The following is a 57671-nucleotide window of genomic DNA, read 5'->3' as shown; positions in this document are numbered from 1 at the left end:
CGCTTCCAGCAGATGGTCGAGCGCCTGAACCTGCGTCAGCCGCCAAACGCCACTGTGCGCAGCGAAGACGAAGCGATTCGTGCTGCCAGCAAGATCGGTTACCCGCTGGTGGTGCGTCCGTCCTACGTACTGGGCGGCCGCGCGATGGAAATCGTCTACGAAGAAGAAGAGCTCAAGCGCTACCTGCGTGACGCAGTGAAAGTGTCCAACGACAGCCCGGTGCTGCTCGACCACTTCCTCAACTGCGCCATCGAAATGGACGTGGATGCAGTCTGCGACGGCACCGACGTGGTAATCGGCGCGATCATGCAGCACATCGAGCAGGCAGGCGTTCACTCCGGTGACTCCGCATGCTCCCTGCCGCCGTACTCGCTGCCTGCGCACATCCAGGACGAGATGCGTGAACAGGTCAAGAAAATGGCCCTGGAACTGGGCGTTGTCGGCCTGATGAACGTACAGTTGGCGCTGCAAGGCGAAGACATCTACGTCATCGAAGTCAACCCGCGCGCTTCGCGTACCGTGCCGTTCGTGTCCAAGTGCATCGGTGTTTCCCTGGCAATGATCGCGGCTCGCGTCATGGCAGGTAAAACCCTGAAGGAAATCGGCTTCACCAAGGAAATCATTCCTAACTTCTACAGCGTGAAAGAGGCGGTGTTCCCATTCGCCAAATTCCCTGGCGTGGACCCGATCCTGGGCCCTGAGATGAAGTCCACCGGTGAAGTGATGGGCGTGGGCGACACCTTCGGCGAAGCGTTCGCCAAAGCCCAGATGGGCGCCAGCGAAGTGCTGCCGACCGGCGGTACTGCGTTCATCAGCGTGCGCGACGATGACAAACCACTGGTTGCAGGCGTGGCCCGTGATCTGATCAACTTGGGTTTCGAAGTGGTCGCCACTGCCGGTACTGCCAAGATGATCGAAGCCGCAGGCCTGAAAGTGCGTCGCGTGAACAAGGTGACCGAAGGTCGTCCGCACGTGGTCGACATGATCAAGAATGACGAAGTCACCTTGATCATCAACACCACCGAAGGTCGTCAGTCGATCGCCGACTCGTACTCCATTCGTCGCAATGCCTTGCAGCATAAAATTTACTGCACCACGACCATTGCTGCTGGCGAAGCCATCTGCGAAGCGTTGAAGTTCGGTCCCGAGAAGACCGTACGCCGCTTGCAGGATCTACACGCAGGATTGAAGGCATGATCAAGTACCCAATGACCGTCCAGGGCGCAAAAGCCCTGGAAGAAGAACACGCTCACCTGACCAAGGTCGTCCGTCCGAAGCTCAGCCAGGACATCGGGACGGCTCGCGAGTTGGGTGACCTGAAGGAAAACGCCGAATACCACGCTGCCCGCGAGCAGCAGGGGATGGTCGAGGCGCGGATTCGTGACATCGAAGGCCGGATTCAGAATCAGGTCATCATCGACGTCACGTCCATTCCTCACACTGGCAAAGTGATTTTCGGCACCACCGTGGAAATCGCCAACGTCGAGACGGATGAGCGCGTCACTTACCACATCGTGGGTGAGGATGAGGCTAACTTTAAACTCGGCAAGATTTCCGTCGGTTCACCACTGGCCCGCGCCTTGATTGCCAAGGAAGAGGGTGATGTGGTTGCCGTGAAGACGCCGGGTGGCGTTATCGAGTACGAGATTGTCGAAGTTCGCCACATCTAACAGCAGGCGCCCGCTTCGTGCGGGCGCCATGCTTTGGCAACTGACCCAGATGTTGTGGGTGGGCGGCCTGTGGCTATTACATATCGGTCTGTTGCCGGTGCTGGGCTGGATTGGCCTGGCGCCGCTGCTGATCGACGAAATTGCGGGCACGCTGAACGCGCTGACGGTGGGATTCGCCGCAGCGTGTGTGATTTTTCAGGCTTTGGTGCTGATTCAGGCCGAGGGCCTTGGCAGTCTATGGCGCGATATTCGCGGGCAACTGCTGTTGATGGCGTTGTATGCGTGTGGGATGTTCTTCGTCGCGCGCTTGGGCTGGCCAGATGTCGTGCGTTGGCAGGTGTTCAGCTATCTTGTCCTGGGGTTTTCCGGGTTGGTGCTGGTGTTGCAGCCAATGCCTGGATGGAGTGGCAGGGTGCGCGAAGCACACCCCTGACCCTTGTCATCACTTGAAGCGATGGACGTTCGACAGCTGCTTGTTGACGCTGAAGTTCTTGCGGTGAATCAATGCCATCTTGCCGATGACCTGGACCAGGTCCGCTTTGCCGACCTTGCACAGCTCTGCAATGGACGCCAGGCGCGATTCGCGATCGAGGATGTTGAGCTTGATCTTGATCAGCTCGTGATCCGCCAAAGCGCGTTCAAGTTCGGCTAACACACCTTCAGTCAAACCGTTGTCAGCCACAATCAAAACCGGTTTCAGATGGTGGCCAATGGATTTGTACTGTTTCTTCTGCTCTTGAGTGAGCGGCATAATCTGACCCTTTCGTCTGGATTCTGTAAAATGGCGGCCATTTTACCCGAGGGTTCGTGGATCCGCCCAATTAATCACGACCCTTATCATCGAGGTGCCCAATGGCGCGTTCCAAGACAAGCCTTGGTTGGCTGAAAAGACATGTCAATGATCCCTATGTAAAGCAGGCGCAGAAGGATGGTTACCGCTCGCGTGCGAGTTACAAGCTTCTGGAGGTCCAGGAGAAATACAAGCTGATCCGTCCGGGTATGAGCGTTGTCGACCTGGGTGCGGCGCCCGGCGGCTGGTCGCAGGTCACCAGTCGGCTGATCGGTGGTCAGGGGCGTCTGATCGCCTCGGACATCCTGGAAATGGACAGCATTCCGGACGTGACTTTCATCCAGGGTGACTTCACTGAGGACGCAGTGCTCGCTCAGATCCTTGAGGCCGTGGGTAATTCGCAGGTGGACCTTGTGATTTCCGATATGGCCCCCAATATGAGTGGTACGCCTGAAGTGGATATGCCAAAAGCCATGTTCCTTTGCGAACTGGCTATTGATCTGGCGGCTCGGATACTCAAGCCAGGTGGTAATTTTGTGATCAAGGTGTTTCAGGGCGAAGGATTTGATGCTTACGTGAAGGACGCTCGCAAGAAGTTCGACAAGGTCCAGATGATCAAGCCGGACTCTTCCCGTGGCAGTTCCCGCGAGCAGTACATGCTGGCTTGGGGCTACCGCGGGCGTAGTGAGTAAAGCGAGGTTTTTTGTCGGGGTGATAGGTTTTTCGTATTTCGCCCCGAGCGCTTTAGCGAATATTGTGTAGAAAGTGTTTCACAAAGGGTTACAGACGGCGCCTGCCAGAGCCGTACGTAATGTAGTAAGTTAGGCCGGTGAATATCATGCGAAGCGCGCGCCATTAGCGGAGCTTGCTTCAGAGGGTAGTTAATTGAACGATATGGCAAAGAATCTGATCCTGTGGTTGATCATCGCGGCAGTCCTGGTGACAGTGATGAACAACTTCTCCAGCCCTAACGAGCCGCAGACCCTCAACTATTCCGACTTCATCCAGCAGGTCAAGGATGGCAAGGTCGAGCGCGTAGCCGTTGATGGTTATGTCATTACCGGCAAGCGCAGCGATGGCGACAGCTTCAAGACCATCCGTCCGGCAATCCAGGACAACGGTCTGATCGGCGACCTCGTGGACAACCACGTCGTTGTTGAAGGCAAGCAGCCTGAGCAGCAAAGCATCTGGACTCAACTCCTGGTTGCAAGCTTCCCGATCCTGGTAATCATCGCCGTGTTCATGTTCTTCATGCGCCAGATGCAGGGCGGTGCGGGCGGCAAGGGCGGACCGATGAGCTTCGGCAAGAGCAAAGCGCGCCTGCTCTCCGAAGACCAGGTCAAGACTACATTGGGTGACGTTGCCGGTTGCGACGAAGCCAAGGAAGAAGTCGGCGAACTGGTTGAGTTCCTCCGTGATCCGGGCAAGTTCCAGCGCCTGGGCGGTCGCATTCCACGCGGCGTGCTGATGGTCGGTCCTCCGGGTACCGGTAAAACCTTGCTGGCCAAGGCAATTGCCGGCGAAGCCAAGGTACCGTTCTTCACCATTTCCGGTTCCGACTTCGTCGAAATGTTTGTCGGCGTGGGTGCCAGCCGTGTTCGTGACATGTTCGAGCAGGCCAAGAAGCACGCACCGTGCATCATCTTCATCGATGAAATCGACGCCGTCGGTCGCCACCGTGGCGCCGGCATGGGTGGCGGTCACGACGAACGCGAACAGACTCTCAACCAGTTGCTGGTAGAGATGGACGGCTTCGAAATGAATGACGGCATCATCGTCATTGCCGCAACCAACCGTCCGGACGTACTGGACCCCGCGTTGCTGCGTCCGGGCCGTTTCGACCGTCAGGTCGTGGTAGGACTGCCGGACATCCGTGGTCGCGAGCAGATTCTCAAGGTCCACATGCGCAAAGTGCCAATGGGCGACGACGTCGCTCCAGCGGTGATTGCCCGTGGTACCCCTGGTTTCTCCGGTGCCGACCTGGCCAACCTGGTGAACGAAGCGTCGTTGTTCGCTGCCCGGACCGGCAAGCGCGTCGTCGAAATGAAAGAATTCGAACTGGCCAAGGACAAGATCATGATGGGCGCCGAGCGCAAATCCATGGTCATGTCGGAGAAAGAGAAGCAGAACACCGCTTATCACGAAGCTGGCCATGCCATTGTCGGTCGCGTAGTGCCTGAGCATGACCCGGTTTACAAGGTCTCCATCATCCCGCGTGGTCGTGCGCTGGGTGTGACCATGTTCCTGCCGGAAGAAGATCGCTACAGCCTGTCCAAGCGTGCGTTGATCAGTCAGATCTGCTCGCTGTACGGTGGCCGTATCGCTGAAGAAATGACCTTGGGCTTCGACGGTGTGACTACTGGCGCCTCCAACGACATCATGCGTGCCAGCCAGATTGCGCGAAACATGGTCACCAAGTGGGGCCTGTCGGAAAAACTCGGTCCGTTGATGTACGCCGAAGACGAGGGTGAAGTGTTCCTCGGTCGCGGCGGCGGTGGTCAGAGTGCAAGCTTCTCCGGTGAGACAGCCAAGCTGATCGACTCGGAAGTTCGCAGCATCATTGATCAGTGCTACGGCACGGCCAAGCAGATCCTCACCGATAACCGTGACAAGCTCGACGCCATGGCTGATGCCCTGATGAAGTACGAGACGATCGATGCCGAGCAGATCGACGACATCATGGCCGGCCGTACGCCTCGCGAACCTCGCGATTGGTCGGGTGGCACCGGTACTTCCGGAACCCCCCCGGCAGTACAGGATCCGCGTCCGGAAACACCGATCGGCGGTCCAGCTGCTGACGTTTAAGGTTTGAAATGACTTTTGTTCAGTCCTCAACCCGGTTGCCTTGCGGCAACCGGGTTCTTGATTTGGCCCATACGCATGTCATGGGCATTCTCAATGTCACTCCCGATTCCTTTTCCGATGGCGGCCGATACAGCCAGCTCGACGCGGCCTTGCGCCACGCTGAGGCGATGGTGGCGGCCGGCGCGACGCTGATCGATGTCGGTGGTGAATCGACCCGGCCAGGCGCCAGGGCGGTGTCCCCGCTGGAAGAGCTGGAGCGCGTGGCGCCTATCGTCGAGCGCATCAATCGCGAACTCGATGTCATCATCTCGGTCGATACTTCCACCCCGGCAGTCATGCGCGAAACGGCGCGGCTTGGGGCTGGGCTGATCAATGATGTGCGCTCGTTGCGTCGTGACGGTGCCCTGGATGCTGCTGCGGCCACCGGCCTGCCGGTGTGTCTGATGCACATGCTGGGCGAGCCTGGCGACATGCAGGACGACCCGCATTATCAAGACGTGACCAGGGAGGTCGGTGAGTTCCTTGCTGGGCGCATGGCTCAGTGTGCGCTGGTCGGAATTCCAGCCGAGCGGATCATCCTCGATCCGGGCTTCGGTTTCGCCAAAACCCTGCAGCACAATCTAAGCTTGTTTAAGCATATGGAAGCCCTGCATGCCCTGGGACGTCCCCTGCTGGTCGGAGTTTCGCGCAAGAGCATGATTGGCCATGCCTTGAACCGTCCGGTCGGGGAGCGCCTGTATGGCGGCCTGGCGCTGGCGGCACTGGCGTCCGCCAAGGGAGCGCGTATATTGCGCGTCCATGATGTAGCCGAAACAGTTGATGTGGTGAGGATGATCACCGCAGTCGAGACAGCCGAATAAGAGTGATGGAGCAACTTATGACTAAGAAATATTTTGGTACCGACGGCATTCGCGGTCGAGTCGGCGAATACCCTATTACCCCTGACTTCATGCTCAAGCTCGGCTGGGCTGCGGGCATGGCATTTCGCAAGATGGGCGCCTGCAAGGTGCTGGTGGGCAAGGACACGCGGATTTCCGGGTACATGTTCGAGTCGGCGCTGGAGGCCGGACTGACATCGGCCGGTGCCGATGTGATGCTGCTGGGCCCGATGCCGACTCCTGCGATTGCCTACCTGACCCGTACTTTCCAGGCGCAAGCCGGGATCGTGATCAGTGCCTCGCACAATCCCCACGATGACAACGGTATCAAGTTCTTCTCCGGGCAGGGCACCAAGCTTCCTGATGAAGTCGAGCTGATGATCGAAGAGCTGCTCGACACGCCAATGACTGTGGTTGAGTCGAGCAAGATCGGCAAGGTCTCGCGCATCAACGATGCGTCGGGTCGCTACATTGAATTCTGCAAGAGCAGCGTGCCGACCGGTACCAGCTTCGCTGGCCTGAAGATCGTGCTCGACTGCGCCCACGGTGCGACCTACAAGGTGGCGCCGAGCGTCTTCCGTGAGCTGGGCGCCGAAGTGGTGGTGCTTTCCGCCCAGCCTAATGGCCTGAACATCAACGACAACTGTGGCTCCACCCATATGGGGCAACTGCAGGCTGCCGTGCTGGCCGAGCATGCGGACCTGGGTATCGCCTTCGACGGCGACGGCGATCGGGTGCTGATGGTCGATCACACCGGTGCCATCGTCGATGGCGACGAGTTGCTCTACATCATTGCTCGCGACCTGCATGAGCGCGACAAGCTGCAGGGCGGCGTCGTCGGCACCTTGATGAGCAACCTGGGGCTGGAGCTGGCCCTGGCTGACCTGTCGATTCCTTTCGTGCGCGCCAATGTCGGCGACCGCTATGTCATCGCTGACCTGCTGGAGCGCAACTGGCTGGTGGGTGGTGAAAACTCCGGGCATATCGTTTGCTTCAGTCACACCACGACCGGTGATGCGATCATCGCCGCGTTGCAGGTGCTGATGGCACTCAAGACTCGCTCCGAAGGCCTCGCCCAGGCGCGTCAGGCGTTGCGCAAGTGTCCTCAGGTGCTGATCAATGTGCGTTTTGGCGGTGGTGCCAATCCGCTTGAGCATCCGGCAGTCAAGGAAGCCAGCGAGCGCGTCACGAATGCCATGGCGGGTCGTGGACGCGTGCTGTTGCGCAAGTCCGGCACCGAGCCCCTGGTGCGTGTCATGGTCGAAGGCGAAGACGAAACGCAGGTTCGCGGCTACGCCGAAGAGCTGGCAAAACTGGTTACTGAAGTTTCTGCCTGAATTCGGCTTGCCAGCCATGATTGTGTTGGGTAACATCTGCGCCCACTTTGACCGACGAGGTACAGCATGCGTCGCCCTATGGTAGCTGGTAACTGGAAGATGCACGGTACCCGCGCCAGCGTCGCTGAGCTGATCAACGGCCTGAGTCATCTGGCCTTGCCGAGCGGTGTTGATGTAGCGGTATTCCCGCCTTGCCTGCATATCAATCAAGTGATTGATGGCTTGAAAGGCCAACCGATCCAGGTCGGTGCGCAGAATTCTGCGGTGGAATCCGGGCAAGGTGCGTTGACGGGTGAAGTTGCGCCAAGTCAGTTGGTGGATGCGGGTTGTTCCCTGGTTCTTGTTGGACACTCCGAGCGCCGCCAGATCATGGGCGAGCAGGACGGAATGCTGATCCGCAAGTTCGCAGCGGCACAGGCATGTGGCTTGATTCCGGTGTTGTGTGTAGGGGAAACCCTCGAGCAGCGCGAAGCCGGAAAAACTCTTGAAGTGGTCGGGCGTCAGCTGGGCTGCATCATCGAGGAGCTGGGTGTTGGTGTCTTTGCTCAGGCAGTCATTGCTTACGAGCCAGTCTGGGCCATTGGCACCGGGCTAACGGCTTCGCCGCAACAGGCGCAGGATGTGCACGCAGCCATCCGCGCCCAGTTGGCGGCAGAAAATTCTGAAGTCGCACAAGGTGTGCGGCTTCTATACGGCGGCAGCGTGAAGGCGGCCAATGCGGTCGAACTGTTCGGCATGCCGGATATCGATGGGGGGCTCATTGGTGGAGCTTCCCTGAATGCAGATGAGTTCGGTGCGATCATTCGCGCCGCAGGAAACTGAAAAAATGCTGGAAACAGTCGTAGTCGTTTTTCATCTGCTGGGTGCATTGGGCGTAGTTGCTCTGGTTTTGCTGCAGCAGGGTAAAGGTGCGGATGCTGGCGCGTCTTTCGGAGCAGGTGCTTCAAATACTGTGTTCGGAAGCCAAGGTTCCTCTACCTTTCTTAGTAAGTTTACTGCTATACTTGCCGCAGGTTTTTTCATAACCAGCTTAGGGTTAGGTTACTTTGCTAAAGAGAAAGCTCACCAGCTGACTCAAGTAGGTTTGCCAAATCCAGCAGTGTTGGAAGTGCCAAAGCAACAACCGGCTTCTGATGATGTACCGGTGCTTCAAGAGCAAAAGTCGGCTACTCCAGCGACTGACGTGCCTCCAGCTCAAGAGCAGAAGTAAGAAGGGTTTCAAACGTAGTATTGCCGAGGTGGTGGAATTGGTAGACACGCAACCTTGAGGTGGTTGTGCCCATAGGGTGTAGGGGTTCGAGTCCCCTTCTCGGTACCAATTATCAGGAGAGCCCGCTGTTGCGGGCTTTCTTGTAGGTGGAAGGTTACATTGACCCTGCAAGGGATCGGTCGTATACTTCCGCCCCAGCTTTGTCGCGGGGTGGAGCAGTCTGGTAGCTCGTCGGGCTCATAACCCGAAGGTCGTCGGTTCAAATCCGGCCCCCGCAACCAGTTTAAGGAGCCCCTTTTAAGGGGCTTTTTGTTAGCTGGACACTTTCAACGCCGCTGTTCGACGGCGTTTCAAGGATGGGCGTTTCGCCCATTTTTTTATTTTGCACAGCATGCACATACATGCACGAGGGGGTTCAGGTGTCGAGCAAGCTAGAAGAGTTGCAGGCCTTGCTGGCCCCGGTGGTCGTGGCCCTAGGCTATGAATGCTGGGGTATTGAGTTTTCGGCTCAAGGTCGCCACTCAATGTTGCGCGTTTATATTGATAAAGAGGGCGGTGTGCTGGTGGACGATTGCGCCATTGTCAGCCGTCAGATCAGTGGTGTCCTGGACGTTGAAGATCCAATCACCGTTGAATACACCCTCGAAGTTTCCTCGCCTGGCATGGAACGCCCACTGTTCACTATTGAGCAGTTTGCAAAATTTGCCGGTGAACAAGTGAAGATCAAGCTGCGCTCGCCTTTTGAAGGACGACGCAACTTTCAGGGCCTTCTGCGCGGTGTAGAAGAGCAGGACATCGTGGTGCAGGTAGAAGACCATGAGTTCCTGTTGCCGATCGATATGATCGACAAGGCCAACATTATTCCCAGTTTTGACTGAGACGCGGATCCCGCGGATCCAATGGCTTGCGAAAGGCGAGGCGTACGATGAGCAAAGAAGTACTGCTGGTTGTTGAGTCGGTATCCAATGAAAAGGGCGTACCGGCAAACGTAATTTTTGAAGCGCTGGAGCTGGCTCTGGCCACTGCTACCAAAAAGCGTTTCGAGGACGAAGTCGATCTGCGTGTGGAAATCAACCGCCACACCGGTGCCTATGAGACTTTCCGTCGCTGGACGGTCGTCGAAGAAGCGGACCTGGACGATCCGGCCATCGAAACCTGGCCAAGCAAGGTTGCTGAAACGCATCCGGGCGCCCAGGTCGGTGATGTAGTCGAAGAAAAGATCGAGTCCATCGAGTTCGGCCGTATTGCTGCACAAACTGCCAAGCAGGTTATTGTGCAGAAAGTTCGCGAAGCCGAGCGCGCTCAAGTCGTTGATGCTTATCGCGAGCGCCTGGGGGAAATCATCTCCGGCACCGTGAAGAAAGTCACCCGCGACAATGTGATCGTCGACCTGGGCAACAACGCTGAAGCGTTGCTGGCTCGTGAAGACATCATTTCGCGTGAAACCTTCCGGGTTGGCGTGCGCCTGCGTGCGCTGCTCAAGGAAATCCGCACCGAGAACCGCGGCCCGCAGCTGATCCTGTCGCGTACCGCGCCGGAAATGCTGATCGAGTTGTTCCGCATCGAAGTGCCGGAAATCGCCGAAGGCCTGATCGAAGTAATGGCTGCATCCCGTGACCCGGGTTCGCGCGCCAAGATCGCGGTCCGTTCCAAGGACAAACGCATCGACCCGCAGGGCGCTTGCATCGGTATGCGCGGTTCGCGCGTCCAGGCAGTGTCGGGCGAGTTGGGCGGTGAGCGTGTTGATATCGTCCTGTGGGACGACAATCCGGCTCAGTTCGTGATCAACGCCATGTCCCCGGCTGAGGTTGCGGCAATTATCGTTGACGAAGATGCCCATGCAATGGACATCGCCGTTGGCGCAGATAATCTGGCTCAGGCCATCGGTCGCGGAGGTCAGAACGTGCGTCTGGCCAGCCAGTTGACTGGCTGGACCCTGAACGTGATGACCGAATCGGACATCCAGGCTAAGCAGCAAGCAGAAACCGGCGACATCCTGCGCAACTTCATCGACGAGCTGGAAGTCGACGAAGATCTGGCACAGGTGCTGGTAGATGAAGGCTTCACCAGCCTGGAAGAGATTGCCTACGTACCGGTGGAGGAAATGCTCAACATCGATGGCTTTGACGAAGAAACCGTCAACGAGCTTCGCGCTCGTGCCAAGGATCGTTTGTTGACCAAAGCCATCGCTACTGAGGAAAAGCTGGCAGACGCCCATCCGGCCGAAGACCTGCTCTCGCTTGAGGGTATGGACAAGGATCTGGCGATGGAACTGGCGGTGCGCGGCGTAATTACCCGCGAAGACCTGGCCGAGCAGTCTATTGACGATCTGCTCGACATCGACGGCATTGACGATGATCGTGCCGGCAAGTTGATCATGGCCGCCCGAGCCCATTGGTTCGAGTAATTAGGCGCGGCCTGAGGAGAGAAGTGCATGACGCAAGTCACGGTGAAACAACTGGCCGATGAGGTCAAAACACCGGTAGAGCGCCTGTTGCAGCAGATGCGTGAGGCAGGTCTGCCGCACACCGCCGCCGATGAAGGTGTGAGCGATAGTGAGAAGCAGTCTTTGCTGACTCACTTGAAGAGCAGCCACAAGGCGAAAGTGGAAGAACCGCGCAAGATTACATTGCAGCGCAAAACCACCAGCACCCTGCGTGTTGCTGGCAGCAAAAGCATCAGCGTTGAAGTACGCAAGAAGAAAGTCTTCGTACAGCGCAGCCCGGAAGAAATCGAAGCCGAGCGCAAACGCGAACTGGATGAACGTCGCGCAGTAGATAATACTGCACGTCAGAAGGCTGAAGAAGAAACCAAGCGTCGCGCCGAAGAAGAAGCGCGTCGCCAGCCTGCTGCTGCGCAATCCGCTACCAACGACGCAGTCGCGGCTCCTGCTGCGGCCGCCGCACCAGTGCGTGAAAGCGCTCCGGTTGTGGCTGCTGCTCCAGCACCGTCTGCCGACGTTCGTAACAAGCAGAACGAACAGCGCCGTCCGGACAAACCACGTGCAGACGATAACAATCGTCGCAGCGGTGGTGGCGACGGCGAGCGTAAAAACGCTCCGCATCGTGCCTCGGTCAAAGAGAAAGCGCCTGCTCCACGCGTTGCCCCACGTACTACCGACGAAGAAAGCGATGGCTTCCGTCGCGGTGGTCGCGGCAAGGCCAAGCTGAAAAAGCGCAACGCCCACGGTTTCCAGAGCCCAACCGGCCCTGTCGTGCGTGATGTGCAGATCGGCGAGACCATCACTGTTGGCGATCTCGCCAATCAGATGTCGGTCAAGGCTGCTGAAATCATCAAGTTCATGTTCAAACTGGGTACCCCAGCGACCATCAACCAGGTGCTTGATCAGGAAACTGCTCAGCTGGTAGCCGAAGAACTGGGCCACAAAGTGACCCTGGTCAGCGACACCGCCCTGGAAGATTCCCTGGCCGAGTCCCTGAAGTTTGAAGGTGAGACGTTCTCCCGTGCGCCAGTTGTGACCGTAATGGGCCACGTTGACCATGGCAAAACTTCCCTGCTCGACTACATCCGTCGTGCCAAGGTAGCTGCTGGCGAAGCCGGCGGTATCACCCAGCACATCGGTGCGTACCACGTTGAAACCGAACGCGGCATGGTCACCTTCCTTGACACCCCTGGTCACGCCGCGTTTACCGCCATGCGTGCCCGTGGTGCCAAGGCGACTGACATCGTGATCCTGGTAGTTGCAGCGGACGACGGCGTGATGCCGCAGACCATTGAAGCTGTCCAGCACGCCAAGGCCGCTGGTGTTCCACTGGTTGTTGCAGTGAACAAGATCGACAAGCCGGGCGCCGATCTCGATCGCATCCGTAGCGAACTGTCGGTTCACGGCGTGACTTCGGAAGAGTGGGGCGGCGACACCCCGTTCGTATCGGTTTCGGCGAAAGTCGGTACCGGCGTGGACGAGTTGCTCGAAGCTGTCCTGCTGCAAGCTGAAGTACTCGAACTGAAAGCAACCCCATCGGCCCCGGGTCGCGGTGTTGTGGTTGAATCGCGTCTCGACAAAGGTCGTGGCCCGGTTGCAACCGTTCTGGTTCAAGACGGTACCCTGCGCCAAGGCGACATGGTGCTGGTCGGTTCGAACTATGGCCGTGTACGTGCCATGCTCGACGAGAACGGCAAGCCAATCAAGGAAGCCGGTCCTTCCATCCCTGTCGAGATTCTCGGCCTGGACGGTACCCCGGACGCTGGCGACGAGATGAGCGTGCTGTCGGACGAGAAGAAAGCCCGTGAAGTGGCTCTGTTCCGTCAAGGCAAGTTCCGCGAAGTCAAACTGGCTCGCGCTCACGCCGGCAAGCTGGAAAACATCTTCGAAAACATGGGTCAGGCAGAGAAGAAGACGCTCAACATCGTCCTCAAATCTGACGTCCGTGGCTCGCTGGAAGCGTTGAACGGTGCTTTGAACGGCCTGGGTAACGACGAAGTGCAAGTGCGTGTTGTCGGTGGCGGTGTCGGTGGTATCACCGAGTCCGACGCCAACCTGGCACTGGCCTCCAACGCTGTACTGTTCGGCTTCAACGTGCGTGCCGATGCGGGCGCTCGCAAGATCGTCGAGCAGGAAGGTCTGGATATGCGTTACTACAACGTGATCTACGACATCATCGAAGACGTCAAGAAAGCCCTCACCGGTATGCTGGGCAGCGATGTTCGCGAGAACATCCTGGGTATCGCTGAAGTGCGTGACGTGTTCCGCTCGCCGAAGTTTGGCGCGATCGCCGGTTGCATGGTGCTCGAAGGTGTTGTTCACCGTAACCGTCCAATCCGTGTACTGCGTGAAGACATCGTTATCTTCGAAGGCGAGCTGGAATCCCTGCGCCGCTTCAAGGATGACGCTTCCGAAGTACGTGCCGGCATGGAATGCGGTATCGGCGTGAAGAGCTACAACGACGTCAAAGTCGGCGACAAGATCGAAGTCTTCGAGAAGGTTCAGGTTGCTCGCAGCCTCTAACTCGCGCACTTCAAGGGCCACGCCAGGCCGCCGCATGCAGATGCGCGGCCAGGCGGCAGGACTCTAAACGCAACGCCCGGTCTGGCTTCTGTCAGGCCGGGCGTTTGCCGCTTTCAGACCACACGGGTTTCACCGTGGGGCAGTAACAGGTAACAAGACATGGCAAAAGAATACAGCCGTACCCAACGTATCGGCGATCAGATGCAGCGTGAGCTGGCACAGCTGATCCGTCGTGAAGTAAAAGACCCGCGCGTCGGCCTGGTCACCATTACCGCTGTTGAAGTCAGCCGTGACGTCGGTCACGCGAAGATCTTCATCACCGTGATGGGGCAGGACAACGCCGAAGACATCGCGCAAAGCATCAAGGTGCTCAACTCCGCCGCTGGTTTCCTGCGCATGCAGTTGGCCCGTGAAATGAAGTTGCGCAGCGTTCCACAGCTGCACTTCCACTACGACGAGAGTGTCGTGCGTGGCGCGCACCTGTCGGCCCTGATCGAACGTGCGGTGGCTGAAGATAGCCAGCGCCCGGAAGCGGCTGCACCCGAAGACGCCAAGGAGTAATCGGTGGCTCAGGTCAAACGTATCCGTCGTAATGTCAGCGGCATTATCCTGCTCGACAAGCCGTTGGGATTTACCTCCAACGCCGCGTTGCAGAAGGTTCGCTGGTTGCTGAACGCCGAGAAGGCTGGTCACACCGGCAGTCTCGATCCGCTGGCCACCGGTGTATTGCCGTTGTGCTTCGGTGAAGCGACCAAGTTTTCGCAGTACCTGCTCGATTCCGACAAGGCTTATGAAACCCTGGCGCAGCTGGGCAAGACCACCACCACGGCAGACGCCGAAGGCGAGGTTTTGCAGGAGCGTCCAGTGACCGTTGGTCGCGTCGATGTTGAAGCTGCGTTGCCCAAATTTCGCGGCCAAATCAGTCAGATACCGCCTATGTACTCGGCGCTCAAGCGTGATGGCCAACCGCTATACAAGCTGGCCCGTGCAGGCGAAGTAGTGGAGCGCGAACCGCGTTCTGTTACTATTGCGCGCTTGGAATTACTGGCCTTCGAAGGTGATACTGCGCGGCTGGCGGTGGATTGCACCAAAGGCACCTATATCCGCACCCTGGTGGAGGATATTGGTGAAGAACTCGGTTGTGGCGCTTACGTTGCTGAATTGCGACGTACCCAGGCCGGGCCTTTTACCCTGGCGCAGACTGTCACGCTCGAAGAGCTGGAAGCGGTACATGCCGAAGGCGGCAACGAAGCGGTCGATCGCTTCCTGATGCCATCGGACAGCGGCCTGCTGGATTGGCCACTGTTGCAGTTCTCGGAGCACAGCTCGTTCTACTGGCTTAACGGCCAACCGGTACGAGCCCCGGACGCGCCAAAGTTCGGCATGGTACGGGTACAGGATCACAATGGTCGCTTCATCGGAATCGGTGAAGTGAGCGAAGACGGGCGCATCGCGCCACGTCGACTGATTCGGTCAGAATGACCGAACGAGGGTGGCTGTTAATAGGCACGGTCACTACTCATTTTTAGATACGGGGATTTGTCCCTGGCCTATTGAGACTGTTTTTCTGAAACAGTTTCCTGATAAAAGGATTGCCTCATGGCTCTCGACGTTCAAGAAAAAGCTCAAATCGTTGCCGACTACCAGCAAGCTGTTGGTGATACTGGTTCTCCAGAAGTGCAAGTTGCACTGCTGACCCACAACATCAACAAACTGCAAGGTCACTTCAAGGCCAACGGTAAAGATCACCACTCCCGTCGTGGTCTGATCCGCATGGTAAACCAGCGTCGTAAGCTGCTGGACTACCTGAAAGGCAAAGACGTGAGCCGTTACAGCGCTCTGATCGGTCGCCTGGGTCTGCGTCGCTAATAAGCGATTGCGCTATGAGGTTGGTTGTTTGCTGTGCGTCAGCGGGTTTCCCGCAGGCGCATGGCAGGCTCCCAGCCTCAAGTTTTATCTGGATACACGTTTTACCCTGGACAGGCGTTGGGCCGATTCCCGACATTGCCCAAGAATTTCGCAAGAAGACAAGTTCCCCAAGAGCCACAAAAGAAGGTAGGACACCGTGAACCCGGTAATCAAAAAATTCCAGTTCGGTCAGTCGACCGTTACCCTCGAGACCGGCCGTATCGCCCGTCAGGCCTCCGGCGCAGTATTGGTCACCGTTGACGACGACGTCAGCGTGTTGGTGACTGTTGTCGGTGCCAAGCAAGCAGATCCAGGCAAGGGCTTCTTCCCTCTGTCCGTTCACTACCAGGAAAAGACTTACGCTGCCGGTAAGATCCCTGGCGGTTTCTTCAAGCGCGAAGGCCGTCCTTCCGAGAAAGAAACCCTGACTTCCCGACTGATCGACCGTCCGATCCGTCCGCTGTTCCCAGAAGGCTTCATGAACGAAGTGCAGGTTGTCTGCACCGTCGTTTCCACCAGCAAGAAAACCGATCCGGACATCGCTGCGATGATCGGTACCTCGGCTGCCCTGGCCATCTCCGGCATTCCTTTCGATGGCCCTATCGGCTGCGCGCGCGTTGCGTTCCACGAAAGCACCGGCTACCTGCTGAACCCGACTTACGAACAGCAGAAAGCTTCGAGCCTGGACATGGTCGTTGCCGGTACTTCGGAAGCCGTGTTGATGGTTGAATCGGAAGCCAAAGAGCTGACCGAAGACCAGATGCTGGGCGCTGTACTGTTCGCTCACGACGAATTCCAGGTTGTGATCAACGCCGTTAAAGAACTGGCTGCCGAAGCTGCCAAGCCAACGTGGGCCTGGGCTCCACAGCCAGAAGCTACCGCTTTGCTGGGCGCTATCCGTGCCGAGTTCGGCGACGCGATCTCGCAGGCTTACGCCATCACCGTCAAGGCCGACCGTTACGCTCGCCTGGGTGAGTTGAAGGATCAGGTTGTTGCCAAGCTGTCCGGTGAAGAAGGCCAGCCTTCCTCCAGCGAAGTGAAAGCGGCTTTCGGCGAAATCGAATACCGCACCGTTCGCGAAAATATCGTCAACGGCAAGCCACGTATCGATGGTCGCGACACCAAGACCGTTCGTCCTCTGAACATCGAAGTCGGCGTTCTGCCTAAGACCCACGGTTCGGCACTGTTCACCCGTGGCGAAACCCAGGCCCTTGTTGTTGCAACACTGGGCACCGCCCGTGACGCGCAACTGCTGGATACTCTGGAAGGCGAGAAAAAAGACCCGTTCATGCTGCACTACAACTTCCCTCCGTTCTCGGTAGGTGAGTGTGGTCGCATGGGTGGCGCTGGTCGTCGCGAAATCGGTCACGGCCGTCTGGCCCGTCGTTCGATTGCAGCGATGCTGCCTGCTGCCGACGTGTTCCCGTACACCATTCGTGTTGTGTCGGAAATCACCGAATCCAACGGTTCGAGCTCGATGGCTTCCGTTTGCGGCGCTTCCCTGGCCCTGATGGACGCTGGCGTCCCAATGAAGGCACCGGTTGCCGGTATCGCCATGGGTCTGGTTAAAGAAGGCGAGAAGTTCGCCATCCTGACCGACATCCTGGGTGACGAAGACCACCTCGGCGACATGGACTTCAAAGTAGCGGGTACCGCCAAAGGTGTTACCGCGCTGCAGATGGACATCAAGATCAAGGGCATCACCGAAGAGATCATGGAAATCGCTCTGGGCCAAGCCCTGGAAGCGCGCCTGAACATCCTCGGCCAGATGAACCAGATCATTGGCCAGTCGCGTACCGAACTGTCGGAAAACGCTCCGACCATGATCGCGATGAAAATCGACACCGACAAAATCCGTGATGTCATCGGTAAAGGCGGCGCGACCATTCGTGCGATCTGTGAAGAGACCAAGGCTTCGATCGACATCGAAGACGACGGCTCGATCAAGATCTTCGGCGAAACCAAGGAAGCTGCTGAAGCTGCACGTCAGCGCGTTCTGGGTATCACCGCAGAAGCCGAGATAGGCAAGATCTACGTCGGCAAGGTTGAACGCATCGTCGACTTCGGCGCATTCGTCAACATCCTGCCTGGCAAGGACGGTCTGGTTCACATCTCGATGCTGAGCGACGCTCGCGTTGAGAAAGTGACCGACATCCTGAAAGAAGGTCAGGAAGTGGAAGTGCTGGTACTGGACGTGGACAACCGCGGCCGTATCAAGCTCTCCATCAAGGACGTAGCAGCAGCCAAGGCTTCGGGCGTTTAATCACGCGCATGGCCTGACCGCTACAACGTTGTAAAAAATGCCCCGCCGTGAAAACGGCGGGGCATTTTTTTGTGTCCAGAAAAGATCAAAAGATCGCAGCCTTCGGCAGCTCCTACATGGATACGGCGTAGGAGCTGCCGAAGGCTGCGATCTGTCAGTTGCCTGACCCCGAAGTCAGTGCTAGGTTTAGCCGACCGCCCGTGTAGCTCAGCCGGTAGAGCAGCGCACTCGTAACGCGAAGGTCGCAGGTTCGATTCCTGTCTCGGGCACGAAGCGACACGTTGTTTTCAGATGATCCCGAATGGTTCTGAAGGCCAGACAAGCCGGTAACAAGCGGCTTTTTGCGTCAGAGAGATCCTTGATGATCCAGATCCATCTTCCATTCCCCAGATCAAAGAGAACGCCATGACCGTTAAAGAATTGACCCAAGAAGCCAGACACGAAGAAGCGCTGAAGAAATACTTGCTGGAGTCGCCGCAACTGGTTGACGAGATCAAGGACCTGCCCGCCGATGATCAGAAAGACCAGATCCAGTGGGCATTCGAGGACGAAGCAGAATCCCAGGGCCTGCAGCCCTGGGAGCTGACGCTCAAGTACACCTCGACCCCGGAAGAATTCGAAGCGGCGCGCCTGGTGCTGCACAAGGAGGCCGCCGAAGTATTGGGCGTCGAATGGGAAGAGTACTGCGAGATGAATAATCTGGTGGTATGACCCCTGTAGGAGCGAGCTTGCTCGTGATGGTCGCTAACGATAACGCGTGTTTACTGGGTAAACGCGGCGCTTTCAGGCTCATCGCGAGCAGGCTCGCTCCTACAGTGTTGAGTCAGATACTCAAGCGCATCGACAGGTCAACCGCCTTCACATCCTTGGTCATCGCACCAATCGAAATGTAATCCACACCGGTTTCAGCAATCGGCAGCAACGTGCTCTCGTTGATCCCGCCGCTCGCCTCCAGCTTGGCCTTGCCGCCGTTCAGGCGGACCGCTTCGCGCATGTCATCAAGGCTCAGTTCGTCGAGCATGATGATGTCGGCACCCGCCGCCAGCGCTTCCTTCAACTCACTCAGGCTCTCCACTTCGATCTCCACCGGCTTGCCCGGGGCAATCTTGTGCGCGGCATTGATGGCTTCGGGAATGCCGCCACAGGCCGCGATGTGGTTTTCCTTGATCAGGAAAGCGTCATACAGGCCGATGCGGTGGTTATGGCAACCGCCGCAGGTCACCGCGTACTTCTGCGCCAGGCGCAGGCCAGGCAGGGTTTTGCGCGTGTCGAGCAGCTTGACCTGGGTTTGTGCGACAAAATCCGCCAGATACTGCGCGCGAGTCGCCACGCCCGACAGCAATTGCAGGAAATTCAGTGCGCAGCGCTCGCCCGTCAGCAACGAGCGCGCCGGTCCTTCAAGGTGGAACAGCGCCTGATTGGCTTGCACCCGTTCGCCATCACGGACCTGCCAGTGCACGGCGACTCGCGGGTCCAGTTGCCGGAACACGGCATCGACCCAGGCGGTACCGGCGATGACGGCGGCGTCACGGGTGATGATGGTGGCTTTGGCCAGGCGTTCTGCCGGGATCAACTGCGCGGTGATGTCGCCGCTGCCGATGTCTTCGAGCAACGCACGGCGCACGTTGGCTTCGATTTCGGCAGTCAGGTCGGCGAGACGTAGATTCGGCATAAAGGACTCCACAAACAAAGTGATCCGATTATAGGGCCATGGCACGCGGCAACCCAAGGCGTCAGCAGCCTTTCCACAGGGGGGGAAGCTGCATTTGGTCGATTCACCCGGTACATCAATCGCGTCAAGTGATCGCGCCCGGAGGGTCTATCGCGGCATACTGGGGGCCAATACAGACGACGTTGAAGGAACCGGTATGCAGTTGGACCCCGCGAGTGGTTGGTATGAAGGCGCCCAGGTCTGTGCCTCGCCCAACTTCAATGCGCGCCCTACAGGCGAGATTTCCCTGCTGGTTATCCACAACATCAGCCTGCCGCCCGCGCAATTCGCCACCGGCAAGGTGCAGGAATTTTTCCAGAATCGCCTGGATGTCACGGAACATCCCTATTTTGCAGGGATTGCCGACCTGCGGGTGTCCGCGCATTTTCTGATTGAACGTGACGGCACGGTGACTCAGTTTGTCTCTTGTCTGGAGCGCGCCTGGCACGCCGGTGTCTCGGTTTTTGACGGTCGGGAAACCTGTAACGATTTTTCCGTGGGCATTGAGCTGGAAGGCACGGATGATCTGCCTTTCACCGATGCCCAATACGAGGCATTGACCCGGTTGACCCGACAGCTGCAAGGCGCTTTCCCGGACATCACCGCACAGCGCATATGCGGGCACAGTGACATTGCACCCGGACGCAAGAGCGATCCGGGACCGGCGTTCGACTGGGCACGCTATCGCGCTGCCCTGGCAAAAGAGGAACAACAATGAGTTTTCTGGTGTTGCTGTTGGCGGTCTGGATCGAGAAATTCTCGGCCCTGCGTCATCGGGTTCAGCGCGACGGTGGATGGTTGCGTGAACTCAACAAGCTTGAGGCAAGCCCGCGCCTGGCTAGTCACCCGTGGCTGGTGCTGGTGATCCTGGTTTTGCTGCCGGTGGCGCTGCTGGGTCTGCTGCTGGTAGTCCTGGAGCCGGTGGCTTACGGATTATTGGCGTTACCTGTGCACTTGCTGGTGGTGATCTACAGCCTGGGCCGTGGCGACTTGCTGGCAGGCCTCGGCCCGTTCCGGGATGCCTGGCGCCGGGAAGACTTGCAAGCGGCAGCGCATGTGGCCAACCGCGATCTGGGGATTTGCGCGGAAGATGGCGAGCAGTTGCTGGAACGTGTCCAGGCACACTTGCTGTGGGAGGCTTACCAGAGCTTTTTCGCGGTGATCTTCTGGTATTTCCTGCTCGGTCCGGTCGCTGCCTTGAGCTATCGCCTGTTGGCACTGGCCGAAACCCACGCGCAAAACCCGGCGGTCGCCGAACGCGCGGCGCAGTTGCGCCATGCATTCGACTGGATCCCGGTACGCTTGCTGGCGGCCAGTTTTGCCCTGGTCGGCAACTTCGTCGCGGTCAGCCGGGTCATGCTGCATGAGCTGCTGAACTGGGGGATCAGCGCTGCCCAACTGATCGAGAAAGTCGGCCTGGTCGCCGGTGAAATTCCCGCCCCAGTAGTGGGCCCGGACGGCATCAACAGCCTCGACCGAATCTGGGAACTGCTGCTGCGCGCAGCCGTACTCTGGTACGCAGGCTTCGCGCTGTGGACAGTCCTTCCCTGACAACAGCTTCACGAACGACAAGGATCGCCGCCCACGATCTTTGTCGTTAACCTTAAGTTACAAAAACTCCCGCCGATTTAAGCTATACAGAGATAGCGCCCAATAGTGGCTATCTGCTGTCTCTGTGCGCCTGCCAATAAAAATAAGAAATCCAAGGGAGACTTCACAGTGAAGAGCTTGCTCTATCCCGCCGTCGCGCTAATGAATCGCCTGAGCTTCGGCATGAAGTTCAGCCTGATCAGCGTGCTGTTCCTCATACCGATGCTGGTGACCAACTTTTATCTGGTGCGCGATTCCTATCGTGAATTCCAGGGCACCCGGATCGAGTTGCAAAGCATCGACTTGTTGGGCAGCAGCCTGGCCTTGCGCCGGGATCTGGAAACCCTCAACAACTTGGTGCAGATCAACGTCACCCTGGGGCAGTCAGGCAAGGCTGGCAATGTCGAATCGACCATCAGCGCCCTGGAGAACAGCGTGCTGGCGCGCCTGCAAGGGTTGGCAGCCATGTCTGCCGATCCCGAGCACATCACAGCGTTCGATACCAAACGCGATGAAATGATTGCCGCTTTCAAGGCCCAGCAGGCCGAGAGCTCCGTGCAAAGCAAGAGCGGGATGATCGCCAAGTTGCTCGGCAATGCGCAGATTTTCAGCCAGATCATCGCCAGTCAAGCCGGCTTGAGTCGCGACACGCAAAGCGACATGCGCCAACTCACTGAACTGATTACCACTGTTACTCCACCGGTCACCCAGCTGTTGGGCGATGGGCGGGCGATGGGCGCTTTTTCCCTGGGGCAGGGCTTCCTCAACTCCGCATCCAGCACCCGCTTTGATGAATTGCTGGTGCAGATCGAAAAACTTCAGGGCGAATATGGGCTGAAGCTGCAGGACGCACTGGGTTCGAGCAAAGCCGCCCGGGAAACCCTGGCGGCAGCAGCTGATAACAGCAAGGCAACACTGAAAAAAGCCAGTGAGCTGTTTGAAGAGCAGGTGGTGATGGCCGATACGCTCGACGCGCCGTGGCAAGGTTTCTACGATCAGGTGACCGGCCTGATGGACCAGACCTACCAACTCAATGAAGCCACCCTGAAATTTCTCGGCAGCCAATTGCAGCAGCGTCTGGAGCAGAACCGCACGCACATGATCCTGCAGGCCGTGGCGTTGTCGGTGGTGTTCATCCTGATTTTTTATCTCTACGGCGGTTTCTACGCATCCACCCGAACCACCCTCAAGCGCCTGGGGGCAGTGATGGACAAGGTCGCGGCAGGTGATATGACGGTGACGTTCAGTGCCAACAGTCGCGATGAGCTGGGCGAATTGGGCGAGGTGTTCAACAGCACCGTGAAGAAAATCCATGACCTGATCGAGCGCGTGGGCCAGACCGTCAGCGAAGTTGAGCGCCAGGCCAGTCAAGTGGAAACCGTGTCCGCCCGCAGCAACCAGGCCGTGGCGGGGCAGCGCTCGCAGATCGAGCAGGTGGCGACAGCCATGAACCAGATGTCGGCGACTTCCCTGGAGGTGGCGCGCAGTGCCGCTGCGGCGGTGAATAGCGCCCACAGCGTCAACGACGAAACCCTCAGTGGCCGCGGTCTTGTGCAATCGCAACAGGGCAGCATCGCCGCATTGGCTGGCGAGATCGATCAGTCGGTGCTGGTGATCAATCAACTGGCCAGCGACAGCCAGGCCATCAGCCGGGTACTGGAGGTGATCAAGAGCATCGCCGAGCAGACCAACCTGCTGGCACTTAATGCCGCCATCGAAGCTGCGAGGGCGGGTGAGCAGGGGCGCGGGTTCGCGGTGGTGGCCGACGAGGTCCGGACCCTGGCCAAGCGCACTCAGCAATCGACTGAAGAAATCGAGCAAATGATCAGCAAGCTGCACAGCGGCGTTGGTGCGGCAGTGAAGGCCATGGGCACCAGTCATCAGATGGCCAGCGGCACGGTGGGGCAGTCGGAAAAGGTCCAGCAGGCGCTGGAAAATATCTTGGGCGCGGTTGGCATGATCGTCGATCAGAACCAGCAGATCGCTGCCGCCGTGGAACAGCAAACCGCCGTGGCCCATGACATCGACCAGAACATCGTCGAGATCAACCGCGCCGGCGAGCGCACCGCTGAAGGGGCGCACCAGACCGAGGACGCCAGCCGGGCATTGTCGGTCCAGGTGGTGGAGTTGAAGCAGCTGATCAGCGCGTTCCGGGTCTGACCCGCCCCCTGCGCACCCTGTAGGAGTGAGCCTGCTCGCGATGACGGACTGACATTCAACACCCGTGTTGACTGTTACGACGCTATCGCGAGCAGGCTCGCTCCTACAGGGGATCGCCGTTACCAGTTAAAGACTTCGCACGCATTCACCGTGCTGACGGCCGCCAACCGCTCCGCACCAATCCCCATAATCCCCGCCAACGCCGCGCAAATATCCGGCAAATGCGCCGGGCTATTGCGCTGCCCCGCATACATCGCCGGCGCCATGTCCGGCGAGTCGGTTTCCAGCACCACCGCATCCAGCGGCAACTCGGCCAGCACCCGGTGCATGCGCAGCGCCTGTGGCCAGGTGGCGGCGCCGCCCAGGCCCAGTTTGAACCCCAGCTTGATGTACTCGCGAGCCTCTTCCTTGCTGCCGGCAAACGCATGGATGATCCCCGCACGTTTCAGGCGAAAGCGTTTCAGCGAGGCAATCACTGCGGCATGGCTGCGCCGCACGTGGATCAGCGCCGGCAGATTGAAATCCGCCGCCAGTTGCAACTGCGCATCAAACAGCAGCTGCTGGCGTTCGCGATCGAGGGTTTCGATAAAGTAATCCAGGCCAATCTCACCCACCGCGCACAGCTGACGATGACCCGCCAGACGCGTCAGCCAGTCACCCAGCTCAGGTAAATCTTGCGGCCGATGCTCCTCCAGATACACCGGATGCAAACCAAACGCCGCGTACAGATCGGCATCGCTTTGCACCAGCTCCCACACCCGCTGCCAGTTACCCTGGAAAACCCCTAGCACCACGATCCGCCGTACCCCCAGCGCACGGCTTGCCGCCAGCAGCGCGGATCGATCGGCGTCGAAGTCGGCAAAGTCCAGGTGAGTGTGGGTATCGATCAGCTCCACGATTCAGTCCTGACGAATACGCTGCTTGAAGGTCCGGGCGATGGCCTGCACGCCGGGCTGGTAGTCCGATTGCTCGATAGCGGCCAACGCCAGTTCCAGGGCCTTGTCGGCGATCAGCTGATGTTGCTGGGCCATGGCATTCACCGGCAGTGGCAGGAAATCGAGCAATTGCGTATCGCCAAATGTGCCAAGGCGCAACGGTCGGGATTTCAGGGGGAAGTCGTGCAGTGCATCGAACACGCCCTGTAAAAGCACATAGGAAGTGGTGACCAGCGCATCCGGCAGATGCCCCAGGCGCTGCAGCATTTCCTCCATCAACTGCTTGCCGCACTCGCGGCTGAAAGACTCGCCGTGTTCGATCAGCACCTCGCCGCTGAACCCGGCCAGCGCTTCCTTGAAACCTGCTGCACGTGCCTGGCTGATGCTCAGTTCGGGGCGAGCGCCAATCAGGGCGATCTGCTTGGGCAGCGGCTGCAGGAGGCTGCGAGTCAGTTGCAAGGCGGCTTCGCGGTCGTCACTGACCACCGAGCAGAAATGTTCCGGCTCCATGACCCGGTCGATCGCAATGATCGGGATACCCTTGGCTTGCAGCTGGCGATAGCTGTCATCGCCACTGGGCAGGCAACTGGCGACGATAAGCGCGTCGCAGCGCCGCGCACGGAACAGCTGCAGCAATTGCCGTTCGCTGTCCGGTGCATCGTCGGAGCTGGCGATCAGCAGCTGATAGCCGCGGGCCCGCGCACCCTGTTCGAGCAGTTTGGCGATTCGCGCGTAACTGGGGTTTTCCAGATCCGGCAGAATGAACCCGAGGGTGCGAGTGTGCCGGCTGCGCAAACCTGCCGCTTGCGGATTAGGCGTGAAGCCGTGCTGTTCGACTACGGCTTGCACGCGCTCGACCGTGGCGCGGCTGATCCGTTGCTGCTCGGCCTTGCCATTGATGACATAACTGGCGGTGGTCACGGAGACGCCGGCCAACTGTGCAATATCACTGAGTTTCAACTCGGGATTTCCTTGTTTATTCGAGCTTGCCCCGACATTTTCGTCAATCCTACCCGATTCAGGCAGGCGACCATTGTCGCAGCGCTTGCGACGAGTTGGACTTCAAGGATGGGACATAATCGAGTAACGTGCCAATCTTTCTAGATTAAACGTTTCAGCAGGCGTATTTTCTACGCTTTAGGAGCTTTGGCCAGTTCTGCCGTGAAACTGCCAAATTTGATCAACAAGCGCCTAAGCTGAACTATCCAAAACAATACCTGGTGTCTCAAAGGCGCCAAAAAGGAGAAAGCATGCTCGAGCTCACTATTGAGCAGATATCCATGGGTCAGTCGGCCGTGGATAAATCCGCAGCGTTGCGTCTGCTGGCGCAGCACCTGGTTGCCGATGGTCTGGTTGCCGAGGGTTATCTCGCCGGCTTGCAGGCCCGGGAAGCCCAGGGCTCGACCTTTCTAGGTCAGGGTATTGCCATTCCCCACGGCACGCCGGATACCCGCGACCAGGTATTTTCCACCGGTGTACGCCTGATGCAGTTCCCCGAAGGGGTGGACTGGGGCGATGGCCAGATCGTCTACCTGGCGATCGGTATCGCCGCCAAATCCGACGAACACCTGCGCTTGCTGCAACTGCTGACCCGCGCCCTCGGTGAAACCGACCTGGGCCAGGCGCTGCGCCGTGCCAGTAGCGCCGAAGCCTTGCTCAAGCTGCTGCAAGGCGCGCCGCAGGAGCTGGCGCTGGACGCGCAGATGATCGGCCTGGGCGTGTCCGCCGATGACTTTGAAGAACTGGTATGGCGCGGCGCGCGTTTGCTGCGCCAGGCAGATTGTGTGAGCAATGGTTTCGCCGCCGTGTTGCAGCAGGTCGAAGCCTTGCCGCTGGGTGACGGGTTGTGGTGGCTGCACAGTGAACAGACGGTGAAGCGCCCGGGCCTGGCCTTTGTCACGCCGGACAAGCCGATGCGTTATCTCGGCCAGCCACTGAGCGGCCTGTTTTGCCTGGCAAGCCTGGGTGAGGCGCATCAAGCCTTGCTCGAGCGCCTGTGTGCGTTGCTGATCGAAGGCCGTGGCCATGAATTGGGCCGCGCCACCAGCAGTCGCAAAGTCCTCGAGGTACTCGGCGGTGAGTTGCCTGTCGATTGGCCGAGCGCGCGAATCGCCCTGGCCAACGCCCATGGCTTGCACGCCCGCCCGGCGAAAATCCTCGCGCAGTTGGCGAAAAGCTTTGAAGGCGAAATCCGTGTGCGTATTGTCGATGGTCAGGACAGTGCTGTGTCGGTTAAAAGTTTGAGCAAGCTGCTGAGCCTCGGCGCCCGGCGCGGCCAGGTGCTGGAGTTTGTCGCCGAGCCGGGAATTGCCGCGGACGCCTTGCCGGCTTTGCTGGCCGCGATCGAGGAAGGGCTTGGCGAAGAAGTCGAGCCTCTGCCAGCCGTCAGCCAGCAGCGTGAAGTGCTCGCCGACATTGCCGAAGTGCTGCTGGCGCCGGCATCCGGTAGCGTGATTCACGCGATTGCCGCTGCCCCCGGGATTGCCATCGGCCCGGCGCATATCCAGGTGCTGCAAACCATCGACTATCCGCTGCGCGGAGAGTCCGCCGCCATCGAGCGCGAGCGTCTCAAGCAGGCGTTATCCCAGGTGCGGCAGGACATACAAGGCCTGATCGAGCGCAGCAAGGCCAAGGCCATCCGCGAGATTTTCATCACCCACCAGGAAATGCTCGACGACCCGGAACTCACCGATGAAGTCGACACTCGCCTCAAGCAGGGCGAAAGCGCCGAAGCGGCGTGGATGGCGGTGATCGAAGCGGCCGCCCGGCAACAGGAATCACTGCAGGACGCCTTGCTTGCAGAGCGTGCTGCCGACCTGCGCGACATCGGCCGCCGGGTGCTGGCGCAACTCAGCGGCGTCGAAACCCCGAGCGAGCCGGAACAGCCTTACATCCTGGTGATGGACGAAGTCGGTCCTTCGGATGTGGCGCGGCTCGATCCGGCACGCGTGGCCGGCATCCTTACTGCTCGCGGGGGCGCCACGGCGCACAGTGCAATCGTCGCCCGCGCCCTGGGTATCCCGGCTCTGGTCGGTGCCGGGGCTGCAGTGTTGTTGCTGGCGCCGGGTACGCCGTTGCTGCTGGATGGACAGCGCGGTCGCCTGCACGTGGATGCCGATGCGGCGACCCTGGAGCGCGCAATCGCCGAACGTGACAGCCGCGAACAACGCCTCAAGGCTGCGGCCGAGCAGCGTCACCAGCCGGCGCTGACCACCGACGGCCACGCCGTTGAAGTATTCGCCAACATTGGCGAAAGCGCGGGCGTGACCAGTGCGGTCGAGCAGGGCGCCGAAGGCATTGGTCTGCTGCGTACCGAACTGATTTTCATGGCCCATCCGCAACTGCCGGACGAGGCCACGCAAGAGGTGGAATATCGCCGGGTGCTCGATGGCCTGGCGGGTCGGCCGCTGGTAGTACGCACCCTGGATGTCGGCGGCGACAAGCCGCTGCCGTATTGGCCGATCGCCAAGGAGGAAAACCCGTTCCTCGGAGTGCGCGGCATTCGCCTGACCCTGCAACGCCCCAAAGTCATGGAGGCGCAATTGCGCGCCTTGCTGCGGGCCGCTGACAACCGCCCTCTGCGCATCATGTTTCCCATGGTCGGCAGCGTCGACGAGTGGCGTCAGGCCCGGGACATGACCGAGCGCCTGCGCCTGGAAATTCCGGTGGCGGACCTGCAACTGGGGATCATGATCGAAGTGCCGTCGGCTGCGTTGCTGGCGCCGGTATTGGCCAGGGAGGTCGACTTTTTCAGCATCGGCACCAACGACCTGACCCAGTACACCCTGGCCATCGATCGCGGCCATCCGACGCTGTCGGCGCAGGCGGACGGTCTGCACCCGGCGGTACTGCAACTGATCGACATCACCGTGCGTGCGGCCCATGCCCACGGCAAATGGGTCGGTGTGTGCGGCGAGCTGGCCGCCGATCCGCTGGCGGTGCCGGTGCTGGTCGGCCTTGGCGTGGATGAGTTGAGCGTCTCCGGTCGCAGCATCGCCGAGGTCAAGGCGCGCATCCGCGAGCTCAGCCTCACCCAGGCACAAACCGTTGCCCGACAAGCCCTGACCGTCGGCAGCGCGAGTGAAGTACGCGCATTAGTGGAGGCCCTGTAATGGCCAAGATCCTCACCCTGACCCTTAATCCGGCGCTGGACCTCACCGTTCAGCTGCCGCGCCTCGAACCCGGCCAGGTCAACCGCAGTGACGAGATGCTCACCCACGCCGCCGGCAAGGGCGTGAATGTGGCGCAGGTGCTGGCGGACCTCGGGCACCAGGTGACCGTCAGTGGATTCCTCGGTGAAGACAATCCCCAGGCGTTCGAAACTTTGTTTGCCAAGCGCGGATTTGTCGACGCCTTCATCCGCGTCCCGGGCGAGACCCGCAGCAACATCAAGCTGGCTGAAAGCGACGGCCGCATTACCGATGTCAACGGTCCGGGACCCCGGGTCAGTGCGGTGGCGCAGCAGGCGCTGCTAGATCGTCTGGAGCAGATTGCCCCCGGGCATGACGCGGTGGTCGTCGCCGGAAGCCTGCCCCAGGGTGTCAGCCCGCAGTGGTTGCAGGCGCTGATCTTGCGCCTCAAGGAACTCGGGTTGAACGTTGCCCTCGACACCAGTGGCGAAGCCTTGCGCGCTGCCCTCAAGGCCGGTCCCTGGCTGATCAAGCCCAATACCGAAGAACTTGCGCAAGTGCTCGATTGCGACGTGCAGTCGGTGGCTGCCCAAGCTGAAGTGGCGAGCCGCTTGCACGCCCAGGGCATCGAGCACGTGGTGATTTCCCACGGAGCGGAAGGCGTTAACTGGTTCAGTGTCGGCTCGGCGATGCACGCCACGCCGCCCAAGGTCAGCGTCGCCAGTACGGTGGGCGCGGGAGACTCATTGCTGGCCGGCATGCTCCACGGTTTGCTCAGCGCCGATACACCTGAACAGACCTTGCGCACCGCCACGGCGATTGCGGCGATGGCCGTCACCCAGATCGGTTTCGGCATTGGCGATACCGCGCAATTGGCGCGGCTCGAACAGGGTGTGCGCGTACGCCCCCTGACAGAACAATAAGAGGGTTTGTCATGAAGTTAGCCATTGTTACGGCCTGCCCCAACGGCATGGTCACCAGTGTGCTGTGCGCGCGCCTGCTGGATGCGGCAGCGCAGCGCCAGGGCTGGAGCACCAGCGTCGAGGTGACCGATGCGGCGCACCCTGAGCGTCAATTGTCAGCGGCCACTCTTGAGTCGGCCGAATGGGTATTGCTGGTCACCAGCGCACCTGTGGACATGTCGCGATTCATCGGTAAGCGCGTATTCCAGAGCACGCCGGCCCAGGCCCTGCAGGATGTTGAAGCAGTGCTGCGCAAAGGCGCAGATGAGGCGCAGATATACGTGGCGCCCGACGCCGTCGCCGAGCCGCTGACCGCCGGCCAGAAGACTCCAAGACTGGTGGCGATTACCGCCTGCCCGACAGGAGTCGCCCACACCTTTATGGCCGCCGAAGCCTTGCAGCAAGCGGCCAAGCGCCTGGGCTACGACCTGCAAGTCGAAACCCAGGGTTCGGTCGGCGCGCGCAATCCGCTGAGCGCTGACGCGATCGCCGAGGCCGATGTGGTGTTGTTGGCCTGCGACATCGAGGTTGCTACGGAGCGATTTGCCGGGAAGAAAATCTACCGTTGCGGCACCGGTATCGCCTTGAAGCAAGCCGAGGCGACGCTGAACAAAGCCTTGGCCGACGGCAAGCAGGAAAGCGCCGCCAGCGGTAGCCAGGGCCCGGTGAAACAGGAGAAGACCGGCGTCTACAAGCACTTGCTGACCGGCGTGTCGTTCATGCTGCCGATGGTGGTGGCGGGTGGTCTGATGATTGCCCTGTCGTTCGTGTTCGGCATCACCGCGTTCAAGGAAGAGGGCACCCTGGCGGCTGCCCTGATGCAGATTGGCGGCGACACGGCCTTCAAACTGATGGTGCCGCTGTTGGCGGGTTACATTGCCTACTCGATCGCCGACCGCCCGGGCCTCGCGCCGGGGATGATCGGCGGCATGCTGGCGAGCACCCTGGGTGCCGGTTTCATCGGCGGGATCATTGCCGGTTTCATCGCCGGCTACGCGGCCCAGGCGATCAACCGCTATGCGCGCTTGCCGCAGAGTCTCGAAGCGCTTAAACCGATCCTGATCATTCCTTTGCTGGCCAGCCTGTTCACCGGCCTGGTGATGATCTACGTGGTTGGCAAACCGGTGGCAGGGATGCTCGAAGGGCTCACGCACTTCCTCGACAGCATGGGCACCACCAACGCGATCCTGCTGGGCGTATTGCTCGGTGGAATGATGTGCGTCGACCTCGGCGGGCCGATCAACAAGGCAGCCTATGCGTTCTCGGTGGGCCTGTTGGCGTCGCAGAGTTATGCACCCATGGCCGCGACCATGGCCGCCGGCATGGTGCCGCCGATCGGGCTGGGCATCGCTACCTTCATCGCCCGGCGCAAGTTTGCCCAGACCGAGCGGGAGGCGGGTAAAGCGGCGTTGGTATTGGGGTTGTGCTTCATTTCCGAAGGCGCCATTCCGTTCGCCGCCAAGGACCCGCTACGGGTGATCCCAGCGAGCATCGCCGGCGGTGCGTTGACCGGTGCGTTGTCGATGTACTTCGGCTGCAAGCTGATGGCGCCGCACGGTGGGTTGTTTGTGCTGGCGATTCCGAACGCGATCAATCATGCGTTGCTGTATCTGCTGGCGATCGTGGCGGGGAGCTTGGTGACCGCGGTGACGTATGCGCTGCTCAAAAGGCCGGAAGCAGTCGAGCTGGCGCTGGAACCCGTGTAGGAGCAAGGCTTGCCCGCGATGCAGGCGCCTCGGTGTGGCAGTGACACCGAGGTGATGCCATCGCCAGCAAGCCGGCTCCTACAGGTCGGTGTTCGAGTGCCAGGCTTACATGTAGCTGCTGATATGCAATATCAGGTTCTTGGGTAATCTGAACATCAATAGACCCTCTATCGCCCTGATTTGCCCGGCAGTTAGAGGGTGGCTGCCCATGGCTTGCTCTTCTTCACGCCAACCCATGATCGGCATCAGGATATGCGCAGTAACAGTCGCTGGCAGACCGATCTCGTATTCGGCCCGGTCACTGTCCGGGTCTATCCCGTAGATCTGAAACTTCAAATCGTATTTCATGGTTCACCCTTCGTAGTTTTGAGGGTTCTCAAACTACCTGGGTCGCACAGGCGTTGGCGTTAGGACGTTTCCCCAATACCGCGGTGAAATTTCCGATTGCTGGGCAGGATGCTCGCGATGGCGGCGGAGCAATCAACCTATGGGTTGAATGTCATACCGTCATCGCGAGCAAGCTTTGCTCCCACAGTGAATATTCAACCTGTGCTTTTTTGGATTTCAATAAACATCCCGGCGATAGCGGCCTTGCTCGATCAGCTTGTCGACCGCTTCAATTCCGAGCACTTCGTTGAGCACGTGATCCACGCCCGACGCCATGCCCTGCAGGCTGCCGCAGATGTAAATTACCGCGCCATCGGCCAGCCACTGCTTCAATAGATCCGCCGATTCCCGCAGCCGGTCCTGCACATAGATCTTCTCAGCCTGGTCCCGCGAGAACGCCAGGTCCAGGCGCTCCAGATCCCCCGACACCAGCCATTCCTGCAGCTCGTCGCGACAGAGGAAATCCTGCTCGCGGTTGCGCTCGCCAAACAGCAGCCAATGCCGCTGTTGACCATCGGCAATCCGCGCCTTGAGCAAACTGCGCAGCCCGGCCAGGCCGGTGCCGTTGCCCAGCAGAATCATCGGCAGCGGCTCGCTCGGCAGATGGAAACTGCTGTTGCTCCGCACCCGCAGGCTGATGGTGCCCCCCACCGGCGCATGCTCGGTCAACCAGCCGGAGCCAACGCCCAGGCTGCCGTCCGCATGCACTTCCTGGCGCACGATCAGTTCGAGCACGCCATCGGCGGCGATCGAAGCGATGGAGTATTCGCGCATGGCCAGCGGCACCAGCGCATCCGCCAGCGCCTGGGCGTGCAGGCCGACCAGATGCGCGCGGTTCTCCGGCAGTTGGCGACTGGCCAGGGCTTGCTCCAGGGTTTGCGTCAGGCCGTCGAGTGTCACGCTGGCCCGGCCGTCAATGCCCAGACCATCGAGGAAATGCTCGATGGCCCATGGGCAGTTGCGCGGCAGCACTTCCACCAGGTCACCGGCCAGCCAGCCGCTGGCAGTGGGGGCGGTCAGGCCCAAAAGGTAAACTGGCGCGCCGCTGCTGTCCGGGTTCATCAGTTCGCGGCGGGTCAGCGTCCAGTTGTCGTAGCTGGGCGCTTGCCAGGTGTCCAGGGGCGCCTGTCCGGTCAGCTGGCCGAGTTGCTGCTGCCAGTGACGCAAGGCGTAGGGGTCGCCGCTATCGACTTCCACCGGCGCGAACAGGGTCTTGCCGCCGTGTTCGCCCAACCAGCTGTGCAAGCGTCGAGCGAAGCCGCAGAAGTGTTGATACTGCCGATCGCCCAGGCCCAGCACTGCATAATTGAGGCTTTCCAGGCTCATGGCGCGACCCAGCACCTTGCGCTCGAAACCCCGGGCGCTGTCCGGTGCTTCGCCGTCGCCAAAGGTGCTGACCACAAACAAGGCGTTGTGCGAGTCCTGCAGGTCCTGTTCGCTGACACTGGCCAGCGGCTGAACCTTCACCGGCAAGCCGGCCGCCTGCAATTGGCCGGCAGTCTGCCAGGCCAATTGCTCGGCAAAGCCGCTCTGGCTGGCGAAGCCGATCAGCCAGGCCGGCGCATCAACCAGCGGTTGGGCCAGGCCTTTACGCGCGTCGCGGATCTGCTTCTTCTTGCGCCGACGATCGAGGTACAGCAGCCAGCCGGTGACGAAGAACAGCGGCATGGTCAGCGCGCTGATGGTCAGGATCACCCGCCCGACAATGCCGAAATAGCTGCCGACGTGCAGTGCATAAATGCTGGTCAGCAGCTGCGCCTTGAGGCTCTTGTCGCTGTAGCGGTCGTGCCGCTTGACGATGCCGGTGGCTGGATCAAGGGTGATCTGGTTAAGGGCGCGGTTGTGGGGTGAAGTGTTCAGCAGGTAGAACACGGTCGCCGGTTGGCCGGCCACTGGCGGCATGCGGATGTTGTAGGCGCTCAGTGCCGGACCTGCGGAACTGTAGATGCTGCTCCAGATTGCCGCGTAATCGGCGGTCGGTGCCGGACCGCTCGGCGCAGGGGCGCGTCCGCCGCGCACGCGCTCGTTTTGCGGTGAGTCGGAAAGCAGGCGCGTCAGGCCCTTGTTGTACCACTCGTAGGACCACGACAAACCGGTGAGTGCCGCCAGGAGATAGAACACCAGGCACCAGGTGCCGGCGACCGAGTGCAGGTCCCAGTTGAAGCTGCGGCCCTTTTTCTTCCAGTCCAGGGTCAGCCAGGCGCGCCAGCTTTTCCACTGGCGCGGCCAGCGCAGATAAAGGCCGGACAGGCAGAAAAACACCAGGATCAGCGTGCAGGCTCCGGTGATCTGGCGGCCGGTATCCCCCATCGCCAGGAAGCGGTGCAGTTGCAGCATCAGGCCGAAGAAGTCCTGACCACTGGCGTCGCCCATGAACTCGGCGGTGTACGGGTCGAAGTAGCGCATCTCGCCGCGACGTTCGCCAGGCTTGGGCGTGAAGAACACTTTGGCCGCCGCACCGCTGTCGGTCTCGACGCTGAGCATCGAGACTTTCTTGCCGGACGCGGCTTCGATGCGCTCCACCAGTTCGGCCGGCGGCAGGACGCCGGCGACCTGCTTCTCGACCTGCAGCACCGACGGGTTCAGCGCGCTCAGGATCTCGTCCTGGAACGACACCGTTGCCCCGGTGATGCCCATGAGGGCAAGGACCAGCCCGGCGCTGATGCCGAAAAACCAGTGCAGCTGGAACAGGGTTTTCTTCAACACGTCGCTCGCCTTGTTCGTTCGAAAATAATCATCACGGCGCGCATTATGCCGTGGGTTGACGGGATGCCTGGGCTATTACGCACAAAAGCCCCGTTCATCTGGATGAACGGGGCCAATCCCTGATCTCAGCTTCCACCACACATTCCCTGTGGGAGCGGGCTTGCTCGCGAAAGCGGTGTGTCAGCTACAGTTGCGACTGACCCACCGCCTTCGCGAGCAAGCCCGCTCCCACAAGGGGATTGCGGTGACTTCCTATCAGAAGTGGAAGTTAGTGCTCAACAACGCCGTACGGCCCGCCGCCTGGTTGGCGAAGTGGGTCGAGAAAGCTTTGTCGTAGTAGGTTTCGTCTGTCAGGTTCTGCACGTTCAATTGCAAGTCGACGTTTTTGGTCAGCTTGTAGGCCACCATCGCGTCGTAGCGCACATAATCATCGACCATGGTGGTGTTGGCTGCGCTGCCGAACACGTCGTCGACGTAGAACGCACCGCCACCGACAGTCAGCTTCGGCGTGACCTGGTAGGTGGTCCAGAGGCTGGCGCTGTTCTTCGGCGTGTTAGGCAGTTCGTTGCCGTTGTTGGCGCGGTTGGCCGGCAGGTCACCACCGTCAACCTGCTCGCTGTCCATGTAGGCGTACCCAGCGAAGACTTGCCATTTTTCGGTGATCTTGCCGGTGGCCGACAGTTCGATACCTTGCACGCGAGTCTTGCCGACGTTTTCATAAGACGTGGTGTTCACTTGCACGCGAGCGTTGTCTTTCTCGGTGCGGAAGATGTCGGCGGTCAGGGACAGGCGATCGTTCAGCAGGTCCCACTTGGTACCGATTTCGTAGTTCTTGGTGGTTTCCGGCTCCATGTCGCTGCTCAGCAGGTTGCCGGTCCGATCTGGCGTGCCACCCAGCGGGTTGCCTTCCTGGCCTTCGCCCAAGGTGTTGCCCGGTGGCGTCGCGGACGTAGCGTACGAGGCATAGATGCTGCCGTTTTCAGCCGGCTTGTAGACCACGCCGAACTGACCGGTGACGAACTCGCTGGTGTCCTTGCCTTTGGAGGCATTGCCATTGGTCACGACAGTCGCGCCGGCAGCGTCGTAGGTCTTGTACTTGGTGTCGAAGTGGTCGTAGCGCAGGCCCATGTTCACCAGCCATTGCGAAGACAATTCCAGGGTGTCGAACACGTACAGTGCGCGGGTGGTGCTGGAGGTGTCGGTGCCAGCGTAGTTACGCGCGATCGAACCGTTCCACGGATCACTCGGGTCCGGGTTCGACAGCGAGGTGCAGTTGTAGCCGCTTGGCGCGCCGATCAGCGCAGGGCTGCAGTTGGTAGTCGCTGCGGCGGTGCCCGGAGTGGTATCGGTGTTGACGGTGTACGAGGATTTCTGGCTCTTTTCGTGGCTCAACTCGATACCAGTCGCAAAGCTGTTCTTGAATCCAGCGATATACACGTCACCAAACAGATCAGTCTGGTTGGTGGTGGTATCAGTGTTGCTGACACGAGTGTTGGCCCGACGCCAGACGCTGCCGTTGTTGACGTTGCCCTTGGAGTCGTCCGGCTGGGTCAGGATGTAATCCTGCATGCTGCTGCCGTGGCGCAGGGTGTTCTTGACGGTCAGCGCATCGGTCAGGTCGTGCTCGATGGCGATGGTCGCGGTGTCGGTGCGGCCCTTGCGGAAGTCGCGACCGTCCAGGCCGTAGAAGTTGCTGCTGCGGCCACCGTCGTCCGGCGTGTCCGGGTTGGACTTGGTGCGCGCGGCAGAACCGGCAACCGGAATGCTGTACGGAATACCCGAGTCCGGGGTGTCATTGCTTTCCAGATGGTAGTAATCAAGGTTGACGCGGGTGTCGGTGCCCAGGCCGAACGCCACGGACGGCGCGATGCCCCAGCGGTCGTAGTCGACGCTGTCACGGCCGGCGACGTTGCTTTCGTGGCTCATCAGGTTCAGACGGCCAGCGGCGGTGTCGGTGAACTGGTAGTTGCCGTCGAAGGTGTAGCGCTGGGTCTGGTCCGAGCCCCAAGTGAAACCACCGTCGAGCGAGTCGCCCAGGTGCGCTTTCTTGCTCACCAGGTTGATGCTGCCACCAGCAGCGCCACGGCCGCCAATGGCCGAGTTCGGGCCCTTGCTGACTTCAATCGACTCGACCGCGAAGATCTCGCGGCTCTGCGAGCCGGTGTCCCGCACGCCGTCCAGGTACGTATCGCCCTGGGCATCGAAGCCGCGGATGAACGGACGGTCGCCCTGTGGGTTGCCGCCTTCACCGGCACCGAAGGTGATGCCTGGGACGGTGCGCAGCGCGTCCTGCATGTTCAGGGCGCCGGTGTCCTTGAGGACCTGTTGCGGGATGACGGTGATCGAGCGCGGAGTGTCGACCAGCGGCGCGGTGTACTTGGGCGAGGAGGCTTTTTCGACGTTGTAGGTCGTTGCGTCCTGGGCTTCGCCGGTAATGGCGGTGGCGTCCAGGGAAATCGCATTGGATGGCGATTTTGCGTCGGTTTTCTCTGCAGCGAAAACCATTTGGCCAGCGGAGCCGGCGGTGATTGCCACGCCAATTGCAGACGCGAGCAAACGCGGTGAACTGACAGGTAATTGTGGTTGTTGGCGTGACATTGAAATTCCCCTCCCCAAGGATTTGAGGTCGCGGAATATAGGGTAAACAGTTATTCGTATCAATTGCGAAACATTACTATTCGCACTGAATTTACATTCTTTACAATTTGACCTTACGGTTTTTGCTGTTTCATTCGTCACGAGGGTTTTACACAGGCAATAAGAATCAATACCATTGGCATCCTCTTGCCTTCAGGTATTGCCCCCATGTTGCTGCACATTCCCGGCGTGTTCGCGAAAGAAGAAGTGCAGCGCATCCGTGAGGCTCTGGAGCAGGCTGATTGGGCAGACGGCAAGATCACCGCTGGCTATCAGTCAGCCAAGGCCAAGCACAATCTGCAGCTGCCGGAAGGCCATCCGCTGGCCAAGGAAATCGGTGCGGCGATGCTGGAAAGGCTGTGGAAAAATCCGCAGTTCATGTCCGCCGCTTTGCCGCACAAGGTGTTTCCGCCACTGCTCAATTGCTACACGGCCGGCGGCAGTTTCGACTTCCACATCGACAACGCCGTGCGCCAGCCGCAGAACAGCATCGAGCGGGTGCGCACTGACCTGTCGGCCACGCTGTTTTTCAGCGAGCCCGAGGACTATGACGGCGGCGAGCTGGAGATCCAGGACACCTTCGGCACCCAGCGGGTGAAATTGCCGGCAGGTGACATGGTTCTGTACCCCGGCACCAGCCTGCACAAGGTCAACGCCGTCACCCGCGGGACGCGTTTTGCCTCGTTCTTCTGGACCCAAAGCCTGGTGCGTGAGGACAGCCAGCGCGCGCTGCTGTTCGAGATGGACGGGGCGCTCCGCCAGCTGACCCAGGACCTGCCCGACCACCCTTCACTGATCCGCCTGACCGGCACCTATCACAACCTGCTGCGCCGCTGGGTCGAGGTATGACTTTTCAACTGCGCCGCGAGGAAGTCCTCGACGGTGATCGGCTCAAGGCCATGCTCGACGAAAGCCCGGCGCGCGCAGCTCAGGCGATCCTGATCGCGGCCCGGGAAAACCTGCTCGACGCCCAGGCGTTACTGGGGCAGATCCTGCTGGACGGGCAGGGCATCGAGCAGGATCAACCGCTGGCCCTGCGCTGGTTCGAGATCGCTGCCCGGCGCGGTCACCTGATGGCGCGCAACATGCTAGGGCGTTGTCATGAGCATGGTTGGGGTTGTAGTGCCGATGCTTCGGTTGCGGCCAGCCATTATCGAATCGCGGCGGAAGCAGGCCTCGATTGGGCCATGTACAACTACGCCAATCTGCGGGCGACCGGGCGCGGAGTGATGGAGGATCAAGCGCAGGCGTTGGAGCTATATCACCGCGCCGCCGGGCTTGGGCATGCGAAATCGATGAACCTGTTGGGTCGTTATCTGGAAGAGGGGCAGCATTGCCCAATGGATCCGCAGGCGGCGCGTGACTGGTATCGACGTTCGGCAGTTGGCGGGGATTTTCGCGGGCAGTTCAGCTACGCCGCCGTGCTGGCGGATGAGGGCGATGTCGGGGAAGCGCTGGAGTGGTTGCGTGAGGCATTGGCTGGTGGGAATCTGAATTTCCTGCGGGTGGCGAGCAGGACGTTATCGAGCGCCACCGATCCGCAAATCCGCGCCCTGGCCACCGAGTACGCCCAACGCCAGTCCGAACTGGAACGCGAATCCCTGTAATCGCTGGCGCTGCGCAATTCCCCCGTAGGAGCTGCCGAAGGCTGCGATCTTTTGATCTTGCCCTTGAAAAACAAGATCAAAAGATCGCAGCCTGCGGCAGCTCCTACAGGGATTGCGTTTCAAAAAAAACCCATGACGTGTCATGGGCTTTTTGTTTTGCGCGACTACCGCTTACACGTAATACGATTTCAGCGGCGGGAAGCCATTGAATTCCACCGCGCTGTAGCTGGTGGTGTAGGCACCGGTCGACAGCCAGTACATGCGATCACCGATCGCCAGGTTCAGCGGCAGGCCGTATTTGTAGTTCTCGTACATGATGTCGGCGCTGTCGCAAGTCGGGCCGGCGATGACCACTTCTTCCATCTCGCCTTTCTTCTCGGTCCAGATCGGAAACTTGATGGCTTCGTCCATGGTTTCGATCAGGCCGGAGAACTTGCCCACGTCCGTGTATACCCAGCGCTCGACCGCGGTGCGGGATTTGCGCGCAACCAGCACCACTTCGCTGACCAGGATGCCGGCGTTGGCGATCAGCGAACGGCCTGGCTCCAGGATGATTTCCGGCAGGTCGTCACCGAAGTCTTCCTTGAGGAAGCGGATGATTTCTTCAGCGTAGGTTTCCAGGCTGTTGGTGCGGGTGATGTAGTTGGCCGGGAAGCCACCGCCCATGTTGATCAGCTTGAGCACGATGCCGTCTTCTTCTTTCAGGCGCTCGAAGATCACTTTGACCTTGGCGATCGCCGCGTCCCACACGCTGATGTCGCGCTGTTGCGAGCCGACGTGGAAGGAAATGCCGTAAGGCACCAGGCCCAGGTCACGGGCCAGGATCAGCAGGTCCATGGCCATGTCGGTCTGGCAGCCGAATTTGCGCGACAAAGGCCAGTCAGCCGTGGTCGAGCCTTCGGTGAGGATGCGCACGTAAACCTTCGAGCCCGGCGCAGCCTTGGCGATGTTGCGCAGGTCGGCTTCAGAGTCGGTGGAGAACAGGCGCACGCCTTTCTCGTAGAAATAACGAATGTCTTTGGATTTCTTGATGGTGTTGCCGTAGCTGATACGGTCGGCGCTGACGCCGCGGTCCATCACCTTGTCCAGCTCGTAGATGGAGGCGATGTCGAAGCTCGAACCCTTGTCTTTCAACAGGTCGATGATCTCGACGGCCGGGTTGGCTTTTACCGCGTAATAGACTTTGGCGAACTCGAAACCGGCGCGCAGGTCATCGTAGGCCTTGCTGATCATCGCGGTGTCGATCACCACGAACGGGGTTTCTTGCTTGTCGGCGAACGCCTTCATTTTGTCAAAAGTGGCGCGCTCGAAATAATCTTCGACGTTGATCGACATGCTGGAGACTCCTAAGGGCAAACTTGATTGGTCAATGGGTGTAAATGAACGTCCTCCGTATCCCCACTTTGGTTCGCCTACTTCCCAAGGCATGTCGCCGAAAGCAAAAAGGCCATGGGAGGCGGTGCTTCCCTTGGCCTTGCTGTCTCGTCGTCAGTACTTGAGCCGGATGGATCGTTTCCAGCATGGACGTTCGGCGCGAACTTTAGGGCGTGAGGGGCTCGAGATCAACAAAAAATGTCGCGTTTTTGCACGCTTCCGTCGTGCGGTCCTGATGGGTTACTGATGTAACCGACCTGCATGACAATGTGATGTTCCCCTGGCGGGGAGATTTGAGGTGTTTCAAGCGGGAACTGTGGTGCCCCCAATCGCGAGCAGGCTCGCTCCCACAGAGGATTTGTGCTGATGCACAGTTTGCATGCACATCACAGATCCAATGTGGGAGCGAGCCTGCTCCGGGCGGCGCTCCGACGATGACGTCAGATCAGGCCAACGCAGTTTCCGCAGGCGAAACAATGCTGGTCTTGCCCCCACGAGACTTGCCGGAGCTCAGGTATTCGGCAATCGATTCCTGAGTCACTTCACCCAGGAACACCCGCTCGGCGTCCATCACCGGCAACCACGAGCGGTTGAACTCGTACATGCGCGACAACAGGATGCGCAAATGCTCGTCGAACGCCGCCGTGGCGTTGAACTCGCGCAGGTATTGCGCGCAAGTACCGGCCTGGCGGTGCAGGTCGCGACGGCGGACATAACCGAGCGCCTTGTTCTCACCGTCAGTGACCACGACATAGCGACGGTCGTGTTCGTCCATCAGCTCCAGGGCGTCGGCCACTGGGGTTTCCGGGCTGACCGATGGCGCGTTGTCGGCCGCGTCTTCGGCCTTCACCAGCAACAGGCGCTTGAGCGTACTATCCTGGCCGACGAAGTTGCTGACAAAGTCATCCGCCGGGTGCGCCAGCAGGGTGTCCGGATGGTCGATCTGCAACAGTTTGCCGGCACGGAAGATCGCAATCTTGTCGCCCAGTTTGATCGCCTCATCGATGTCATGGCTGACCATGATCACGGTCTTGTTCAGCGCCCGCTGCATCTCGAAGAACTCGTTCTGGATCATCTCGCGGTTGATCGGGTCGACCGCACCGAACGGTTCGTCCATCAACAGCAACGGTGCATCCGCCGCCAAGGCACGAATCACCCCGATCCGCTGTTGCTGGCCACCCGACAGTTCACGCGGGTAGCGAGTCAGGTACTGCTTGGGCTCAAGCTTGATCATGCTCATCAACTCGCGGGCGCGGTCGTGGCATTTCTTTTTGTCCCAGCCCAGCAGGCGCGGGACGATGGTGATGTTTTCCTCGATGGTCATGTTCGGGAACAGGCCGATCTGCTGGATCACATACCCGATGTTGCGTCGCAGGGTCACGGCGTCAAGGTCGGTGGTGTCTTCGCCGTTGATCAGGATCTTGCCGGAGGTCGGCTTGATCAGGCGGTTGATCATCTTCAGCGTGGTGCTTTTGCCGCAGCCCGATGGCCCGAGGAACACGCAGATTTCGCCTTCATTGACGGTCAGGCTCACCGAGTCCACGGCTTTGACGTCTTTGCCGTTGCTTTGGAAGGTCTTGCTGAGGTTTTGAAGTTCGATCATTTGAGCAGTCCTTTTGGAGTCAGCGTGCGTTGCAGCCATTGCAGAAGCAGGTCGGCGAAGATGGCCAGGAGACTGACCAGCACGGCGCCAACGATCAGCATCGACATATCGCTGCGGCTGATTGAAGCGAGAATAAGTACACCCAGGCCGCCGGCACCGATGGTGGCGGCGATGGTCATGACACCAATGTTCATCACCACGGCGGTGCGCACCCCGGCGAGGATCACCGGTACCGCGATCGGCAGTTCGACCATGCGCAGGCGCTGGCCGAAGGTCATGCCGATGCCGCGGGCGGCTTCGCGAATACCGGGTTCGACGCCGGTGAGGGCGAGGTAGGTGTTACGCATGATCGGCAGCAGCGAGTACAGGAACACTGCGGTGATCGCCGGCATCGGCCCCAGGCCCTGGCCGAATTTCGAGTAGAACGGCAGCAGCAGGCCGAACAGTGCAATCGATGGCACGGTCAGCAGCACCGTGGCACTGGCCTGCAGCGGGCCGGCCAGCGACGGGAAGCGCGTCATCAGGATGCCCAGCGGCACACCGGCCAGGATCGCCAGGGTCACGGCAATGCCGACCAGGGTGATGTGCTGCCAGGTCAGGTGTAAAACCTGCGCCCAGTCGAGATGGGAAAAGGCGTTCAGAAATTCCATGTCTTCTCCTCCTCAGTTCAGGGGATGCTGGCGCAGGAAATCTGCGGCAACGGATGAAGGGCTTTCGTGGCCGACGTCGACCCGCGCATTCAGCGCACGCATGGTCGCGTCATCGAACAGCTCGGCCAGTGGCTTGATCTCTTCGGCGAGTTTTGGATGGGCGTCGAGGTAAGCCTGGCGCACCACCGGTGCGGCGGTGTAGTCCGGGAAGTAATGCTTGTCGTCTTCCAGTAACTTGAGCTTGAAGGCATTCAGGCGACCGTCGGTGGTGTACACCAGGCCGGCAAACACCTGGCCATTGCGCAAGGCCGTGTAGACCAGGCCGGCGTCCATCTGGCGGGTGTTCTTGCGGGTCAGGTTCATGCCGTACAGCTCAACCATGCCCGCCAGCCCGTCGGAACGGTTGGCGAACTCGGTATCCAGCGCCACCAGGTGATTGTCCTTCTGCTCGGCCTGCAGCACCGCATTCAGCTCACTGATGGTGTTGATCTGCGGGTAAGCCTTTGCGGTGATTTCTGGAAGTGCCAGGGCGTAGGTGTTGCTGAATTTCGACGGGGTCAGCCAGACCAGGCCTTTTTTCGCGTCGAGTTCCTTCACTTTCGCGTAGGACTGGGCGCTGTCGAGTTTGTCCGTGATGTGGTTGTAAGCCACCAGCGAGACGCCGGTGTATTCCCATATCAGGTCCAGCTGGCCACTTTCCTGGGCACTGCGCGCGAGGTTGCTGCCCAGACCGCCGGTCACCTGGGTGTCGTACCCCTTAGTGCGCAGGTACTGGGAGGTGATTTCAGCCAGCAGGGTCTGCTCGGTGAAGACCCGGGCGCCGATGCGGATCACCGGTTTTTCAGCGGCTTGGGCAAATCCTGCGAACAGCAGGACGCAGCCTAATAACAAGGTAACTTTTTTCATAAATATTCCTTTGCCGAGGCTTAAGACGGGCGCAAGCCGCGTTCGAGCCAGAGGCGGCTGGACAGTGTCACCAGGCCGTCGAGCAGCAAGGCCAGCAAGGCGGTACACGCCGCGCCGAGCAGCAGTTGCGGCTGATTGTTCAGGGCGATGCCTGGGAAAATCAGGCTGCCCAGGCTGTTGGCGCCAATCAGGAAGGCCAGCGGTGCGGTACCGACGTTGATCGCCAGGGCCACGCGCACGCCACCGATGATGATCGGCACGGCGTTGGGCAGTTCGACCCGCCACAGCACCTGGGTCGGGGTCATGCCAATGCCGACAGCCGCTTCCTTGAGCGAACCCTGGACGTTTTTCAGGCCTTCATAGGTGTTGCGCACAATCGGCAACAGCGAGGCGAGGAACAGGGCGAAGATCGCGGGGCCGCTGCCGATGCCGAGGATCCCAAGGGCGATGGCCAGTACGGCGAGAGGCGGCACGGTATTGCCGATGTTGAAGATCTGCATGAAGCGTTCAGCGCGGCCAACCATGGTCGGGCGGCTGAGGAAAATGCCGGCGGGTATGCCCACGACAAGGGCGGCCAGCATGGAGACGAGTACAAGAACCAGATGCGCTTGCAGGTAAAACAACAAATCGTCGCGGTAATGTTCGATCGTGTTGATGCCGATCCAGTGGACCAGCAGGGCCAGGAGCGCGACGACAACCGCACCTCCTATCAGCCCTTTGCCATAGCGAATAGCCACAGGCGGACTCCTTTTTTCTTGGTCGGCGAACGCAGCCCCGTGTGGTGGGTGGCCGGGGTGGTCGGTTCTACGGGCCCAACTTCGGCGCCAGAAGCTCATATCCTGCGTTGCTGTTCCTCGCCATAGCTAGCTATGACTCGTCACAGCGCCTTGGCTATGAACTTCTGGCATCCGAAGTTGGACCCGTAGAACCGACCACCCCGGCCACTAGCCATTCCTGGCTGCCGGGAAATACAACGTTCGCGAGAAGCAGCTCATGCCGAACGCATCCCGCTGTAGGAGCGAGCCCGCTCGCGAAAAACGTCCAGACAACGCGTGCATTCAGACACCCAGCGTTATCGTTGACGACCATCGCGAGCAGGCTCGCTCCTACAGGAGACGGCGTACGGCTTATCGAGCCATAAGCGCAGCCTCGTCAGGCTAACTTGCAGGTTTTTCAAACCCTGCTACGAGAGCTGTAACAGGGGAGTGGACGCCTCCACTGTTTAAAAGGTTCCCACGTTCGACACTATTTGGCCACCCGTAGGAGCTGCCGAAGGCTGCGATCTTTTGATATTGATCTTCAATGATTGGTACACGCCAAGATCAAAAGATCGCAGCCTTCGGCAGCTCCTACGGGGTGATGCGGTGTTTGGTGAAGCCTACGGATGGTGGTCCGTGACGGTCCATTTGCGCTATACTCGCCGCCCTTTTTTGAATCACCTGCCAGGCGATTTCCCATGACCAACCAGGCCGCCGAAGTCGCGAAACGCCGCACTTTCGCCATTATTTCCCACCCCGATGCCGGTAAAACCACCATCACCGAGAAGCTCTTGCTGATGGGCAAGGCGATTGCGATTGCGGGCACGGTGAAATCACGTAAATCCGACCGCCATGCGACGTCCGACTGGATGGAAATGGAAAAACAACGGGGTATTTCCATTACCACGTCGGTCATGCAGTTCCCGTATCGCGACCACATGATCAACCTGCTCGACACCCCGGGCCACGAAGACTTCTCCGAAGATACCTACCGCACCCTGACAGCGGTCGACTCGGCATTGATGGTCCTCGACGGCGGTAAGGGTGTAGAGCCACGGACCATCGCCCTGATGGAAGTCTGCCGGCTGCGTGACACGCCGATCGTCAGCTTCATCAATAAACTCGACCGTGACATCCGCGACCCGATCGAATTGCTCGACGAGATCGAAGCGGTCCTGAAGATCAAGGCCGCGCCGATCACCTGGCCGATCGGCTGCTACCGTGACTTCAAGGGTGTGTATCACCTGGCTGACGACTACATCATCGTTTACACCGCTGGTCACGGCCACGAACGTACCGATGTGAAAATCATCGAGAAGCTCGACTCCGATGAAGCTCGCGCGCATCTGGGCGACGAGTACGATCGCTTCGTCGATCAGCTGGAGCTGGTACAGGGTGCCTGCCACGAATTCAACCAACAGGAATTCCTCGACGGCCAACTGACCCCGGTGTTCTTCGGTACTGCCCTGGGCAACTTCGGTGTCGATCACGTGCTCGACGCCGTGGTCAACTGGGCGCCGAAACCGCTGGCGCGAGTCGCCAACGAGCGCACCGTGGAGCCGGTCGAAGAGAAATTCGCCGGCTTCGTATTCAAGATCCAGGCGAACATGGACCCGAAACACCGCGACCGCATTGCCTTCATGCGTATCTGCTCCGGCAAGTACGAAAAAGGCATGAAGATGCGCCACGTGCGCACCGGCAAGGACGTGCGCATCGGCGATGCCCTGACGTTCTTCTCCTCCGAACGTGAGCAACTGGAGGAAGCCTTCGCCGGCGACATCATCGGCCTGCACAACCACGGCACCATCCAGATCGGCGACACCTTCACCGAAGGCGAAGTCCTCGGTTTCACCGGTATCCCGCACTTCGCCCCGGAGCTGTTCCGCCGCGTACGCCTGCGCGATCCGCTGAAATCCAAGCAACTGCGCCAAGGCTTGCAGCAACTGGCGGAAGAGGGCGCGACCCAGGTGTTCTTCCCCGAGCGCAGCAACGACATCATCCTCGGCGCGGTCGGCGTGCTGCAGTTCGATGTGGTCGCCAGCCGCTTGAAAGAGGAATACAAGGTCGAGTGCTCCTACGAGCCGATCACCGTGTACTCCGCGCGCTGGATTGATTGCGCCGATAAGAAGAAGCTCGAGGAATTCCGGGTCAAGGCCGTGGAAAACCTGGCGATCGATGGCGGTGGTCACCTGACCTACCTGGCCCCGACCCGGGTCAACCTGGCTTTGATGGAAGAGCGCTGGCCGGACGTGAAATTCCGTGCGACGCGTGAGCATCACTAAGCGTCAAGCCGCAAAGAAAAAACCCCGGTCGCGAAAGCACCGGGGTTTTTTTTACCTGATGAAAATCAAAAGATCGCAGCCTTCGGCAGCTCCTACAGGTGAGCGCGGTTTCCTGTAGGAGCTGCCGAAGGCTGCGATCTTTTGATCTTGACGTTGCTAGAGCACAAACGTGCCCTGATGAAAAACCATCTGCCACCGCCCATCCCGTTGCCGCCAGATCGAGCTGCGCAAGCTGCTGCTGGTATCGGTATGACAGCGGTAGGTCACCAGTGCGGTATCTGGCGAAAGCGGTTTAACTGCGAATTCACGGATGGTGCGTTGGACGAAGGGCTGATCCGGCAGTTGCTCGACCACATCCGCTTTACACCACACACCACCACTGGCGCCGAACTCTGCGAAGTCGTCCGCGATCAAATCGCAAAGCGCTTGCGCATCGATTCTCGTAGTTTGTGCCAACAGGCGTTGTTCCAGTTCGAGCAGTGTCTGCAGTAGGCCCATGACCCCCCCTTGTTTCCAAGCTGCCGCGTTCATACCGATTCGCCATAAACATTATGCTAAACCAGTCTGCCCATCCACGGCATTCTGCTCCTTCATAAGCGTCCTATCTGGAGAACCGACCCAATCGGAACTAGATTTCATCTACCGCCACTCTGGCACCTCATGCTTCACCCAAAAGGGATGGATTCGGCTATGAGCATTTTTCGACGCATTGTGCTGTTGCTTAAGGTTTTGGTGATGTTGTCCGTTGGCATGACTGCGGCGCGGGCCGAGTGCCCGGATCATGGTGAACAGGCTTCAAGCGGACAGGTGTCGCACGCAGGCCTGATGATCGCCAAGTCTGAATCGGAGCCCGGCGACCAGGGCCAGGGTGGCAGCGCGGATGACGATGATTCGACCACCGACGAACCGGATTCCGATGATCCGGACGAAGGCGACAGCCAGACCTAGGCCAAAAGAAAACCCCTTCACCGCGACTGTTGCGCAGTCGAAGTAGAAGAGGCGAGTGAAACTGTCGCATAACCTGTAGGAGTGAGCCTGCTCGCGATGGCGGAGTGTCAGTCGGTAATTTAACTACTGACACTCCGCCATCGCGAGCAGGCTCACTCCTACAGGGGATTTCATTTCAAACTGCCGTCATGCCGCGCCGTCGAGGAATTGCTCGGCGTAGTGGCAAGCCACCTGCCGATTATCCAGCAAGCGCAACGCCGGCTCTTCCGTACTGCACCGCTCGGTCGCATACGGGCAGCGCTTGTGGAAAGCGCAGCCCGACGGCGGATTCAGCGGGTTGGGCAGCTCGCCGACGATCTTGATCTTCGGCTTGTTCGGGTCCGGGTGAATGGTCGGAGTGGCCGACAGCAGCGCCTGGGTGTAGGGGTGCAGCGGGCGCGCGTAGATGTCGTTCTTCGGGCCGATTTCCACCGGGCGGCCGAGGTACATCACCATCACGTCATCGGCAACGTGTTGCACCACCGCGAGGTTGTGCGAGATGAACACGTAGGCGGTGTTGAACTGCTGCTGCAGGTCCATGAACAGGTTCAGCACCTGCGCCTGGATCGATACGTCCAGCGCCGAAGTCGGCTCATCCGCCACCAGCACCTTCGGTTGCAGCATCATGGCGCGGGCGAGGGCGATCCGCTGGCGTTGACCGCCGGAGAACATGTGCGGGTAGCGCTGGTAATGCTCAGGGCGCAAACCCACCTGCTTCATCATCGCCTGGACCTTCTCGCGACGTTCGGCCGCGCTCAGGTTGGTGTTGATCAGCAGCGGTTCGCCGAGCTGGTCACCGACTTTCTGCCGCGGGTTCAATGACGCATACGGGCTCTGGAATACCATCTGCACGTCTTTGCGCAGTTGCTTGCGCTGGGCCTTGTCGGCACCGGCGACTTCCTGCCCGGCAATTTTCAAGGAGCCGGAAGACGGCTCCTCGATCAGCGTCAGGGCACGGGCCAGGGTGGATTTGCCGCAGCCCGATTCGCCTACTACGGCGAGGGTCTTGCCAGCTTCCAGTTCGAACGACACACCGTTCAAGGCGCGCACAGTCGCGTGCCCCTTGAACATGCCGCGGGACACTTCGTAGTGACGGGTCAGGTCGCGGGCGGTAAGTACGACGGCCATTACGCCACCTCCTGATTCAGCGGGTAGAAGCAGCGGGCGAGGCTGTTGCTTTTCGGGTCAAGGGCCGGACGCTGGGTGCGGCAATTCTCTTGCACATACGGGCAGCGCGGCGACAACAGGCAACCTTGCGGACGGTCATAACGACCCGGCACGATGCCCGGCAGGGTCGACAGGCGTGAAGCGCCCAGGCTGTGTTCCGGAATCGCCTTGAGCAGTGCTTCGCTGTAGGGGTGCGCGGGGATATCGAACAACTGCGGTACATGACCGACTTCAACCGCCTGGCCGGCGTACATCACGCACACACGTTGGGCGGTTTCGGCCACGACTGCAAGGTCGTGGGTAATCAATACCAGGCCCATGTTCTGCTCTTTCTGCAACGCCAGCAGCAGGTCCATGATCTGTGCCTGGATCGTTACGTCGAGGGCCGTAGTCGGTTCATCGGCGATCAGCAGTTTCGGCTCGCCGGCAATCGCCATGGCGATCGCGACGCGCTGGCTCATGCCGCCGGACAGTTGATGCGGGTAGGCGTCCATACGACTGGCCGCGCCCGGGATTTCAACTTTTTCCAGCAACTCGATAGCGCGTTTGCGCGCTTGCTTGCCGGACATTTTCAGGTGCAGGCGCAGCACTTCCTCGATCTGGAAGCCGACGGTGTAGCTCGGGTTCAGCGCGGTCATCGGGTCCTGGAACACCATGGCCAGGTCTTTGCCGACGATTTGCCGACGCTGACGATTGCTGAGCTTGAGCATGTTCTTGCCATCGAAATTCAGCGCATCGGCGGTGACGATGCCCGGGTGCTCGATCAGGCCCATCAGCGCCATCATGGTCACGGACTTGCCGGAACCCGACTCGCCAACGATGGCCAGGACTTCGCCCTTGTCCACGGAAATGTCGAGGCCGTCGACTACCGGCACGGCGGTCTTGTCGCCAAATCGAACGTTGAGATTCTTGATTTCTAACAGTGACATTTGAATCTCCTCAGGCGGCGTTCTTGAGTTTCGGGTCCAGCGCGTCGCGCAGGCCGTCACCCATCAAGTTGATTGCCAGCACGCTGAGCAAAATGGTCAAACCAGGCAGACTTACCACCCACCAGGCGCGTTCGATGTAGTCGCGAGCCGAAGCCAGCATGGTGCCCCACTCAGGGGTTGGCGGTTGTACGCCAAGACCGAGGAAGCCCAGCGCCGCCGCATCGAGAATCGCCGAGGAGAAACTCAGGGTGGCTTGAACGATCAGCGGCGCCATGCAGTTGGGTAGCACGGTGACGAACATCAGGCGTGGCAGACCGGCACCGGCCAGGCGCGCGGCAGTTACGTAGTCGCGGTTCAGTTCGCCCATCACCGCAGCGCGGGTCAGACGAACATAAGACGGCAACGAAACCACGGCGATGGCAATGATGGTGTTGATCAGGCCAGGGCCGAGGATGGCGACAATCGCCACGGCCAGCAGCAAGGATGGCAGGGCCAGCATGATGTCCATGAGACGCATGATGGTAGGGCCTAAAATACGCGGGTAGAACCCGGCGAACAGGCCCAGCAGGATGCCGGGAATCAGCGACATCACCACCGACGACAAGCCGATCAGCAGCGACAGGCGCGAACCCTGGATCAGGCGCGACAGCAGGTCGCGACCCAACTCATCGGTGCCGAGCAGGAACTGGATCTGTCCACCTTCCAGCCAGGACGGCGGCGTCAGCAGGAAGTCGCGATATTGCTCGCTCGGGTTATGCGGTGCGACCCAGGGGGCGAAGATCGCGCAGAACACGATCAGGATCATGAACATCAGGCCGGCAACCGCGCCTTTGTTCTTGGAGAAGGCTTGCCAGAATTCTTTGTACGGGGACGGGTACAGCAGGCTTTGATCGACTGTTACCGCTTGATTTTGAGTTGAAGCTGGGGTGGTCATGGTCATGATCTCAGCGCTGGTGACGGATGCGTGGGTTGGCAAAGCCGTAGAGGATGTCCACTACGAAGTTGACCAGAATCACCAGGCAGGCGATTAACAGGATGCCGTTCTGCACCACGGGATAGTCCCGTGCGCCAATGGCTTCGATCAGCCATTTGCCGATGCCGGGCCAGGAGAAGATGGTTTCGGTCAGGACAGCACCGGCCAGCAACGTCCCGACTTGCAACCCGACTACGGTCAGTACCGGAATCAGCGCGTTGCGCAGGCCATGCACGAATACCACGCGCGACGGCGACAGGCCTTTGGCGCGGGCGGTGCGGATGTAGTCTTCACGCAATACTTCGAGCATCGAGGAGCGGGTCATCCGCGCGATTACCGCCAGCGGGATGGTGCCCAGCACGATGGCCGGCAGGATCAGGTGGTGCAGCGCATCGAGGAACGCGCCAAAGTCATCGGCCAGCAGCGTATCGATCAGCATGAAGCCGGTACGCGGCTCGATGTCATAGAGCAGGTCGATCCGCCCGGACACCGGGGTCCAGCCCAGGGACACCGAGAAGAACATGATCAGGATCAGGCCCCACCAGAAGATCGGCATCGAATATCCCGCCAGGGAGATGCCCATCACCCCATGGTCGAACAGGGATCCTCGCTTGAGTGCCGCGATCACCCCGGCCAACAGGCCCAGGATACCGGCGAACAACAGTGCGGCCATGGACAGTTCCAGGGTCGCGGGGAATAGCGAAGTGAACTCACTCCAGACGCTTTCACGGGTTCGCAGGGATTCGCCGAGATCGCCGTGGGCCAGTTTGCCAATGTAATCCAGGTACTGGGCATACAGGGGTTTGTTCAGACCTAGGCGTTCCATTGCCTGAGCATGCATTTCCGGGTCGACTCTGCGTTCGCCCATCATGACTTCCACGGGATCGCCAGGGATCATGCGAATCAACGCGAAAGTCAGCAAGGTGATGCCGAAGAACGTGGGGATCAGTAACCCCAATCGGCGGGCAATAAAACTAAACATCTTGTGGTGTACCTCATCAGCCGGTTAGGCGTGCCTGGTGTCCCTGGAGTCAGGGACACCGGGAGTTTTCTTATCTACTTCACCTGGGTAGTGGCGAAGTTATTCGTGGTGAGAGGGCTGATGTGATAGCCCTCTACGTTCTTGCGCATTGCCGTGAACATGCGGGTGTGGGCCAGGGCGATCCAGGGTTGATCCTGGTTGAAGATCTCCTGTGCCTGCTCATAGAGCGCCGCACGTTCATCAGGGTTCACTTTGGCCCGTGCTTCGTCGAGCAGGGCCTGAAACTTCTCGTTGCACCAGCGCGTGTAGTTTTCGCCGTTTTTGGCCGCCTCGCAACTGAGCATAGGCGTCAGGAAGTTATCCGGGTCGCCGTTATCGCCCGCCCATCCGGCCGCCACCATGTCGTGCTCGCCGTTTTTGGCGCGCTTGAGCATTTCGCCCCACTCCATGACGCGGATGTCGATCGTGAGACCGATCTTGGCTAGATCGGCCTGCATCATTTGCGCAGCAAGCATCGGATTGGGGTTGGTCGCGCCGCCGCCGTTACGGGTAAACAGGGTAAACACGGTGCCTTGCGGCACGCCGGCTTCCTTGAGCAGGGCGCGTGCCTTGTCGAGGTCGCGGGGCGGGTTGGTCAACTTGTGGTTGTAGCCCAGCAGGGTGTCCGGGTACGGGTTGACCGCCACGGTAGCATTGCCCTTGCCAAACAGCGCGTTGACCGCCGCTTCCTTGTCGAAGGCGATGTCGATGGCTTTGCGTACTCGCACATCGCTCATGTATTTGTGCGAAGTGTTCATGGCGATGTACGAAACGGTCATCGCGTTGAGCTCATCAACCTTGAGGTTGGGGTCTTTCTTGATGCTCGGGATGTCGTCGGGTTTCGGATACAGCGCGATCTGGCACTCGTTGGCCTTGAGCTTCTGCAGGCGCACGTTGTTGTCGGTGGCGATGGCCAGGATCAGCGCGTCAGCCGGTGGCTTGCCGCGGAAGTAGTCCGGGTTGGCCTTGAAGCGGACTTGGGCGTCCTTGTTGTAGCGCTGGAACACGAACGGACCGGTGCCGACCGGCTTGTTGTTGAGGTCGCCCAGCTTGTTGGCCTTGAGCAACTGATCGGCGTATTCGGCGGAGTAGATCGAGGCGAACGCCATGGCGATGTCGGCCAGGAACGGCGCTTCGCGACGGGTCAGGGTGAACTTGACGGTGTTGTCGTCGAGCTTCTCGACGTTTTTGAGCAGTTCCTTGAAGCCCATGCTTTCAAAGTACGGGAAGCCCACGCTCGACTGTTTATGCCATGGGTGATTCGGGTCCAGCTGGCGCTGGAAGCTCCAAAGCACGTCGTCGGCATTCATGTCGCGGGTCGGCTTGAAATATTCGGTGGTGTGAAACTTGACGCCTTTGCGCAGGTGGAACGTGTAGCTCAGGCCGTCTTCGCTGATGTCCCAGGATTCGGCCAGGGCCGGAATCACTTCGGTGGTGCCAGGCTTGAAGTCTGCCAGACGATTGAAGAGGGTCTCGGCTGCGGCGTCAGCTGTGACTGCAGTCGTATACAGGGCTGTGTCGAAGCCTTCTGGACTGTTTTCGGTACAAACCACCAGGGGCTTGGCCGAGGCGCCAACTGCGACACTCAGCAACGCGGCCGCAATGGCCGCACGTAGGGGAAGCATTTTCATCAAGAACCCTCTGCAATCGGTTGAAAGACAAAAGCCGAACGGCCGATTCATCACTGAATCAGCCGTTGGGCAGGTGCATTACAGAATGTTGAACGGGATGGTGGTCACGAGACGGAACTCGTTGATGCTGCCATCAGCCTGGTTTTCGCTGGCGCGGTGTGCGGTGTAGGTCGCGCGAATGGCGGTGGCCTTGAGCGGGCCGCTCTGTACTGCGTAGGCAGCACCGATGCCGTATTCGTAATGGTGTTCGCCGTCCATCGACTGTACGCCGTCGTAGCCGCCACCCTTGTAGTGAGTGCCATCGATGCCCCAGCCGCGAGCCTGGTAGATATTGAACTTCAGGCCAGGCACGCCGTATTCAGCCATGTTCAGGCCGTAGGCGATCTGAAAGGATTTCTCGTTCGGGCCGTTGAAGTCCGACAGCAGGGAGTTGGCCAGGTAGATGCCGTTGGTTTCGTGCAGGTAATCGAAGTACTCGTTACCGTTCACTTCCTGGTAGGAGAAGGTCAGGCTGTGGGCCTGGTGGGTCAGGCCGAGCGACAGCGAGTAGGTGTCGTTGTCGATTTCGCCCAGCAGCTTTTTGCCTTCGTCGACGGTCTTGTAGTAGTTCAGGCCGGTGGTCAGGCTCAGTACCGAGCTGTCGCCCAGCACATGGCTGGCGCCGAAGTAGTACTGGTTCCACAGGTCTTCGGCCTGAGTGCCCCAGAGGCTGGTAGTCAGGCTGGCGAACGGCTGGTAGGTGATACCGGCGGTGTTGACGTGATCGGCTTCGGCGCTGGAGTCGCCGTATTCGGAGCGGAACTTGCTCAGGCTTTCTTCGGTACGTGGAGAGTTGCGATCGAAGGTGGCCAGGTCGAAGGACAGGTTGTTCAGTTCTTCGCTGTGGATCGCGATCCCTTCGAAGCTCGAAGGCAGTGCACGGTTACCGATAACGTCGACCTGCGGGCTGCTGAAGTTCATGCGGCCGGCGGTCAGGGTGGTGTTGGAGACACGGGCCTTGACGTTGGCCAGGCCCAGCTTGCTCCACTGGCCTTGGGCGTCGCCACCTTCCTTGGTCAGGGTACGGTTGTTGCCTGCGCCAGGACGAGTGCCCGGGGCGCCGCCGTTGTTGGACGCCAGGTTCTCGCGATCACGCTCCAGCGCGATGGCGTTGTAGGCAGCCACTTCGGTGCTGAAACCGACGGTGCCTTCAGTGAAACCGGAGTTGTACTTGATGATGGTGCCCTGGACCCAGTTGATACGACGATCAGTCGGGGTCGAAACGCCGTCTTTCTTGTAGGCGAACTTGCCACCACGTTTGAGCTGCTCGTTGGCGTACCAGTTACGGGTAGTGCCGCTGATGGACTGGCCTTCGACAAAGCCGGTGGCTTCGGCTTGAGCGCTCTTGGTGTTGACCGTAACCGGGGTGAATTCCTGGCTCTGAGTCTCGGCGTAAGCCGTGGCGGTGATGCTGCTGATGGCCAGGGCCAGTAACGCGGTGCTGCTCAGTTTCATGGGTGAAGCTCCTTGGTTTCTTCTTTTTATACCGGCCTTGTTTTTGTGGTCCGGCTATTTGGTTTAGAACTCATTCCACGCTTGGCAAACGTTTGCATTACGCCTGATCGACGAACAAGAGCAATACGCATGCGTGAGGGCGGAAACCGCCCCCTGCGTTTTTCGACTAATCGGTTATTTTTCCAGGCTGACACCCGAGAACACGGTGCGACCGAACGGGCTGACTTTGAACCCTTCGATTTTGGCGCTCAACGGCTGGTTAACCGTCGAGTGGGCGACCGGCGTGATCGGCACTTGCTGCTTGATTAACTGCTGCGCCTGTTTGTAGAGCACGGTGCGCTGGTCGCGATCGGTGACGATCTTGGCCTGTTTGATCAGCTTGTCGTAAGCCGGATCACACCACATGGAGTAGTTGTTGCCGCCTATGGCGTCGCAGCTATACAGCGTGCCGAGCCAGTTGTCCGGGTCCCCGTTGTCACCGGTCCAGCCGATCAGGCTGACGTCGTGCTCGCCGTTCTTGGTGCGCTTGATGTACTCGCCCCATTCGTAGCTGACGATCTTCACCTTGAGGCCAATTTTCGCCCAGTCTGCCTGGAGCATCTCGGCCATCAGCTTGGCGTTGGGGTTGTACGGGCGCTGGACCGGCATGGCCCACAGGGTAATTTCGGTGCCTTCCTTGACGCCGGCAGCCTTGAGCAATTCCTTGGCTTTTTCCGGGTTGTAGGCGGCGTCCTTGATGGTCTCGTCGTAGGACCATTGGGTCGGCGGCATGGCGTTGACCGCCAGTTGGCCGGCGCCCTGGTACACAGCATTGAGAATGCCTTGCTTGTTCACCGCCATGTCCAGCGCCTGGCGCACTTCAAGCTGATCGAACGGCTTGTGCCGCACGTTGTAGGCGATGTAGCCGAGGTTGAAACCAGGCTTTTCGATGAGCTTGAGTTTCGGATCGTTCTTCAGGGCGATGACGTCGGCAGGGCGGGGATGCAGGGTGATCTGGCACTCGTTGGCTTTCAGCTTCTGCACCCGCACCGACGCGTCGGTGTTGATGGCGAAAATCAGGTTGTCGAGCTTGACCCGGCTCGGGTCCCAGTACTGCTTGTTGCCGGTGTAGCGGATGTTCGAATCTTTCTGATAACTCTTGAAGACAAACGGCCCGGTGCCGATTGGCTTCTGGTTGATGTCGCTCGGTTTGCCATCGGCCAGCAGCTTGTCGGCGTATTCGGCGGACAGGATGGAGGCGAAGCTCATGGCGATGTTCTGGATGAACGCGGCGTCGACGCTGTTGAGCGTCATGACCACGGTCAGCGGCCCGGTCTTCTCGACCTTGGCGATGTTCTTGTTCAGGCTCATCCCGTTGAAATACGGGAATTCGGTTGGGTAGGCCTTACGGAACGGTTGCTGCGGATCGAGCATGCGGTTGAAGGTGAACAGCACGTCGTCAGCGTTGAAATCACGGCTCGGGGTGAAATACTTGGTGGTATGAAATTTCACGCCTTCGCGCAGGTGGAAGGTGTATTTCAGGCCGTCTTCGGAGATATCCCAGCTGTTGGCCAGGCCCGGTACGACATTGGTGGCGCCTTTTTCGAACTCGGCCAGACGGTTGTACAACGGTTCGGCGGCGTCGTTGTCGGTCGCGGTGGTGTACTGCGCAGTGTCGAAGCCAGCGGGGCTGCCTTCGGAGCAGAACACCAGGCTGTCAGTGGCGGCCTGGCTGATGGAAGTGGCGGCCAGCAGGCCAGTGCCCAGCAATGCGGATAAAACCAAGGTATGGCGCATGACGCTCCCTCTGATCTCTAAGTATTTTCAACAAACCGCGGTCCCGTCCGGGGACGTAGAGGTGTGTCGAGTCCAATCCATTTGTGTGCAGCAAAACCGAGAGTCCACGCATGAACTGGCCGGACTCTGAAGGTATGAGCCAACGGGTCGGCAGTAAATGCGTAGATTCCCATTTGCTCGTGGGAAAAGTCGACACGTCCTACCCCGACGCTGTAGCCATTGTCGGACTTGGATGTAGGTGCTTTCCTACAAGCTAGGTAGAAACAACAACGGCGACGTCAAGGACGTCGCCGTTGTCGAACCTTATTTGCTGACGCTAACGCCGTAGAACGAGTTCAGGCCGAACGGGCTGATCTTGAAGTCCTGCACGTTGTTGCGCATGGGTTGGAACACCGTCGAGTGAGCGATAGGTGTCATCGGCACTGCATCCTTGAGGACGTGTTGTGCCTGTTTGTACAGTTCGGTGCGCTTGCCCTGGTCGGTCGTGCGCTTGGCTTCCTTGACGATGCCGTCAAACTGTTTGTCGCACCATTTGGAGAAGTTGTTGCCTTCCAGCGAGTCGCAGCCGAACAGCACGTTCAGCCAGTTGTCCGGATCACCATTGTCACCGCTCCAGCCAATCAGCATTGCCTGGTTCTCGCCGCCTTTGGAACGCTTGATGTACTCGCCCCACTCGTAGCTGACGATCTTGACGTTGAGACCGATCTGCTTCCAGTCGGATTGCAGCATCTCAGCCATCAGCTTGGCGTTCGGGTTGTACGGACGCTGAACCGGCATCGCCCACAGAACGATTTCGGTGCCTTCCTTGACGCCAGCTTCCTTGAGCAGTTCCTTGGCTTTGGCAGGGTCGTACTTGGCATCCTTGATAGTGGTGTCGTAAGACCACTGGGTCGGCGGCATGGCGTTTACCGCCATTTGACCTGCACCCTGATAAACCGAGTCGATGATCTGTTGCTTGTTGACCGCCATATCCAGTGCCTGACGCACTTTCAGTTGGGCCAACGGGTTCGGCTCATTGCTGCCCTTGACCTTGTCCATCACGTTGTAGGCGATGTAACCCAGGTTGAATCCAGCCTGGTCAGGTACTTTCAGGGCCTTGTCGGCCTGCAGCGCCTTGAGGTCGGCCGGACGCGGGAACAGGGTGACCTGGCACTCGTTTTTCTTCAGCTTCTGGATGCGTACCGACGGGTCGGTGGTGATGGCGAAGATCAGGTTGTCGATCTTGACGTCATCCGGCTTCCAGTAGTCCTTGTTCCCGGTGTAGCGGATGTTTGAATCTTTCTGGTAACTCTTGAAGACGAACGGACCCGTGCCGACCGGCTTCTGGTTGATATCTGCAGCCTTGCCATCCTTGAGCAGCTGGGCAGCGTACTCGGCGGATTGCAGCGAGGCGAAGCTCATGGCCATGTTCTGGATGAACGCGGCATCAACTTCCTTCAAGGTGAACTTGACGGTGTGGTCGTCGACTTTATCGATCTTGGTGATGTTGGTATCCATCCCCATGTCGGTGAAGTACGGGAATTCAGTCGGGTACGCTTTGCGGAACGGGTCGTCCTTATTAATCATGCGATTAAAAGTGAACAGCACGTCGTCGGCGTTGAACTCGCGAGTTGGCTTGAAGTACGGAGTGGTGTGGAACTTGACGCCTTCACGCAGGTGGAAGGTGTACGTCAGGCCATCATCAGCGATGTCCCAGCTGGTCGCCAGGCCAGGAATCACGGCGGTGCCGCCGCGCTCGAACTGGGTCAGGCGGTTGAACATG

At 59.6% G+C, this 57671-nt stretch carries 48 protein-coding genes, 3 tRNA genes and 1 pseudogene (2 of these 52 only partly in view); 31 read left to right on the top strand and 21 right to left on the bottom strand.

All coding sequences use genetic code 11. The annotated features are described in order from the left end of the window. The 3 genes in view from carB to ACYZTK_RS11710 are tightly spaced (at most 28 nt apart) and all read left to right on the top strand, a layout consistent with a single transcriptional unit that may run on beyond the window. Positions 1 to 1197: the final stretch of a carbamoyl-phosphate synthase large subunit gene (gene carB, locus ACYZTK_RS11720; protein ID WP_462014580.1), read on the top strand. 2025 nt of this gene lie to the left of the window's left edge; only the last 1197 of its 3222 coding nucleotides appear in the window; its start codon lies beyond the left edge, outside the window; its stop codon occupies positions 1195 to 1197. After that, positions 1194 to 1670 carry a transcription elongation factor GreA gene (gene greA, locus ACYZTK_RS11715; RefSeq protein WP_462014579.1) on the top strand — a complete coding sequence of 159 codons (477 nt, stop codon included), beginning with the start codon at positions 1194 to 1196 and terminating at the stop codon, positions 1668 to 1670. Before carB ends, greA begins: the two co-directional genes overlap by 4 nt. Before the next feature lie 28 nt (positions 1671 to 1698). Then, a complete protein-coding gene (locus ACYZTK_RS11710) occupies positions 1699 to 2103 on the top strand; it encodes an MFS transporter (RefSeq protein ID WP_462014578.1) in 405 nt (134 codons plus the stop codon). A 9-nt stretch (positions 2104 to 2112) separates the two neighbouring features. On the opposite strand, the gene ACYZTK_RS11705 is transcribed toward ACYZTK_RS11710, so the two are convergent. Continuing rightward, positions 2113 to 2421, bottom strand: a complete 309-nt coding sequence (locus ACYZTK_RS11705; protein WP_045060047.1) for a YhbY family RNA-binding protein — start codon at positions 2419 to 2421, stop codon at positions 2113 to 2115. 101 nt (positions 2422 to 2522) lie between these two features. On the opposite strand from ACYZTK_RS11705, the gene rlmE reads away from it, so the two are divergent. The 17 genes from rlmE to ACYZTK_RS11620 all read left to right on the top strand — a co-directional run bounded on the left by rlmE (position 2523) and on the right by ACYZTK_RS11620 (position 18538). Then, positions 2523 to 3152, top strand: a complete 630-nt coding sequence (gene rlmE, locus ACYZTK_RS11700; RefSeq protein ID WP_462014577.1) for a 23S rRNA (uridine(2552)-2'-O)-methyltransferase RlmE — start codon at positions 2523 to 2525, stop codon at positions 3150 to 3152. Positions 3153 to 3354: 202 nt separating this feature from the next. Continuing rightward, entirely contained in the window at positions 3355 to 5265 is a 1911-nt protein-coding gene (gene ftsH, locus ACYZTK_RS11695; protein ID WP_462014576.1) for an ATP-dependent zinc metalloprotease FtsH, read from the top strand. A gap of 8 nt (positions 5266 to 5273) precedes the next feature. Then, on the top strand, positions 5274 to 6125 hold the full coding sequence (folP, locus tag ACYZTK_RS11690) for a dihydropteroate synthase (RefSeq protein ID WP_462014575.1): 852 nt from the start codon (positions 5274 to 5276) through the stop codon (positions 6123 to 6125). Between the two features lie 17 nt (positions 6126 to 6142). After that, entirely contained in the window at positions 6143 to 7480 is a 1338-nt protein-coding gene (glmM, locus tag ACYZTK_RS11685) for a phosphoglucosamine mutase (RefSeq protein ID WP_462014574.1), read from the top strand. Between the two features lie 66 nt (positions 7481 to 7546). Then, on the top strand, positions 7547 to 8302 hold the full coding sequence (gene tpiA / locus ACYZTK_RS11680; RefSeq protein ID WP_462014573.1) for a triose-phosphate isomerase: 756 nt from the start codon (positions 7547 to 7549) through the stop codon (positions 8300 to 8302). A 4-nt stretch (positions 8303 to 8306) separates the two neighbouring features. Further along, positions 8307 to 8690: a preprotein translocase subunit SecG gene (secG, locus tag ACYZTK_RS11675; protein WP_017336473.1), complete on the top strand. Its 384-nt coding sequence runs from the start codon at positions 8307 to 8309 to the stop codon at positions 8688 to 8690. 22 nt (positions 8691 to 8712) lie between these two features. After that, positions 8713 to 8798, top strand: a tRNA-Leu gene (locus ACYZTK_RS11670). Positions 8799 to 8894: 96 nt separating this feature from the next. Further along, a tRNA-Met gene (locus ACYZTK_RS11665) sits at positions 8895 to 8971 on the top strand. 138 nt (positions 8972 to 9109) lie between these two features. Next, the gene (gene rimP, locus ACYZTK_RS11660) at positions 9110 to 9568 is read left to right on the top strand and encodes a ribosome maturation factor RimP (protein WP_462014572.1); all 459 of its coding nucleotides are present in this window, start codon (positions 9110 to 9112) and stop codon (positions 9566 to 9568) included. A gap of 47 nt (positions 9569 to 9615) precedes the next feature. After that, positions 9616 to 11097: a transcription termination factor NusA gene (gene nusA, locus ACYZTK_RS11655; protein WP_045060041.1), complete on the top strand. Its 1482-nt coding sequence runs from the start codon at positions 9616 to 9618 to the stop codon at positions 11095 to 11097. Between the two features lie 27 nt (positions 11098 to 11124). Beyond that, positions 11125 to 13656: a translation initiation factor IF-2 gene (gene infB / locus ACYZTK_RS11650; protein ID WP_462014571.1), complete on the top strand. Its 2532-nt coding sequence runs from the start codon at positions 11125 to 11127 to the stop codon at positions 13654 to 13656. A gap of 159 nt (positions 13657 to 13815) precedes the next feature. Continuing rightward, complete coding sequence (gene rbfA / locus ACYZTK_RS11645) at positions 13816 to 14217, top strand: 30S ribosome-binding factor RbfA (RefSeq protein WP_461979409.1); 402 nt, start codon at positions 13816 to 13818, stop codon at positions 14215 to 14217. Between the two features lie 3 nt (positions 14218 to 14220). Then, entirely contained in the window at positions 14221 to 15138 is a 918-nt protein-coding gene (gene truB, locus ACYZTK_RS11640; RefSeq protein WP_462014570.1) for a tRNA pseudouridine(55) synthase TruB, read from the top strand. Between the two features lie 117 nt (positions 15139 to 15255). Beyond that, positions 15256 to 15525 carry a 30S ribosomal protein S15 gene (gene rpsO, locus ACYZTK_RS11635; protein ID WP_028623136.1) on the top strand — a complete coding sequence of 90 codons (270 nt, stop codon included), beginning with the start codon at positions 15256 to 15258 and terminating at the stop codon, positions 15523 to 15525. A gap of 196 nt (positions 15526 to 15721) precedes the next feature. Beyond that, positions 15722 to 17827 carry a polyribonucleotide nucleotidyltransferase gene (pnp, locus tag ACYZTK_RS11630; protein ID WP_462014569.1) on the top strand — a complete coding sequence of 702 codons (2106 nt, stop codon included), beginning with the start codon at positions 15722 to 15724 and terminating at the stop codon, positions 17825 to 17827. 196 nt (positions 17828 to 18023) lie between these two features. Further along, positions 18024 to 18096 (top strand) — tRNA-Thr (locus tag ACYZTK_RS11625). A gap of 136 nt (positions 18097 to 18232) precedes the next feature. Continuing rightward, the gene (locus ACYZTK_RS11620; protein ID WP_462014568.1) at positions 18233 to 18538 is read left to right on the top strand and encodes a DUF6388 family protein; all 306 of its coding nucleotides are present in this window, start codon (positions 18233 to 18235) and stop codon (positions 18536 to 18538) included. 112 nt (positions 18539 to 18650) lie between these two features. On the opposite strand, the gene nadC is transcribed toward ACYZTK_RS11620, so the two are convergent. Next, positions 18651 to 19499, bottom strand: coding sequence for a carboxylating nicotinate-nucleotide diphosphorylase (nadC, locus tag ACYZTK_RS11615; RefSeq protein WP_462014567.1), 849 nt, complete (start codon positions 19497 to 19499; stop codon positions 18651 to 18653). 196 nt (positions 19500 to 19695) lie between these two features. Here nadC and ampD point away from each other — a divergent pair, with 196 nt between their 5' ends. The 4 genes and pseudogenes from ampD (at position 19696) to ACYZTK_RS11595 (ending at position 23288) form a co-directional block, all read left to right on the top strand. Then, the gene (ampD, locus tag ACYZTK_RS11610; protein ID WP_462014566.1) at positions 19696 to 20256 is read left to right on the top strand and encodes a 1,6-anhydro-N-acetylmuramyl-L-alanine amidase AmpD; all 561 of its coding nucleotides are present in this window, start codon (positions 19696 to 19698) and stop codon (positions 20254 to 20256) included. Then, positions 20253 to 21089: a regulatory signaling modulator protein AmpE gene (gene ampE / locus ACYZTK_RS11605; protein ID WP_462014565.1), complete on the top strand. Its 837-nt coding sequence runs from the start codon at positions 20253 to 20255 to the stop codon at positions 21087 to 21089. Before ampD ends, ampE begins: the two co-directional genes overlap by 4 nt. Before the next feature lie 201 nt (positions 21090 to 21290). Beyond that, a pseudogene (locus ACYZTK_RS11600) lies at positions 21291 to 22382 on the top strand (methyl-accepting chemotaxis protein); the annotation flags it as partial. Continuing rightward, the gene (locus tag ACYZTK_RS11595; protein WP_462014893.1) at positions 22359 to 23288 is read left to right on the top strand and encodes a methyl-accepting chemotaxis protein; all 930 of its coding nucleotides are present in this window, start codon (positions 22359 to 22361) and stop codon (positions 23286 to 23288) included. The pseudogene ACYZTK_RS11600 and the gene ACYZTK_RS11595, both read left to right, overlap by 24 nt. A gap of 119 nt (positions 23289 to 23407) precedes the next feature. On the opposite strand, the gene ACYZTK_RS11590 is transcribed toward ACYZTK_RS11595, so the two are convergent. Continuing rightward, complete coding sequence (locus tag ACYZTK_RS11590) at positions 23408 to 24184, bottom strand: TatD family hydrolase (protein ID WP_462014564.1); 777 nt, start codon at positions 24182 to 24184, stop codon at positions 23408 to 23410. Between the two features lie 3 nt (positions 24185 to 24187). Further along, complete coding sequence (cra, locus tag ACYZTK_RS11585; RefSeq protein ID WP_462014563.1) at positions 24188 to 25183, bottom strand: catabolite repressor/activator; 996 nt, start codon at positions 25181 to 25183, stop codon at positions 24188 to 24190. Positions 25184 to 25473: 290 nt separating this feature from the next. Between cra and ptsP the strand changes: the two genes are divergently transcribed. Genes ptsP through ACYZTK_RS11570 form a run of 3 tightly spaced genes read left to right on the top strand, consistent with a single transcriptional unit; the run spans position 25474 to position 31021 of the window. Beyond that, entirely contained in the window at positions 25474 to 28335 is a 2862-nt protein-coding gene (gene ptsP, locus ACYZTK_RS11580) for a phosphoenolpyruvate--protein phosphotransferase (protein WP_462014562.1), read from the top strand. Next, a complete protein-coding gene (pfkB, locus tag ACYZTK_RS11575) occupies positions 28335 to 29276 on the top strand; it encodes a 1-phosphofructokinase (protein ID WP_462014561.1) in 942 nt (313 codons plus the stop codon). The genes ptsP and pfkB overlap by 1 nt, the downstream gene beginning before the upstream one ends. An 11-nt stretch (positions 29277 to 29287) precedes the next feature. Then, positions 29288 to 31021 carry a PTS fructose-like transporter subunit IIB gene (locus tag ACYZTK_RS11570; protein ID WP_462014560.1) on the top strand — a complete coding sequence of 578 codons (1734 nt, stop codon included), beginning with the start codon at positions 29288 to 29290 and terminating at the stop codon, positions 31019 to 31021. A gap of 105 nt (positions 31022 to 31126) precedes the next feature. On the opposite strand, the gene ACYZTK_RS11565 is transcribed toward ACYZTK_RS11570, so the two are convergent. The 3 genes from ACYZTK_RS11565 to ACYZTK_RS11555 all read right to left on the bottom strand — a co-directional run bounded on the left by ACYZTK_RS11565 (position 31127) and on the right by ACYZTK_RS11555 (position 36712). Further along, a complete protein-coding gene (locus ACYZTK_RS11565; RefSeq protein WP_462014559.1) occupies positions 31127 to 31369 on the bottom strand; it encodes a pyocin S6 family toxin immunity protein in 243 nt (80 codons plus the stop codon). 216 nt (positions 31370 to 31585) lie between these two features. Continuing rightward, complete coding sequence (locus tag ACYZTK_RS11560; RefSeq protein WP_462014558.1) at positions 31586 to 34114, bottom strand: PepSY domain-containing protein; 2529 nt, start codon at positions 34112 to 34114, stop codon at positions 31586 to 31588. Positions 34115 to 34369: 255 nt separating this feature from the next. Next, positions 34370 to 36712, bottom strand: coding sequence for a TonB-dependent receptor (locus tag ACYZTK_RS11555; protein ID WP_462014557.1), 2343 nt, complete (start codon positions 36710 to 36712; stop codon positions 34370 to 34372). A 207-nt stretch (positions 36713 to 36919) separates the two neighbouring features. Between ACYZTK_RS11555 and ACYZTK_RS11550 the strand changes: the two genes are divergently transcribed. Together ACYZTK_RS11550 and ACYZTK_RS11545 are read left to right on the top strand one after the other, a co-directional pair. Then, entirely contained in the window at positions 36920 to 37600 is a 681-nt protein-coding gene (locus ACYZTK_RS11550) for a Fe2+-dependent dioxygenase (protein WP_462014556.1), read from the top strand. Then, positions 37597 to 38358: a tetratricopeptide repeat protein gene (locus ACYZTK_RS11545; protein ID WP_462014555.1), complete on the top strand. Its 762-nt coding sequence runs from the start codon at positions 37597 to 37599 to the stop codon at positions 38356 to 38358. The genes ACYZTK_RS11550 and ACYZTK_RS11545 overlap by 4 nt, the downstream gene beginning before the upstream one ends. Positions 38359 to 38529: 171 nt before the next feature. Here ACYZTK_RS11545 and ACYZTK_RS11540 read toward each other — a convergent pair whose 3' ends face one another. From ACYZTK_RS11540 to ACYZTK_RS11520, 5 genes are all read right to left on the bottom strand, one after another. Continuing rightward, positions 38530 to 39693 (bottom strand): type III PLP-dependent enzyme, encoded by a 1164-nt coding sequence (locus ACYZTK_RS11540; RefSeq protein ID WP_462014554.1) that lies wholly within the window; start codon positions 39691 to 39693, stop codon positions 38530 to 38532. Positions 39694 to 40177: 484 nt separating this feature from the next. Beyond that, complete coding sequence (locus tag ACYZTK_RS11535; protein WP_462014553.1) at positions 40178 to 41335, bottom strand: osmoprotectant ABC transporter ATP-binding protein OsmV; 1158 nt, start codon at positions 41333 to 41335, stop codon at positions 40178 to 40180. Next, on the bottom strand, positions 41332 to 41985 hold the full coding sequence (locus ACYZTK_RS11530; protein WP_462014552.1) for an ABC transporter permease: 654 nt from the start codon (positions 41983 to 41985) through the stop codon (positions 41332 to 41334). The genes ACYZTK_RS11535 and ACYZTK_RS11530 overlap by 4 nt, the downstream gene beginning before the upstream one ends. A gap of 12 nt (positions 41986 to 41997) precedes the next feature. Continuing rightward, complete coding sequence (locus ACYZTK_RS11525; RefSeq protein ID WP_462014551.1) at positions 41998 to 42891, bottom strand: glycine betaine ABC transporter substrate-binding protein; 894 nt, start codon at positions 42889 to 42891, stop codon at positions 41998 to 42000. Between the two features lie 20 nt (positions 42892 to 42911). Continuing rightward, positions 42912 to 43628 carry an ABC transporter permease gene (locus ACYZTK_RS11520; RefSeq protein WP_462014550.1) on the bottom strand — a complete coding sequence of 239 codons (717 nt, stop codon included), beginning with the start codon at positions 43626 to 43628 and terminating at the stop codon, positions 42912 to 42914. A gap of 719 nt (positions 43629 to 44347) precedes the next feature. On the opposite strand from ACYZTK_RS11520, the gene ACYZTK_RS11515 reads away from it, so the two are divergent. Beyond that, positions 44348 to 45931: a peptide chain release factor 3 gene (locus ACYZTK_RS11515; RefSeq protein WP_462014549.1), complete on the top strand. Its 1584-nt coding sequence runs from the start codon at positions 44348 to 44350 to the stop codon at positions 45929 to 45931. A gap of 156 nt (positions 45932 to 46087) precedes the next feature. Here ACYZTK_RS11515 and ACYZTK_RS11510 read toward each other — a convergent pair whose 3' ends face one another. Next, positions 46088 to 46429, bottom strand: coding sequence for a nuclear transport factor 2 family protein (locus tag ACYZTK_RS11510; RefSeq protein WP_462014548.1), 342 nt, complete (start codon positions 46427 to 46429; stop codon positions 46088 to 46090). Positions 46430 to 46621: 192 nt separating this feature from the next. On the opposite strand from ACYZTK_RS11510, the gene ACYZTK_RS11505 reads away from it, so the two are divergent. Continuing rightward, the gene (locus tag ACYZTK_RS11505) at positions 46622 to 46879 is read left to right on the top strand and encodes a hypothetical protein (RefSeq protein WP_462014547.1); all 258 of its coding nucleotides are present in this window, start codon (positions 46622 to 46624) and stop codon (positions 46877 to 46879) included. Between the two features lie 186 nt (positions 46880 to 47065). On the opposite strand, the gene ACYZTK_RS11500 is transcribed toward ACYZTK_RS11505, so the two are convergent. From ACYZTK_RS11500 to ACYZTK_RS11465, 8 genes are all read right to left on the bottom strand, one after another. Next, a complete protein-coding gene (locus tag ACYZTK_RS11500) occupies positions 47066 to 48046 on the bottom strand; it encodes a peptide ABC transporter ATP-binding protein (RefSeq protein ID WP_462014546.1) in 981 nt (326 codons plus the stop codon). Continuing rightward, complete coding sequence (locus tag ACYZTK_RS11495) at positions 48046 to 49014, bottom strand: ABC transporter ATP-binding protein (RefSeq protein ID WP_462014545.1); 969 nt, start codon at positions 49012 to 49014, stop codon at positions 48046 to 48048. The genes ACYZTK_RS11500 and ACYZTK_RS11495 overlap by 1 nt, the downstream gene beginning before the upstream one ends. Positions 49015 to 49024: 10 nt before the next feature. Then, positions 49025 to 49948, bottom strand: coding sequence for an ABC transporter permease subunit (locus ACYZTK_RS11490; protein WP_462014544.1), 924 nt, complete (start codon positions 49946 to 49948; stop codon positions 49025 to 49027). 10 nt (positions 49949 to 49958) lie between these two features. Beyond that, the gene (locus ACYZTK_RS11485; RefSeq protein ID WP_462014543.1) at positions 49959 to 50969 is read right to left on the bottom strand and encodes an ABC transporter permease subunit; all 1011 of its coding nucleotides are present in this window, start codon (positions 50967 to 50969) and stop codon (positions 49959 to 49961) included. A 74-nt stretch (positions 50970 to 51043) separates the two neighbouring features. Next, positions 51044 to 52639, bottom strand: a complete 1596-nt coding sequence (locus ACYZTK_RS11480) for an ABC transporter substrate-binding protein (RefSeq protein WP_462014542.1) — start codon at positions 52637 to 52639, stop codon at positions 51044 to 51046. 78 nt (positions 52640 to 52717) lie between these two features. After that, positions 52718 to 54133 carry an OprD family porin gene (locus ACYZTK_RS11475; protein ID WP_462014541.1) on the bottom strand — a complete coding sequence of 472 codons (1416 nt, stop codon included), beginning with the start codon at positions 54131 to 54133 and terminating at the stop codon, positions 52718 to 52720. A 174-nt stretch (positions 54134 to 54307) separates the two neighbouring features. Next, on the bottom strand, positions 54308 to 55909 hold the full coding sequence (locus tag ACYZTK_RS11470; RefSeq protein ID WP_462014540.1) for an ABC transporter substrate-binding protein: 1602 nt from the start codon (positions 55907 to 55909) through the stop codon (positions 54308 to 54310). Between the two features lie 303 nt (positions 55910 to 56212). Continuing rightward, positions 56213 to 57671: the 3' portion of an ABC transporter substrate-binding protein gene (locus ACYZTK_RS11465; RefSeq protein WP_462014539.1), read on the bottom strand. 167 nt of this gene lie beyond the right edge of the window; 1459 of the gene's 1626 nt are visible here — the last part of the coding sequence; its start codon lies off the right edge, out of view; the stop codon is at positions 56213 to 56215.

Source organism: Pseudomonas sp. LB3P31, assembly GCF_054897945.1.
Note: the sequence above shows the minus strand (reverse complement) of the source record. Positions and strands in the feature narration are given on the sequence as shown.

Bases quoted from the DNA above. Each gene is read 5' to 3' on its own strand.
- greA (WP_462014579.1), top strand. From the start codon at position 1,194: ATGATCAAGTACCCAATGACCGTCCAGGGCGCAAAAGCCCTGGAAGAA.
- infB (WP_462014571.1), top strand. From the start codon at position 11,125: ATGACGCAAGTCACGGTGAAACAACTGGCCGATGAGGTCAAAACACCG.
- tpiA (WP_462014573.1), top strand. From the start codon at position 7,547: ATGCGTCGCCCTATGGTAGCTGGTAACTGGAAGATGCACGGTACCCGC.
- ACYZTK_RS11510 (WP_462014548.1), bottom strand. From the start codon at position 46,429: ATGGGCCTACTGCAGACACTGCTCGAACTGGAACAACGCCTGTTGGCA.
- ACYZTK_RS11565 (WP_462014559.1), bottom strand. From the start codon at position 31,369: ATGAAATACGATTTGAAGTTTCAGATCTACGGGATAGACCCGGACAGT.
- nadC (WP_462014567.1), bottom strand. From the start codon at position 19,499: ATGCCGAATCTACGTCTCGCCGACCTGACTGCCGAAATCGAAGCCAAC.
- rpsO (WP_028623136.1), top strand. From the start codon at position 15,256: ATGGCTCTCGACGTTCAAGAAAAAGCTCAAATCGTTGCCGACTACCAG.
- ftsH (WP_462014576.1), top strand. From the start codon at position 3,355: ATGGCAAAGAATCTGATCCTGTGGTTGATCATCGCGGCAGTCCTGGTG.
- secG (WP_017336473.1), top strand. From the start codon at position 8,307: ATGCTGGAAACAGTCGTAGTCGTTTTTCATCTGCTGGGTGCATTGGGC.
- ACYZTK_RS11500 (WP_462014546.1), bottom strand. From the start codon at position 48,046: ATGGCCGTCGTACTTACCGCCCGCGACCTGACCCGTCACTACGAAGTG.
- rlmE (WP_462014577.1), top strand. From the start codon at position 2,523: ATGGCGCGTTCCAAGACAAGCCTTGGTTGGCTGAAAAGACATGTCAAT.
- folP (WP_462014575.1), top strand. From the start codon at position 5,274: ATGACTTTTGTTCAGTCCTCAACCCGGTTGCCTTGCGGCAACCGGGTT.
- ACYZTK_RS11545 (WP_462014555.1), top strand. From the start codon at position 37,597: ATGACTTTTCAACTGCGCCGCGAGGAAGTCCTCGACGGTGATCGGCTC.
- ACYZTK_RS11505 (WP_462014547.1), top strand. From the start codon at position 46,622: ATGAGCATTTTTCGACGCATTGTGCTGTTGCTTAAGGTTTTGGTGATG.
- pfkB (WP_462014561.1), top strand. From the start codon at position 28,335: ATGGCCAAGATCCTCACCCTGACCCTTAATCCGGCGCTGGACCTCACC.
- ACYZTK_RS11530 (WP_462014552.1), bottom strand. From the start codon at position 41,985: ATGGAATTTCTGAACGCCTTTTCCCATCTCGACTGGGCGCAGGTTTTA.
- ACYZTK_RS11595 (WP_462014893.1), top strand. From the start codon at position 22,359: ATGACGGTGACGTTCAGTGCCAACAGTCGCGATGAGCTGGGCGAATTG.
- ACYZTK_RS11470 (WP_462014540.1), bottom strand. From the start codon at position 55,909: ATGCGCCATACCTTGGTTTTATCCGCATTGCTGGGCACTGGCCTGCTG.
- ACYZTK_RS11710 (WP_462014578.1), top strand. From the start codon at position 1,699: ATGCTTTGGCAACTGACCCAGATGTTGTGGGTGGGCGGCCTGTGGCTA.
- nusA (WP_045060041.1), top strand. From the start codon at position 9,616: ATGAGCAAAGAAGTACTGCTGGTTGTTGAGTCGGTATCCAATGAAAAG.
- ACYZTK_RS11480 (WP_462014542.1), bottom strand. From the start codon at position 52,639: ATGAAAATGCTTCCCCTACGTGCGGCCATTGCGGCCGCGTTGCTGAGT.
- ACYZTK_RS11515 (WP_462014549.1), top strand. From the start codon at position 44,348: ATGACCAACCAGGCCGCCGAAGTCGCGAAACGCCGCACTTTCGCCATT.
- ACYZTK_RS11620 (WP_462014568.1), top strand. From the start codon at position 18,233: ATGACCGTTAAAGAATTGACCCAAGAAGCCAGACACGAAGAAGCGCTG.
- ACYZTK_RS11550 (WP_462014556.1), top strand. From the start codon at position 36,920: ATGTTGCTGCACATTCCCGGCGTGTTCGCGAAAGAAGAAGTGCAGCGC.
- ptsP (WP_462014562.1), top strand. From the start codon at position 25,474: ATGCTCGAGCTCACTATTGAGCAGATATCCATGGGTCAGTCGGCCGTG.
- ampE (WP_462014565.1), top strand. From the start codon at position 20,253: ATGAGTTTTCTGGTGTTGCTGTTGGCGGTCTGGATCGAGAAATTCTCG.
- glmM (WP_462014574.1), top strand. From the start codon at position 6,143: ATGACTAAGAAATATTTTGGTACCGACGGCATTCGCGGTCGAGTCGGC.
- ACYZTK_RS11525 (WP_462014551.1), bottom strand. From the start codon at position 42,891: ATGAAAAAAGTTACCTTGTTATTAGGCTGCGTCCTGCTGTTCGCAGGA.
- ACYZTK_RS11570 (WP_462014560.1), top strand. From the start codon at position 29,288: ATGAAGTTAGCCATTGTTACGGCCTGCCCCAACGGCATGGTCACCAGT.
- ACYZTK_RS11540 (WP_462014554.1), bottom strand. From the start codon at position 39,693: ATGTCGATCAACGTCGAAGATTATTTCGAGCGCGCCACTTTTGACAAA.
- ACYZTK_RS11535 (WP_462014553.1), bottom strand. From the start codon at position 41,335: ATGATCGAACTTCAAAACCTCAGCAAGACCTTCCAAAGCAACGGCAAA.
- ampD (WP_462014566.1), top strand. From the start codon at position 19,696: ATGCAGTTGGACCCCGCGAGTGGTTGGTATGAAGGCGCCCAGGTCTGT.
- ACYZTK_RS11485 (WP_462014543.1), bottom strand. From the start codon at position 50,969: ATGTTTAGTTTTATTGCCCGCCGATTGGGGTTACTGATCCCCACGTTC.
- ACYZTK_RS11495 (WP_462014545.1), bottom strand. From the start codon at position 49,014: ATGTCACTGTTAGAAATCAAGAATCTCAACGTTCGATTTGGCGACAAG.
- rbfA (WP_461979409.1), top strand. From the start codon at position 13,816: ATGGCAAAAGAATACAGCCGTACCCAACGTATCGGCGATCAGATGCAG.
- ACYZTK_RS11705 (WP_045060047.1), bottom strand. From the start codon at position 2,421: ATGCCGCTCACTCAAGAGCAGAAGAAACAGTACAAATCCATTGGCCAC.
- ACYZTK_RS11555 (WP_462014557.1), bottom strand. From the start codon at position 36,712: ATGTCACGCCAACAACCACAATTACCTGTCAGTTCACCGCGTTTGCTC.
- ACYZTK_RS11475 (WP_462014541.1), bottom strand. From the start codon at position 54,133: ATGAAACTGAGCAGCACCGCGTTACTGGCCCTGGCCATCAGCAGCATC.
- ACYZTK_RS11490 (WP_462014544.1), bottom strand. From the start codon at position 49,948: ATGACCACCCCAGCTTCAACTCAAAATCAAGCGGTAACAGTCGATCAA.